Below are 55,483 nucleotides of genomic sequence, written 5' to 3' on the forward strand. Positions count from 1 at the left end.
TCTTTTATCTTTGCGCTCCCTTAATCGAAGGGACGGCTATGCAGATTAAAGATTTACAGTTTAAGCAGTTTATCAATAAATCAAAAATCCAGGAAAAGGTCAGAGCCCTGGCCGAGCAGATCAATACAGACTATAAAGATAAGCAACCGGTATTTTTACCCGTGTTAAATGGTTCGTTCGTTTTTGCAGCAGATTTGATCAAGCATGTAGAAGTACCGTGCAAAGTATCGTTCGTAAAAGTATCTTCTTATGCCGGGGCAGTGAGCTCATCCGGGCAACTCAAAACACTCATCGGCCTGGAGGCAAGCTTATTCAACCAGGATGTAATACTGGTGGAAGACATAGTAGACACCGGGCTCACACTTCAAAAAATTATTGAAGAGCTGAAAGGCCTCGGCACAAAATCGGTCGAAGTAGTCGCGCTGCTGCGCAAGCAACCAGCACGCGATAAAATGATCAATGTTAAATATGTAGGATTTGAGATCGACCACGAATTTGTAGTCGGCTACGGATTGGATTATGATGGCCTGGGCCGCAATCTGAAAGAAATTTATAAGGCTCAGCCGGCCGAGACCAAAACTCCGGTACCTGAAACGACACAAAAAAACGACAGTACCGGATCGTAAATCGATTTCTGATTCCTTATCTTCGTCAGCTTAAACAAACCCAAAGAACCCATCTCAGTCACCAAAACCGTAAAGTAGAAATGATCAACATTATTCTCTTTGGCCCTCCGGGCGCAGGCAAAGGTACCCAGAGCACCAAGATCATTGAGAAGTATTCGCTCACACACATTTCAACCGGAGATCTTTTCAGAAAGCATTTGAAAGAAGGAACTCCGCTTGGTCAACTGGCCAAAGGCTACATGGATAAAGGTAATCTTGTTCCCGACCAGGTGGTTATTGACATGGTGGATGACAAGATCAAAAGCAGCGGCAACATTTCAGGAATAATCTTCGATGGTTTTCCGCGCACCATTCCTCAGGCCGAAGCACTGGATAAATTGCTCGACTCGAAGAAAGCTCCTATAAAGATTCTGATTGAGCTGGTAGTGCCGGAAGCAGAATTAAAAACACGTTTGGCAGATCGCGCAGCAAAAGAAAATCGCCCTGACGATGCCAAACCTGAAGTGATCGAAAACCGCATTGCTGTATACAAAGCAGAAACTGTAGCGGTAGCAAAATATTACAAAGAACATAACAAGTATGCTTCTGTTATTGGTGTAGGAAACATTGAAGACATCTTCAAGAACATCTGCACTGAGATCGACAAGAGCTTATTAGTATAAATCCCTTTTCGCGCGTGTCGTCTCCCAACTTTATTGATTACGTTAAGTTTTGTTCCCGCTCCGGCCACGGTGGTGCAGGATGCCTGCATTTTCACCGCGAAAAATTTATTCAGAAAGGCGGGCCGGATGGAGGTAATGGAGGACGCGGAGGGCACGTGATTCTGCGAGGCGACTCACAACACTGGACGCTGCTTCACCTGAAATACCGCAAGCACGTTATTGCCAGCAATGGTAATCCCGGAGAAGAGCAAGACCGAACCGGTGCAGATGGTAAAGACGAAATTATACCCGTGCCCCTCGGAACCGTGGCACGCGATGCCGAGACGGGGGAGATCCGTTGTGAAATAACCGAAAATGGTCAGGAATTTATTTTAACACCCGGTGGTCGCGGAGGAAAAGGCAATGCCTTCTTTGCAACCTCTACGCACCAGGCTCCCCAATATGCGCAACCTGGTGAGCGCGGTGTTGAGGAATGGATTGTTCTTGAATTAAAATTACTCGCCGATGTCGGGCTTGTAGGTTTCCCCAATGCCGGAAAATCCACATTGCTTTCCGTAGTCTCTGCAGCGAAGCCTAAGATTGCCGATTATCCTTTCACTACGTTGACGCCTAACCTGGGCGTTGTGGCCTATCGCGATGAGAAATCTTTTGTGATGGCCGATATTCCGGGAATTATTGAAGGTGCTGCTGAAGGACGCGGCCTAGGCATTCGTTTTTTGCGGCACATTGAACGTAACTCGTTACTGCTGTTTTTAATCCCTGCCGATTCGCGCGATATCAAAGCCGAGTACGACATTCTACTGAACGAGTTGAATCAGTACAATCCCGAATTGCTCGATAAAAAAAGATTACTTGCAATCTCAAAATCCGATATGCTGGATGATGAATTGAAAACAGAGATGAAACGCGAATTGCCTACCGATCTGCCAACCATCTTCATCTCTTCCATCACCAACCAGGGCATTGTAGAGCTAAAAGATCTGATCTGGAGGCACCTGCACTGATAACAATAAGAACCACGCATCGGCATTTCCCAAAATGTCAGTTTGGCATTAAAATGTCTTTGGCAAAATTGTTGACCTTTGCGCCCTGACCTAACCAGTTTTAAAAATTTCAGAACCAAAAGGTAAAGAATGGCTATGAATCAAAACGAAGAGATACTTTCAGAAAACAACGAAGCGGTGACTGACAATGTGCCTGCCAATGAAGCTGCAGAGGTGAAGCCTGACGCAAAAGAAGGCGACAACCAGGCAGAACTGGCGAAGGTTCAGAGTGAGTTGGCCGAACAAAAAGATAAATACCTGCGGTTGTATTCCGAGTTTGAAAATTTCAGACGCAGAACATCCAAGGAAAAACTGGAACTGATACAATCGGCCAATGAACAGCTTATCAAAGCACTGCTCCCGGTAGCTGATGATTTTGAAAGAGCAGAAAAGTCTTTCAAAGGAACAGAATCAAAAGATATGGAAGGATTCTTTTTGATCTATACCAAGTTTAAAAAGACACTTGACCAATATGGTGTAAAAGTAATGGAAGCAGGAGCCGGCAGCGAATTTAACCCCGACTTGCACGAGGCCATTACTCAAATTCCGGCACCGGAAGAAAAGCTGAAAGGCAAGATCGTAGATGTAGTCGAAAAAGGATATTTACTGAACGATAAAGTGATCCGTTTTGCCAAAGTAGTAGTAGGAAGCTAAACCTATTGATACGGCTTCGGCACGTTACACTTTCAACAATACTAACACAATGTCTACCAAAAGAGATTTTTACGAAATACTAGGCGTAAGCAAGGGAGCAACACAAGAGGAGATCAAGAAAGCTTACCGTAAAGTTGCTATCCAATTCCACCCTGATAAAAACCCGGGCAACAAGGAGGCGGAAGAAAAATTTAAGGAAGCTGCAGAAGCCTACGAAGTATTGAGTGATGCCGACAAACGAGCGAAGTACGATCGTTACGGACATTCCATGCCGGGCAACGGTGGTTTTGGCGGACACAATATGAATATGGAAGATATCTTCAGTCAGTTTGGAGATATTTTTGGAGGCGGAAGTCCGTTTGACAGTTTCTTTGGTGGCGGAGGTAGTTCCGGAGGAAGGCGCCAACGTAAAGGCACGAACCTTCGCATCAAACTGAAGCTTTCGCTTGATGAGATTGCCAACGGTGTTGAGAAGAAAATAAAAGTAAACCGTTTGGTACGGGCAGAAGGCGTAACCTTCAAAACGTGTCCTACCTGCCACGGCACAGGCCAGTTAAAAAAGGTAGTAAACACCATGCTGGGCCAAATGGTATCGGCAACTACCTGTTCAAACTGCGATGGCTCCGGTCAGATTATTGACAAGCGGCCGGCTGGTGTAGACAGCTCGGGCCTGGTGTCCAAAGAAGAAATATTGAGCGTAAAAATTCCTGCCGGCGTTGGCGAAGGCATGCAACTAGCCATGTCGGGCAAGGGTAATGAAGCTCCGGGCGGTGTTGCGGGTGATCTGCTCATTCTGATTGAAGAGCAGGAAGACAAGCAGCTTAAGCGCGATGGCAACAACCTGATTTTCGAGTTATATATAAGTGTGATTGATGCCGCTTTGGGTACTTCCGTAGAAGTTCCATCGGTAAACGGCAAGGTCAAGATCAAGATCGACCCGGGCACACAGAGTGGAAAAATCCTCCGCCTGCGCGGAAAAGGCTTAAAAGACGTAAATGGCTATGAAACAGGCGATCAACTGATCTACGTAAACGTCTGGACACCTAAAAAACTGACATCAGAAGAAAGAGCTAAGCTGGAGAGCCTGCGCGAATCTCCTAATTTCCAACCACATCCGGAAGCCGGCGAAAAAGGCTTTTTTGAGCGCATGAAGGAATATTTTAATTAAAAAAGTAATCCATTTCTTCCTAATCCCCGTTTTAGATATTACGCTAAAGCGGGGATTTTTTGTTTAAAATAGAGTTTAACCTTACACCATGTAACCTACGGATCATGAGGCCGTAATTATTCAGCATGCATAAGAAGATATGGTTAACATGTTGCGGAATTGCCCTGGCAGGGATCGTGTGCGGACAGATCAAGAAGCAATTCACCGTGGAAGATACCCAGTCGTGCGAAAATATCAGGCTTAGTCTCAAAGCCAATAGTGGCAATTGCTATATAAAACCGAGTCAGAATCCTGAGATTCTAAACGTTTTCAGTAATCAGACAGAAACTTCATACGCCCATAATTTCCGTAAAGAAGTAAAAGGTAAAACCTGCGAAGTACTTCTTAACCTCGAAGAAAATCAATCGGAAACCTTAGGTCAGTCTATTTCAGCCAACTTTTTTGGTTCTGCCGAAAAGACGTCAGACGACAAACTCTGGAAGATGTACCTCACCGACATGAAACCGTATTTCCTGGAGTTGAACTATGGTGTGGGAAACGCCAATGTAGATCTTTCCGGTCTTGCTATTAAAAAGCTAAAAATTAATTCCGGCAGTGCCAATGTAAACGTTGGCTATACATCCTCGCTCGAAAACCAGATCGATATGGATACCTTCTCCGTGAAGGTTGACCTGGGCTCTGTAAATGTCAGGAACCTGAATTTATCGCGCACCCGCTTCGTATTAGCCGATGTAGGCTTCGGTAATATGACGTTGGATTTCAGCAATAAACCACTTGTAAGAAACCGTATCAAGGGTAGTGTAGGTGCAGGCAATCTCGTAATCATTCTTCCACAGAAAGAAACTCCTGTACTGGTAAAAATTCACGATTCCTGGTTGTGCAGTGTAAAAGTACCTTCCAGCCTTACCAAGATCAGTGATGGCACCTTTGCCAATGCGGCCTATAACAAAGATCCGAAAGGCACTACGTTATTAACCTTCGATCTGGATGTATCGATGGGCAACATCATTTTTAAAGAGGGCAACCAGCCATAATAGCACCCGGTACTTAGCGGTGCGCCATCAAAGATTTTCAAAGATTTCGTTCGCTTCCAGTAATTCTTTTACGAGTATTGATACTAACTCGTGGTATCAAACTAACCTCTATTCGTGGAAGCATTAATCGCCAACAATGTGACCAAGCGTTATACCAACCATGTAGCGCTTGATCAGGTGAGCATCACCATTCCGCAGCAAACTATATTTGGATTGCTCGGACCCAACGGAGCAGGTAAAACAACCCTCATCCGCATCATCAACCAAATCATTACTGCCGACAGTGGAGACATTACGCTGTTTGGAGAAAAGCTTCAGACCCGGCACGTGGGCACAATCGGGTATTTACCCGAAGAGCGGGGCCTCTATAAAAAACTGAAAGTAGGTGAGCAGCTTACATACTTCGCACAACTAAAAGGCCTTAGCCGTAAAGATGCCGTAGCAAAAAGTAAAGAGTGGATCAAGAAGTTTGATATCATGGACTGGTGGAACAAGAAAGTAGAAGATCTGAGCAAAGGCATGGCGCAGAAGATTCAGTTCATCAGCACGGTGATGCATGAACCACGCCTCATCATTCTGGACGAACCCTTCTCTGGTTTCGATCCGGTAAATGCTCAACTCATCACCAACGAAATTCACGAGCTAAAGCAAAAAGGCTGTACTATTATTTTCTCAACGCACCGCATGGAAACGGTAGAAGATCTCTGCGATCATATAGCGTTGATCAATAACTCAAAAAAGATTCTGGAAGGCTCCAAGAAACAAGTGAAAGAAGCGTATCGCAGCAACACATACGTGGTGGAGCACAAAGGTATATTTACATTATCCGGACCATACGAATTACTGGAACAGAAAAATCTGGAAGACACATACTTTAAATCACTGATTAAAGTAAATCCGGCAACAAGCCCGAATAAATTGATCCGCGATCTTACCGACATTACCGAAGTACACAGCTTCTCCGAAAAAGTACCCACCATGAGTGAGATATTTATCACGTTAGTAAAAGGAGGTTCCGATGAATAAGATATGGCTTATTGTTCAACGCGAGTTTCTGAACCGCGTGCAGAAGAAATCGTTCCTGATTGCCACCATTCTTATTCCGCTCATCTTCCCGGCCATCATTGCCTTACTTGTATATATAGCCAAGGAGCAGGAAAAGAACAGGCAGAAAGAAGTTATACACTACATCGATGAATCAAAGCTCTTCAAGCCAGACTCATCAAAGTATATATTTAAAGAATTTCACGGAACGCTCACAGAAGGCAAAACAGCGTATAAAGCCACTGATGATTTTGGCTTTTTATATATACCGGCAATAACACCCGAGAAGCCACAAGGCATCACGCTATACACTAAAATATCGCCAAGTATAGATGATATTTCCAGCATTGAGCGCATGTTTGAAACGCAACTGCGGGATTTAAAAATGCAAGCATTAAAGATAGACCAGAAGTTGCTGGATGACCTCAAAACAGAAGTAACGATCAATACCGTAAGCGGTACGGAAGAAAAGTCGAGCGACTCTTTTATTCTTGCCGGTATAGGCATGGCCGCAGGTATCCTCATGTATATGTTTATCTTCATTTACGGTGCCCAGATCATGCAGGGTATCATTGAAGAGAAAACCAGCAAGGTAGTAGAGGTTATCGTATCGTCTGTTAAACCTTTTCAATTGATGATGGGCAAGATTATTGGTCTGGCATCGGTAGGATTATTGCAGTTTCTCATCTGGATCGTATTGATGACTACGTTAACCTTCGGTGTTTTAGGTGCACTAGGTGTCGATCCTCCACAACAACAGGCCATGCAGCAGATATCTGCAGAAGTGGCCGCACAACAGGCGGCAGCCACCTCGAAGCTTTCGCAGAACCTGGAGCAATTCATGTCTTTACCGTGGATGTATATCGGTTCCTGCTTTATCTTCTACTTCCTGGGGGGCTACCTGTTATACGGTGCGCTGTTTGCTGCCGTTGGCTCTGCAGTGGATAGTCCGGCAGAAGCACAACAGTTCATGTTCCCCATCACCATTCCAATGTTGATTTCGTACATGAGCTTGTTCATGTTCATACTAAAAGATCCGCAGGGACCTATCAGTGTGTGGCTTTCCATTATTCCATTTACCTCTCCTATTGCCATGATGGGGCGTATCGGTTTTGGTGTACCTCCATGGCAACTTATCCTTTCGCAATTACTTTTGATTGGTGGTTTTATTTTCACCACCTGGATCGCAGGCCGCATTTACCGCGTAGGCATCCTGATGCACGGCACCAAAGTGAATTACAAAGTATTGGCAAAGTGGTTTATGATGAAGAACTAGCATTCAGACTTTCGTAGTATTATAAACCAGGTGTAGGCATACATCTGGTTTTTTATTTACTTTTCACGACACGAATGAGCAAGAAGACTTCCATACCAGGTCTCGGTTTTTATCAAAGCAACACCGCTGTAAAATGGGTTGTACTAATCGTATCGATATTAATCAGCACAGGATCTATCTACTATACCAAAATACTGGTAGACCAGCTGAAAGGCCGCGAGCGGCAACAGGTTCAGCTCTACGCAAAAGCCATTGAATATACCGCCAACGAAGAAGACACCTATGGCGATGTAAATTTTATAGCGCAGGAAATCCTGTTTCAAAATAATTCCATTCCCATCATTCAGGCCGATGCCCACGGCAAAGTATTGTCGTATCGAAATCTGGATATACTCGAATCGTGGCCGCAAAAAAGAAAGGAAGAGTTTCTACGGAGCGAAATGACGGTGATGAAAGAGACATACGAACCCATCACCGTTACCTTGCGCGACCCGCAGACAGGTGAGGTATTCGGCACGCAGTTTATCTACTATAAAAATTCATTTCTCCTCAAGCAGCTCATTGCTTATCCGTATATACAGCTTTCCGTTATTGCGCTGTTTGGTTTCATATCCTTCCTGGCATTCAATTATTCGAAGATGGCCGAGCAGAACCGCGTATGGGTAGGGCTTGCCAAAGAAACCGCCCATCAGCTTGGCACGCCTATATCATCGCTTATGGCGTGGATGGAGGTGATCCGCGAAGATTCCGACATGCAGGAGAAAGGTGTTGTGGAAGAACTTGAAAAAGATATTCAAAAGCTTCGCATTGTTACCGAGCGTTTCTCGAGCATTGGGTCGACACCAACGCTCAAGAAAGAGAACGTAGTAACCCTTATCCACAACGTTGTGAATTATCTGCGGCCGCGGGTTTCGTCCAAAATCCGTATGGAAGTATTCACCTTGTCGGATAACATTTACGCCAACGTGCATGCTCCGCTTTTTGAGTGGGTGATCGAGAATCTCAGCAAAAATTCGGTAGACGCTATGGGCAGCACCGGCACCATTGCCATAAAGATTCTGCGCGGCAACGAAGGAAAAGTTTTCATCGATGTTTCGGATACCGGCAAAGGCATTCCGCGCTCCAAGATCGATTCGGTTTTCCGGGCAGGTTTTACTACGAAGAAACGAGGCTGGGGCTTGGGACTCACGCTGGCCAAACGAATTATCGAAACATACCACAACGGCAAAATTTTCGTAAAATCTTCTGAAGAGAATCAGGGCACTACTTTCCGCATTGTGCTCAATGCTGCCTGATGGCTTACAAACGCGGTTTTTTCCTGCTGAATTGAGTTGTGCCAAGGCACGCTGAAGAACCTTATAATTAGCTTAAGAATTAGTTCCGGGGCCTTTGTTCTTCATCTGTTACTGCCTACTTTTGCGGTCGATTTCAGAACCCTGATTTATAAAACAACAGACAATGGCAAATATTGGAAAGATCACCCAGGTAATTGGCCCTGTAGTAGACGTAGCCTTTGATGGCGAAGGTGCTAAGTTACCCAACATCCTAGATTCACTCGAAGTAACAAAAGCAGATGGCACCAAAGTAATTCTGGAATGCCAGCAGCACCTTGGCGAAGACCGTGTTCGTACCATCTCGATGGAAGGTACTGAAGGCCTGGTACGGGGTATGAAGGTTACAGACACCGGATCGCCTATCAAAATGCCGATCGGTGAGGATATCAAAGGACGTCTTTTCAACGTAGTGGGTGAAGCCATTGACGGTATTAAACAACCTAAAGGCGACCAGGCACTTCCTATTCACCGCCCGGCTCCTCTTTTTGAAGATCTTTCAACTTCCACAGAAGTTCTTTTTACCGGTATTAAAGTAATTGACCTGATCGAACCGTATGCAAAAGGTGGTAAGATCGGATTGTTCGGTGGTGCCGGTGTGGGTAAAACCGTATTGATCCAGGAACTGATCAATAACATCGCGAAAGCATATTCTGGTCTTTCTGTGTTTGCGGGTGTGGGTGAAAGAACACGTGAAGGAAATGACCTGTTGCGCGAGATGATCGAAGCAGGTATCGTAAATTACGGTGAAGAGTTCCTGAAATCACTTCACGCTGGCGGATGGGATCTTTCTAAAGTAGACGACCAAAAACTGGCTGACTCAAAAGCAACCTTCGTGTTCGGACAGATGAACGAACCTCCCGGAGCACGTGCCCGTGTGGCGTTGTCTGGTCTTACCGTTGCAGAATACTTCCGCGATGGTGATGGCAAAGGAAAAGGCCGCGACATTCTCTTCTTCGTAGATAATATCTTCCGCTTTACACAAGCAGGTTCTGAAGTATCGGCTCTCTTGGGTCGTATGCCTTCTGCCGTGGGCTATCAGCCTACGCTGGCAACTGAAATGGGTGCCATGCAAGAGCGCATTACTTCTACTAAAAACGGTTCTATCACATCGGTGCAGGCGGTATACGTTCCTGCCGATGACTTGACTGACCCTGCTCCTGCTACAACATTCGCCCACTTGGATGCAACAACCGTATTGAGCCGTAAAATATCTGAGCTCGGTATCTATCCTGCTGTGGATCCTTTGGATTCTACATCCCGCATCCTCCGTCCGGAGATTGTAGGTGAAGAGCACTATAACTGCGCACAGCGTGTAAAGAACATTCTGCAGCGTTACAAAGAATTGCAAGACATCATCGCGATCCTCGGTATGGACGAATTGTCTGACGAAGACAAGCAGGTAGTACACCGTGCAAGACGTGTGCAGCGCTTCCTGTCGCAACCATTCCACGTAGCAGAAGCTTTCACTGGTTTGAAAGGTGTGCTGGTAGATATCAAAGACACCATCAAAGGCTTTAACGCGATCATGGATGGTCAATACGATCACCTCCCCGAAATGGCGTTCAACCTTGTTGGTAGCATCGAACAAGCCGTTGAAAAAGGCGAGAAGATGTTAGCTGAAGCAAAAGGCTAGGACTTATTGAAAGATTGGAAGATTAGAAGATTACAATATTTGTCGGTCTTTTTAATCTTTCAATTTTCTAATCTTACAATCTTACAATCAAAGATTATGCATCTCGAAATATTAACACCGGAGAAAAAAGTATTTGAAGGCGATGTAACGATAGCCACCTTTCCCGGTGCTGACGGTTCCTTCCAGGTAATGGATCATCATGCTCCCCTTATCAGTTTGTTGAAAGAAGGAATTGTTGAATATAAGGGTAAAGATGGCGCCCGCCAGATTACGGTTACCGGAGGCGTGGTAGAAGTACTCAAGAACAAGGTTATCCTGCTGGCCGATGGTATAGCAGCATAAACGATAAACAACTTAAACATGATAAACCCCAGGCATAAAACCCGGGGTTTATTTATATATATAGTTTAGTGGTGTGTTCTGTATTATTGCCTCACGAGCCATTTTACGAGGAATACCACGCCAACTACTATGGCGATAACGCCTAATATCCAGAAGGCTTCGTTAATTCCTCCAAACAACGACAGCGTCAATCCCACCGCTCCAAAAATAATGGCCATCTTCAGATCGTAGTCCAGGCCGCCCGTTGCGTTGGCAGCCGCCACATGATCGCGGTTTCGTTTGGCCACCAGGTATTGTTTAATCTGCTTTTTGAACTCCTGACGAAATTCTTTACGCTGTGATCTAGAGAGCTCCCTGTATTTTTTTGCCAGCAATGCAGCGTGTTCTTTCTCAGCCGCAGTTATCTTCTTTTCTGCCAAAGCGGCCTCGGCTGTTTTTACTTTTACTGTTTTCGTTTTTTCTGTTTTCGTGGCTTTGGCAGCATGCGTGTTCTTTGTTTCCTCGGCAGGTAAATCTTCTTTGGTTAATATTACCGGAGAAGCACTTGCCACGAGCATCCGCTCTTCCAGTATAAAAGGGTTAGCATCATCTGTAAACTTTGTCTTCTGCGCTTTGCTATGATTGCGACCGCTGTTATAATCGTAATAATCAAAATTATAGGTATACCTGGGAGAAGAGCATGCCGACATCACCAGGACTGCTCCTGTCAGCAATAGAATATTTCTCATAAACCACTATTTTTTTGTCCTTCGAAAAGCAGAAATAATCCTGCCAACGGAGCGCTTTTCGAATTCCCAAAAAAATGTGAACTGCCCTAGAAGAAAACCATACGCCAACAGAATGATGTTATATAGCGGAAGAATAAATATATAGTATAGTACAGATGCAAACGTTGTGTTGCCGTTTTCTCCGGCAAGGAAACCCAAAATTGGTTTTTTTATAAACAATACCGTGAATCCGGTGCAGGCAAATACTACAAGTACAACGAATACCTGGCTAATACTGCCCAGCTTCCATCGCTGCTTGAGTCGCTCCATCCAAGAAGTATTCGCCATAACTATATATTGGTTTCAGGGAAATATTTCCACAACCCCATATCGGGAACGGGAGCTTCAAACATCACCATTTCTTTTTTTACCGGGTGAATAAATGAAAGCCTCCGGGCATGAAGATAAATACTTCCGTTATCCGTTGGTTGATCGTCACCATATTTTATGTCACCACAAATCACGCAACCAATACTTGCGAGCTGCACCCGTATCTGGTGCGGCCTGCCTGTTACGGGATTAACCTGTAACAAATAACATCCGGGTGCAGATGCAAGCACTTTGTAACGAAGCTCCGACCGAAGCGCTCCCATCGTTTCTTTTTTGAAGGCTGTTGTTTTATTCTTCTTTTCGTCCTTCAGCAACCAATGCACCAGTGTGTCTTCAGTCTTTGGCGGCTTTGCCGATACAATAGCATAGTATGTTTTCGTTGTTTCTTTCTCCCGGAACAACGCATTCATGCGCTCCAGCGATTTGGATGTACGGGCCAGCACCACCACACCACTTACAGGCCGATCCAGACGATGCACCACACCTAAAAAGACGGCTCCGGGCTTATTATATTTTTGTTTGATGTACTCTTTGCAAAGCTCTACCAACGGTATATCTCCGGTAACATCGCCCTGCACCAATACACCGCTTGATTTATTGACAACCAGCAGGTGATTATCTTCAAAGATTACGCTAAAAGGTTCTGTTTTGGCCATGGCAATGAATCAGGTCAAACTTCTGAAAAGTTGGTATATTTATAAAAGATTTTTTCCGATGGATGTAAAAACATTAACGATCGATCGAAGCCGCGAATGGACGGTTGACGACTTTCTGCAGTTGGAAGAATCTAATACCCCTTGTGAGCTAATCAAAGGAGAACTCGTTATATCGCCATCACCATCGCCGCATCATCAGGATGTGGCCAGTAATCTTAATGATTTTTTGAAAGCTGAAGTAAAGAAAACAGGCGGAAAGGCATTCTTCTCTCCCATTGACTTATATATCGATCGCAAAAACGTATTTCAACCAGGCCTGGTATATATCTCTGCCGAGAAGAAAAGCATCATTACCAAAAGAGGTATAGAAGGCGTGCCCGACCTGATCGTTGAGATCATCTCTCCCACCAACATTTTTACCGATCGAAATCGGAAGAAGAAAGTATACCAGCAAATTGGCGTTCGCGAGTACTGGATCGTTGACCCGGCCAATCACACACTTGAAATATACAAGCACGATCAGGCCGATCCGGACACTCCCCATGTATACCTTGTGAAGGAAGGAGAAGTCTCTTCTTCCGTGCTTCCCGATCTGAAATTTGATCTCAAAGAGATTTTCACTTTCTGATTAAAACTCAGAAGTAAAATGAAACTCTATATCCGGGAAATTGTCCTGCACCATTTTTAACCATGCACGCGACTCTGCCATAAATACCAGCTTGTCGTCTTTATCGCGGGCGATGTGGCGCTGCTTCGAATCAATAAATTCCGCCAGCTTCTGCGGATCCTTGCTGCTGATCCAGCACGCTTTAAATATATTCTGCGGCACAAACTGACACGATGCGCCATACTCGTTTTTCAAACGAAACTGAATTACTTCGAACTGAAGCGCGCCTACAACACCCACGGCTTTCTTTTTACCCAGCTCGTATGTGAACAACTGCGCTACGCCCTCTTCCATCAACTGCAGCAGGCCTTTTTCAAGTTGTTTAGTCTTCATGGCATCCATGTTTACCACCTCCTTGAATATCTCGGGCGAGAAGCTTGGTATACCGGTATACATCAGCTTCTCTCCGGTTGTGAGTGTATCTCCAATCTTGAGGTTTCCGGTGTCGTACAAACCAACGATATCGCCAGGCCAGGCCTCATCTACCGTTTCACGATCTTGTGCCATAAAGGCTGTTGCATTCGAGAAGCGTATACCTTTATCCTGACGTACATGAAGGTAATTGCTGCCGCGCTCAAATTTACCCGAGCAGATCCGCAGAAACGCAATCCGGTTACGGTGCTTGGGGTCCATGTTGGCGTGTATCTTGAAAATGAATCCCGTGAATTTATTTTCTTCAGGTTTCACCAGGCGTACCGTTGTTTCGCGCGGCACAGGAGGCGGTGCTATACGAATAAATGTATCGAGCAATTCCTGCACACCAAAGTTATTCACAGCACTGCCGAAGAATACGGGCGCTACTTTTCCTGCCAGGTAATCTTCAACATTAAAATCAGGGTATACACCTTCAATCAATTCTACATCGGCACGCAGTTGCTTGGCGTTTGTCTCCCCTACATAGTCATCAACAACATTGCTGTTGATGTCTGTTATTTCAATTCCTTCTTCAACCGTTATTTTACTGGGTGTAAAGAGATGAAGGCTCTTTTCGTATAAGCTATATACTCCCTTGAATGTTTTTCCCATGCTAATGGGCCAGCTCAATGGACGTACTTTTATATTAAGCTTTTCTTCGATCTCATCCAGCAACTCAAAAGGATCGCGCCCTTCGCGGTCGAGCTTGTTGATGAAGCAGATCACAGGCGTGTTGCGCATGCGGCAAACTTCCATCAGTTTTTCAGTTTGTATCTCAACGCCTTTCACACAATCGATCACCATGATTACACTATCTACGGCCGTAAGTGTGCGATAAGTATCTTCAGCAAAATCCTGGTGACCGGGAGTATCCAGCAGGTTGATCTTTACATCCTTATAGTTAAAGCCCATTACCGATGTAGCCACCGATATACCTCTTTGTTTCTCGATCTCCATCCAATCGGAGCGGGCATGGTCTTTAATTTTACTTGACTTTACAGCACCGGCTTTCTGAATAGCACCACCAAAGAGCAGCAGCTTTTCGGTAAGCGTGGTTTTACCAGCATCCGGGTGACTTATAATTCCGAAGGTTCTTCGTTTGGATATCTCTTGTTCGAGGTTCATAGCTGTGAAGGCGTTATCCGTTATTCGTTACAGATTAATCATTACCAATGTATCGGATAATCGAATTGCGGTCGCAAAAGTAAGAAAATAGGCTTTTCCTTATCAAAGGGATTTTGCTTTGTAAAGAAAATCAAGAAATCTTTACATAGTTGGCTACATTTGATAAGCTTTTTAACATTTCTTTACAAATGACCTGGGAACCAAGGCCCTTACCTCCTCCCTTCGATATCGAAAGCAAGGCTGTACTGAAAAAGCTTGCAGACGCTCATCGTGCGCTCGCTGAGTTCAAAGGCATTGCTTCCACCATTCCGAATGAAAATATCCTGATCAGTACACTGGCACTACAGGAAGCCAAAGACAGCTCGGCCGTTGAGAATATCATCACTACCGATGACGAACTGTTCAAATCAGAGCTGAACTTTGAGGGACTTCAAACCATCGCGGCAAAGGAAGTGCAGAATTATGCGGCAGCGCTTAAGAAGGGTTATGCTCTGGTAAACCAATATGGATTGCTAACCAACAACCACATTCTGGAGATTCAAAAAACAATGGAATTGAATGAGGCTGGTTATCGCAAAGTGCCTGGCACCAATCTCAAAAATGCCAGAACCGGAGAAGTGGTCTACACACCGCCACACCATTACGATACCATTGTAGAGCTGATGGCCAACCTGGAGCAATACATCAATAACGATACGCTCAGCACAGAAGACCCGCTCGTGAAGATGGCCGTGATGCATTTTCAGTTTGAAAGCATTCACCCTTTCTATGATGGCAACGGTAGGACTGGCAGGATTCTGAATATATTATACCTGGTACAAAAAAAACTGCTTCAGTTTCCGATCTTATACCTAAGTCGGCATATTAACCGAAACAAGGCAGAATATTATAACTATCTGCAAGGCATACGCGATAAAAATGATTGGGAGAGCTGGGTACTCTTCATGCTGGACGCAGTAGAAAAAACTTCTTTGGAGAGCATCCGGCTGATTCAAAATATAAAGGAGCTGATGATGCAGTATAAACAGCGCATCCGCAACAACTACAAGTTCTACAGTCAGGATCTTCTGAATAATCTTTTTAAACATCCTTATACAAAAATTGAATTTCTTCAGGACGATCTGAATGTGAGTCGAATCACAGCTGCCAACTATCTCAATCAGCTTGCGGATGATAAATTACTGGTAAAGAAGAAACTCGGAACAGCGAACTACTATATCAACGAGCCGCTCTATCAACTTTTTGTGAACGCACAATAACATAACTGGATATGCAATACAGGCGATTTGGAAGAACAAACTGGAATGTAAGCGAAATTGGCTACGGCATGTGGGGGCTGGCCGGATGGACAGGCTCTGATAAGCAAGAAGTAGATCAGTCGCTGGCACGCTCGATTGAACTGGGCTGTACTTTCTTCGATACAGCATGGGGCTATGGCGCTGGCAAGAGCGAACAGATTCTGGGCGATGTGATAAAGCAACACCCCGGCAAAAGATTATATGCCGCTACCAAAATTCCACCTAAAAATTTCAAATGGCCGTCAAAGCCTGAGTATACGTTGGAAGAATGTTTCCCGGCTTCGCACATCATTGAGTATACTGAAAAGAGTTTAAAGAATTTGAACGTTGACAGCATCGACCTGCAGCAGTTTCATGTGTGGGAAGATGGCTGGGCCAATCATGATGAATGGAAAAATGCCATCGAGAAATTGAAGCGCGAAGGCAAAGTGAAATATTTCGGCATAAGCGTTAATCGCTGGGAACCCGACAATGTATTGAATACGCTTCAAACCGGATTGATCGATGCCGTGCAAGTGATCTACAATATTTTCGACCAGGCTCCTGAAGACAACCTTTTCCCATTGTGTCGCAAGCTTGATATTGGTGTAATCGCCCGCGTGCCGTTTGATGAAGGAACGCTTACCGGCATGCTTACCAAAGACACTGTTTTTCCGAAAGATGACTGGCGTTCTACTTACTTCGTTCCTGAAAACCTCCATGCCAGTGTCGATCATGCCGATGCGTTAAAGCCGTTGATTCCTGCAGGCATGACGATGGCCGAGATGGCACTTCGATTTATACTTTGCAATGACGATGTGCACACCATCATCCCCGGCATGCGTAAAGTGCGAAATGTAGAAGCCAACATTGGCACCAGCGATGGTAAGCGCCTGGAAGAATCGCTTCGGCTGAAACTCAAGAATCACCGGTGGGACAGAACGCCAACGGAGTGGTCGCAATAACCAGATACACCTTTATAAAATCTGACTCGGGCTGTCAATCTGTCATCAAAACGTTATTAAAATTCTATTGGCATAACCCTTGAAGATAGGGCCTTGTACATAAAGTTGTAACTGAACTAAACACCACAAATAGTATGGGAAAAATTATAGGAATAGACTTAGGAACCACCAACTCGTGCGTTGCCGTAATGGAAGGTAACGAGCCGGTGGTGATTGCTAATAGCGAAGGTCGCAGAACCACACCTTCCATTGTTGGCTTTCTCGACAACGGAAAGGGTGAGCGCAAAGTAGGTGATCCTGCCAAGCGTCAGGCTATTACCAATCCGAAGAATACGGTACAATCAATCAAGCGCTTCATGGGTAAGAAGTTTGATGATGTAGCCGATGAAAAGAAAATGGTATCTTATCAGGTTGAAGCCGGCAATAACAACACTGTGCGTGTTCGCATTGGCGACCGCCTGTATACTCCTCAGGAAATCTCTGCCATGATTCTTCAGAAAATGAAGAGCACTGCTGAAGATTATCTGGGCACAACTGTATCAGAAGCTGTTATTACAGTTCCTGCTTACTTCAATGATGCTGAGCGTCAAGCAACAAAAGAAGCCGGACAGATTGCAGGTCTTGATGTGAAGCGTATTATTAACGAGCCTACCGCTGCTGCACTGGCATACGGTCTTGACAAAAAGCATCAGGACATGAAAATCGCAGTGTACGACCTCGGTGGCGGTACATTCGATATATCGATTCTGGAATTAGGTGATGGTGTATTCGAAGTAAAATCCACCAACGGTGATGTGCACCTGGGTGGTGATGATTTCGATTTGCGCGTGATGAACTGGCTGGCTGAAGAATTTCAGAAAGAAGAAGGTCAGGATCTGCGTAAAGATCCAATGGCTTTGCAACGTCTGAAAGAAGCTGCGGAAAAAGCGAAGATCGAATTATCAAGCTCATCTGAAACAGAAGTAAACCTGCCTTATATCACTTCCGTAGATGGCGTTCCTAAACACCTGGTAAAGAAATTAACACGCTCCAAGTTCGAGCAACTGGTAGATGACCTGGTGCGCAGAACATTAGAGCCTTGCCGCAAGGCTGTAGAAGATGCCGGTGTTAACGTATCACAGATTGATGAAGTAATTCTGGTAGGTGGTTCTACACGTATACCTCGCATTGTTGAAGAAGTTGAAAAATTCTTCGGCAAGAAACCATCGAAGGGTGTGAACCCGGATGAAGTGGTTGCAGTTGGTGCAGCAATTCAGGGTGGTGTGTTGACTGGTGAAGTGAAAGACGTATTGCTGTTGGATGTCACTCCGCTGTCACTTGGTATTGAAACCTTGGGTGGTGTAATGACCAAGCTGATCGAAGCTAACACAACCATTCCTTCGAAGAAATCAGAAGTGTTCTCAACAGCTGCCGATAATCAGCCTTCTGTAGAGATACATGTACTGCAAGGTGAACGCCCGATGGCAAAAGACAACCGCACAATCGGACGCTTCCACCTGTCAGATATACCACCGGCACCACGTGGTATACCGCAGATTGAAGTTACATTCGATATAGATGCCAACGGTATACTGCACGTATCTGCTAAAGATAAAGGTACTGGCAAAGAACAAAGAATCCGTATTGAAGCTTCTTCTGGATTAACAGATGCCGAGATCCAGAAAATGAAACAGGAAGCACAAGCGAATGCTGACGCTGATAAGAAAGTAAAAGAGCGCGCTGAAAAGATCAACCAGGCAGACTCGCTGATCTTCCAGACTGAAAAGCAACTGAAAGAATACGGCGATAAACTTTCTGACAGCAACAAGAGCGCTATAAACAGTGCCCTTGAAAATCTGAAGCAGGCACATCAGGCACAAGACCTGGCAGGTATAGAAACTGCTATGAATACATTGAACGCTGCATGGCAGGCCGCTGCATCTGAAATGTATCAGTCAACCGGCGGTGCAGGTCCACAAGGTGGTCCTGGTGCGGGAGCCGGTGCTTCCAGCGATGGCAATGCATCCAACAACGTATCAGACGTTGAGTACGAAGAAGTGAACGACAAGAAGTAATTCTTGTTGAGATTATAGTAACTGGTTTAGAGCCCTCTGGTTTCCGGAGGGCTTTTCTTTTTCATTGCCTGTATAACCATTAAAATATATAGTGTTTCTACTAACATTAGTTTGCAATGCATTGAAAAAGAAGCAATTGTTTGCAAAAGGTTGAGTTGTAATCGTTCATTATTTTTAATCGCTTTTTATATTTGCCCGCTTTATAAAAATGCATCGCTTATGCTAATCATGAAATTCGGAGGCACCTCGGTGGGGAAGCCTGAACGTATGAAGAAAATTGCCGACCTCGTAACGAGTACGCCCGGCAAGAAAATCGTAGTACTATCAGCATTATCCGGTACAACCAATGCGTTGGTTTCTATTGGAGATCATTTACTGGCCGGACAAAAAGCGAAAGCAGAAGAAGTTATTTCAGACCTGGAAAAACATTACCTGGCATTTATAAAAGAGCTCTACGGCAGTGAAGCATTCCTCGCCATCGGCCAGGAAATTGTCAGCCGCTTTTTCATTCTCATTCGCCTGCTCGCAGCAGGACAGTTCGATAACAAGAGTTATCGCGAACTGCTGGCACAAGGCGAACTGCTCTCTACAGAGTTATTCTATCAGCATTTACAGGAGCGTAAGATCAGTGCACGGTTACTGCCTGCGCTATATTTCATGTCCATCGATGAAAATGAAGAGCCTGAGCTCGAAAAAATTTCTGAACGTCTCAAGCCGCTGCTGAGCTCTCTCAACAACATCGACATCATTATTACACAAGGATATATATGCCGCAACCACCGCAATGAGATTGACAACCTCAAGCGTGGCGGAAGCGACTATACAGCATCTCTTATCGGTTCGGCTATACGGGCTGAAGAGATCCAGATATGGACAGACATAGACGGCATGCACAATAACGATCCGCGTATTGTAAAGAAAACCGTTCCTATATCTGAGCTTACCTTCGATGAAGCTTCCGAGCTGGCCTATTTTGGCGCAAAGATCCTCCACCCTTCTACTATTGTTCCGGCGCAGAAGTACAATGTACCGGTACGTCTGAAAAACACGATGGACGAAAAAGCTTTCGGAACCATCATTACCGACAAAGGAACCGAAGGTTCGTTCAAGGCGATTGCTGCGAAAGATGGCATCACCGCCATCAACATCAAATCGTCACGTATGCTGATGGCCTATGGGTTCCTCCGCAGAGTATTTGAAGTGTTCGAGAACTATAAAACTTCGATCGATATGGTAACTACCTCAGAAGTTGCCGTATCGCTTACTATTGACAACAACACGCATCTTTCTGCCATCGAAAACGAATTGAGAAAATTCGGAACGATTGAAGTGGACAAAGATCAAACCATCATCTGTATTGTTGGTAACAAAATCACCGAACAGAAAGGTGTTCAGAATAAAGTCTTCAATGCCCTTTCGGAGATACCGTTGCGGATGATCTGCAGCGGAGGAAGTCCGAATAACGTTACTGTATTGGTTGACAAGCAATACAAGGAGAAGGCTTTGAATCTTTTGAACGAAGGCCTTTTCGGCTTGAAATAAAATTCCGTCACCGCTCTTTGGCTTGCTGCGAAGAGCGGTGATTTTTACTTCAAGTATTAGCCAAGCCCCTCAATTCCGACAAAAAAGCCGCTTTAACGCCCCAATTTCTCATTTTTTAAAATAGTTCTGAGAGGAATAAGGCAATACGTTAACTTTGAGTTTTTAGCAGCACTGCGGTAAATGGTTTTCGACATTTTTCTAACTCTGTTTTTAGTATTTCTGAATGGCTTTTTTGTAGCAGCAGAATTCGCCATTGTAAAAGTCCGGTCATCTCAAATTGCCCTGCAGGCTGGCAACGCCCGCAAGAAGGCAGCACAAACCATTATCGACAATCTGGATGGCTTTCTGGCCGCAACTCAGCTTGGTATAACCCTGGCCAGCCTCGGTTTGGGATGGGTAGGCGAGGATGTCGTTTCCAAGATCATACTCAATACCATCAGTGGCCTGGGCTTTACCATTACCGAGGCATTGGCGCATCGCATTGCAATACCGATAGCGTTTGCCACGCTTACCATATTGCATATTGTTTTTGGCGAACTCGCCCCTAAATCACTGGCCATACGCTACCCTACTTCTACAACGCTCGCGGTATCTGTTCCGCTTCGCATTTTTCATATCGTATTCAAGCCTTTCATTGCATTACTTAATGGCTTCGCCAACATAATCCTGAAACTATTGGGTATTAAACCTGTAGCCGAGCACGAAGAGATACACTCTGAAGAAGAACTGAAACTTATCATCGCCGAAAGCGAAGAAGGTGGCGCTATTGAGAGCAATGAGCGTGAGCTGATTCAAAATGTATTTGATTTTGACGACCGCATTGTGAAACAGGTAATGGTGCCACGCATCAAAATATCAGCGATCAATGCAAGTGCCAACCTCGACAGTGCCATACAAACTGTATTGAAAGAAGGATACTCGCGCTACCCGGTATTCGAAAATAACCTCGATGAAATAAAAGGTGTTGTTCACTCGAAAGATATAGTACATCACTACATCAACAAGACCAACAAGTCGTTGGTGGAGATTGTACACCAGCCCTATTTTGTAACGGAGAATAAGCCGATCGATCATCTGCTGCGCGACTTTCAAAAGAAGAAAGTACAGATGGCTATTGTGATCAGCGAATATGGCGGCACCATTGGTATTGTTACACTCGAAGATATACTCGAAGAGCTTGTAGGGGAGATACAAGATGAGCACGACCACGAAGCACAGATTGTAACGCTCACGGATAACACTTATCACGTTATTGCTACATCTTCCATTCACGATATCAATAAAGTACTGGAAGTTCCTTTCCCTGATTCTGAAGAATACGATACCCTTGCGGGATTGCTGCTGCTGCACAAACCCCAGGAGATGCGCGAAGGCGCTACTTTCGAATTAGAGTCTTATAAAGTACGCATCATAAAAATGAATCGCACGCTGCCGGAGCTTGTGGACCTCGAACTTTTGAATCCGGACCACAATACTCCGCTTGACTAAATTAGCTGCGAGCTGCTAGCCATAAGTTGCTAGAGGTTGTTGGGTAAGTTCGTTAGCGAACCAATTCCTGTAAAGCTGTTTCGAAGGATGCCTGTGCTATACCGGTTTTCTGGTTGTGCACGCTGTGCGTTCGGGTCAGGGCGCGTTTTATAGTCAGCGATATATCTTCAAAAATGGAAGCATCATCCATCTTTACTTCACTCTCCATAAAGTAAGCAAACACACGTGCCATACCGCAGTTGGCAATGAAGTCAGGGATTACCGAAAATTTTTGATCGGCATAGAGACCTGTGGGACCAAAAAAGATTTCCGGGTCAGCAAAGGGTACGTTTGCGCCACAGGAAATTACCTCCAATGACGATGACATTCTATCGACTTGTTCTTTGGTAATCAGTCGCGAAGCGGCTGCCGGTATAAATATCTCAAAATCGAGATCCCATATTTTTTGCTGCACAATATCAAACGGAAGTATATCCGGTGAAACGAGTTTATTTCCTTGTCGATTTATAACTAACTGTGTGATCTCTTCAAGTGAGAAACCTGCCTGGTTAATCACGCCTCCTTCATGACTGATGATGCCTACAATCTTTACACCCAGTTGTGCCAGGTAAAATCCTGCGGCAGCGCCTACGTTGCCCCAACCTTGCACAACCGCACGCTTGCCGGTAATGGTACCACCCCACAAAGTATAGTAATGTTTTACTGCCTGTGCCACACCGTACCCGGTACACATGTCTGCAACAGTATATTTCTTTTTTAATGATGGTGAGAACTGTTCATCTTCAATCACTTTTACCACGCCTTGTCGTAACTGGCCGATGCGGTTTACTTTCTGTGCTTCGGTTGGCTTATAGTGGCCGGTAAATACACCTTCCTGCGGGTGCCATATACCTACATCTTCGGTAATGGGTATAACTTCATGTATCTCATCTACATTCAGATCGCCGCCGGTGCCGTAGTAATATTTCAGCAAGGGCATCACGGCCGCGTACCATCGTTGCAGCACGCCGGCTTTACGAGGATCCGCCGGATCGAAATTTATACCTGACTTCGCACCTCCTATAGGCGGACCTGAAACTGTAAATTTCACTTCCATCGTTTTGGCCAGCGATTCTACTTCACGTTTATCCAACCCTTTGCGCATGCGTGTTCCTCCACCGGCAGCGCCTCCCCGCAACGAGTTGATCACCACCCAGCCTTCTGCTTCGGTCTCACTGTCTTTCCACTCAAATACAACTTCGGGGCGCTTATTCTCAAATTTGTGAAGCAGTTCTTTCATACGATAACTAAAAGATCGGAAAATTATAAAATTAGAAGATTGGAAAATTTCAGAAGATAAAATATATACTTAAAAACCTATGGTTATGCCCGATGAGCTGTTGCGGGTGGCGTGGGTAACGCTTTGCAGGCAATTTACTTCGTTGCGTACGCGCAGTACTCCGAGAAATGCAAAGACCATAGCTTCTTTAAACTTTACGATCTCTTCTTCGGGAATGATGAGCGTTGCATGATCGCCACATAGCTCCAGCAATCGCAAAATGAAAAATGAATTCAAAGCACCTCCGCCGGTGCACAACACTTTCGCTTTTTCTTTTGAGGATAGAATAACACTCGCTATTTCTGCCGCTGATGATTCTGTGAACGTACGCAGTCTGTCATTCAGCGATATCGACTCGTCATCGAGCAGAGATTTTATCTGCTTTTCAAATAGCTCACGTCCTAATGACGGGCGTTTTTTACGGAGGCCACTATATATTTTTGCCAGCGCTTTCCATAGTGCGTTATTCACTTCTCCGTCTTGTGCCATTGTTCCGTTCACATCAAACTCCTTTCCTGCCTTTGCAGCCAGGTAATTCAAGCCCATATTCATGAAGCACACATCGTAGGCGATTCTTTTTCCTTTAGCATCCATCGAAAGATTTGCTATGCCTCCCAGGTTGAGGCACACATCATATTCACTGAAAAGAAATTTATCGCCAGCCGGCACCAGCGGAGCACCTTCTCCACCCAGCAACACATCAAGGCTTCTGAAGTCGTACACAACGGGCAGGCCACTGGCCACATGCAACGCCTGGCCACTGCCCAACTGATACGTAAAGCTGCGCTGCGGCTGATGAAAGATGGTATGACCGTGCGATGCAATAAAGTCTGCTTTCAAAGAATGCCTGCGTATAAAATCTGCACAAGCCTTGCCCAGAAATTTACCATAGGCAACATCCAACGCAATCAATTCTTCACCGCTTAGATTTTGTGCTGATGATAATTTGTTGATCCACGCTACCGGATATTTTAATGTTGTTGCCTTATTGATCGAGTAACTCCAGCCTTTATCTTTTCTGTTGAACTGACAATAAGCGATATCTAATCCATCGAGTGAAGTACCCGACATTAATCCGATAACTTTATAGTTGTTCTTTGAATCCATATTTTTGAGCATCGTATACGTTATCTGTTCACGTGACTTTTGTGAGTGACCTTAACCGATAGCGTAACGATTAACTATTAACGTAATGCGTTTCATGAATATAGTTGTCGATTACGGAAACTCGTCTGCCAAGGTAGGTATTTTTGATCACCTGTTGCTGAAGGAAAAAATTGTCTTCCGAAAAGAAGATGAATTGAAAAGCTTTCTCCAAAACTTTCAGGCCGATCACTTCATCATAAGTTCAGTAAACACTGAAGCACGCACGGTGGCGGAGTGGACTACAGCGAAGAAAAAATTTATTCTTCACCACACGTTACCACTGCCTGTTCAGAATTTATATGCCACTCCACAAACATTGGGTGTTGACAGAATTGCAGGAATCTGTGGAGCACAGCAGCTGTACCCGGCAACCAACTGCCTGGTGATTGATGCAGGCACGTGTATAACTTATGATTTCCTGGACAGTGAAGGGCGCTACCTCGGTGGCAGCATTTCTCCCGGACTGAAGATGCGCTTTGAGGCGATGCATACTTTTACAGCACGACTGCCTTTGGTGCATGCAACGGAGAATCCTCCACTCACCGGCAACAGCACAGAGACGTGCATGCAGAGTGGTGCTATACATGGTTTGACAGAAGAAATTGATGGGATTATTCGCAGATATTCAGAGAATTTCTGCGGTTTGAAGGTGATTTTGTGTGGGGGCGATACCGCATTTTTTGAAAACAGGCTGAAAGCGGCCATATTTGCGGTCCCTGAACTGGTACTCAGCGGGTTAAACAGCATTTTATTATATAATGTCAGTCGTTAAAAAGATTTTTTTACTATGTCTCGTTGTCATAGCAACAAAAGAAGTTCAGGGTCAGGCCGCGCGATCTCCGTTCACTACTTTCGGTATTGGTGATCCGTATGGAAATGCCCTGATCCATAACCAGGGTATGGGAGGCACCGGTGTAGCACAACCACAGTACTGGTACCTCAACAATCAGAACCCGGCCTTGCTGGTGTTCAATAGCCTCACCGTATTTGAAGCTGGCCTGGTAGGTGAGCGAAGAACACTTCGCAGCAAGGAAGGAAAGGACAAAAACACAGGCGGCAACATGAGCTACCTGGTAACGGCTTTTCCCATAAAAGTAAATAAGTGGACTACTTCCATAGGGTTGATGCCCTATACGAATGTTGATTATGAATACATTAACCCGAAGACTATACCACTTCCGAATGGTGAATCGATGACAGCCGAATTTCGTGAATACGGATCGGGCGGGTTAACGCAACTATACTGGTCTAACGGTGTGCGCATCAACAAAGAGATGAGCGTAGGTCTTAAAGCAACTTATTTATTTGGCCCGATTGAGAATGTATACTCCAATCAATTGAATCAAACCGATCAGATTCCGTATGTAATTGCTATTTCAGAAAAATCATCCATCCACGATTTCAATTTTGGTGTAGGCTACTCTTTCAGTCGCGATTCGCTCTGGGGAAAAAATTATCGCTTTAGCATCGGTGCAGTATATGATCTCAAAACCAATTTGAATGCAAAGCGCACAGATAAATTTTATCGCACCACCGTTGCAGGCGATACCATCGAATCAACAGAGCTGAACAATGTTCACGGGCAGATTACGGTACCCGGATCACTCACGCTTGGGTTTGCCCTGAGCCGTGGCTTGAAGTGGTCGGTATCAACCGAATTTGCTTATCAGAACTGGTCTAATTTCTCCAGTATAAATAATGATGATAATGGATTGCAGAAATCATGGCGTGCAGCGCTGGGAGGCGAAATTACTCCCGATCCGTTAGCCCTGGGCAGCTACCTGAAACGACTTACCTATCGCATCGGGGCAAGTGTGGAACAATATCCTTTTCTGGCCAATGGCAACAGCGTGAAGGACTATGGCATTAATTTTGGACTTTCATTACCGGCCGGTCGTTCCAACCTGAATCTCGCCTGTAAAGTAGGGAAGCGCGGAAACAAGGAGCAGAATATCCTTGAGGAGAATTACCTGAAGATATACTTTGGAATAACCTTTAACGATCAGTGGTTTATTAAGCGCAAGTTTGACTGACGCCCGATCGATGATCATAGAATGAACAAAGGCCATAGTTGATCCTGTGGCCTTTTCAATTTTGTTTATGAAACGATATTTACTATTCGCAATTCCTCTCATTGCCTTTGCCTGCGGAAAACAGGAAATAAAAGAACCCGTGGAATATAAAGGTCCACTGCGCGAAGTGGAAAAAATGGAAATGTTCTATACAGAGAATGATCGCGTAAAAGTAAAGATGCTGGCTGACCTGGTATATGAATTTCAAAATGGCGACCGTGAATTTCCGAAAGGTATATACCTGGAGTTCTACGATATATTCGGCAAGCTGGAATCTACCTTAAAAGCGAATCATGCGTATTACTTTAAAGAGCAGGATCAGTGGCGCGGGCGTGGCAAAGTGGAAGTAAAAAATGTAGCCAAGAACGAGCAGCTTAACACAGAAGAACTTTTCTGGAAGCCAGCCGATCAAAAAATATTTACCGAACAATTTGTTACCATCCGCCAGCAAGGCGATGTGATCTACGGCCAGGGATTAACCGCGAAACAGGATCTTTCTGATTATGTAATCACACATCCGGAAGGAGAGTTGGAAGTACACGAATAAATAGCTGTGAGTTGCGAGCTTCCAGCTGCGAGGTGTGGTGTGTGAAGGGTGTGTTGGTTCCCACAGAACTCACAGAAAAGCACAGAAGACTCGCTCCGTCCCCAGTAACCAGATGCCTGCAGCCAGCAGCTTTTTTTCTCACAGCTCGTAGCTCAAAGCTCGCAGCTATTTCCTACAGTACGTTATTCAGTTGCTCTTTGATCTTCTCCAGTTCTTCTTTCATAACCACCACGTGTTTCTGAATGTCGGCATCATTTGCTTTGGAGCCGATGGTGTTTATTTCGCGGCCAATCTCCTGTGAAATGAATCCTAACTTTTTACCATTCGATTGTTGCTCGGCTAATATCTGCATGAAGTAGTTGAGGTGCGAACGAAGCCTCACCTTCTCTTCGTTGATATCAAGTTTTTCGATATAGAAGATAATCTCCTGCTCCAGACGATTGGTATCATACCCTTCTTCTCCGAAAAATGATACTATATTTCCTTTCAATCTTTCACGAATGCGTTGAACACGCTTGGGATCGAGGTCCTCTATTTTCTTCAGTTGTTCGCCAATCACACCACAGCATTCCTTCAACATCTTTTCCAATACACTTCCTTCGGCTTTGCGGAACTGATCGCATTTCTGAATAGCATCTACCACCGCTTTTTTAATCTGCTCCCATTCCTCTTCGTTGCTGTCTTCCCGGAGGTTGCTTTGAATAACATCCGGAGAAGTCAGTGCCAGTTGAAAGAGCTGATCATGTGGAGCTACCACTCTGTCGGCAAGCTTCTTCAACTGCTGGTAGTACGACACGAACAGGGCTTCGTTGTAAATCTGCTTCATCGACTCATCACCATAGCGTTGGTATTCGATCGCGATCTGTACTTTACCACGCTCGAGCTTTTCGCTGATGAGGTTTCGTACTTCTATTTCGCGTTCTGAAAACAGCTTGGGCAACCGGAGGTTCAGGTCGAGGAATTTGGAATTCAGACTTTTTATTTCAACGCTGATCTGCAGCCGGCCATCATCGTAAGCGGACTGGCCGAAGCCTGTCATGGATTTTATCATAGGGTGAATTTATAAAACAAAGGAACGGAAATAAATCCGTTCCTTTGTGCGGCCTGCAAGATAGCAGACGCAAATCAATATCTGTAGTGTATATCAGAAATCGTATCCCAGTGTTATGTGCAGTTTGGGGTTGCCCACATCATAGTTCTCTACCGGCCATGCCAGGTCGAACTTCACATAGTAGCCGAGCATCATGGTGCGCATACCCACACCGTAGCTATACAACCACGGGTTCAGGTAATTTTTGATCTCTGCCTGAAACGGTCCCTGTTGGATTACATTATAGCTCACGCTGTTATTGGAAGAGAACGGAGGTTTACCTGACCAGCTTGTGCCTATATCATAAAATGCAGTGAATTGCATATTGCGGAAGAAGTTGGAAGAGATCGGCCCGTTCGCCAGCGCGCGGATCAACGGCACGCGAAGCTCTGCATTAAACAACATTACGCTGTTGCCAAACAGTGTACCATAATCAAACCCGCGCAGGGCTGTGGCATATTCCATAAACAATATATCCTGGTTGGCCGTAGCGACACCGAGCGGATTCGGCTGGCCTTTGCTGGTAGTGCCGGTATAGTGTGTTTTGTTAAATAACCAGTTATCCATACCGCCCAGCATATATACTTTGGGAGAATTGCCGAAGAAGGTTCCTGCATAACCACGCACCGCCAACACAATCTCTTTATAGATCTGCTGATAGTGACGAATGTCTGCCGTAACCTGTGTAAAGCTCAGGTCTTTGTTGTTCAATCCCTGATGATGCTGAAAGCTTATTTTACCACGCGTTCCTTCTATCAGGTTCAGGCCGGTAGATACAGAGTTATCATACACCAATTCAGAACGTATACCTGCATAATAGTTAGTAACAGGAACCGCCGTTGGCGGATTGGACGGGAAATCAGAAACACCGAGATCGATAGAGCGGGCTGAAGCTCCGAATGGTTTCAGGGTAAAACGAATGCGATCGGAGATCGGCAGGGAAGCACTCACTTCGAAGCGGTTCAACGTATATTTATACTCTTCGCTTACCAGGTTATCAGCAGTTTCAATAGTATTCCAGCGGATGGCTTTACGATCGAAGCGAACGCTGAAGTCAATGAGTGATGGCAAATACTGGAACTCGGCATATACATCGCCACCTTGCAGATTTATGGGCACCATCAATCCTCCTATAAACCGGTAATTCTCCAGCATATCATTCATCTGTGTTTCGAGCAACAAACCGACACCCCGAAGCTGATCTACCACCAGTGAAGTAACCAGGTTATCAGCACTGAACTTCGATTCGTATGGGAACGGGCCGGTAATGCGACTCTTATCACGCGCTTTAATATAGCGGGTAAGGAACGACTCCGAAGGTTGTGCCTGCTTTACAGCTTCATCTTCAAAAGTATAATTATCGGTATTCACCACATCCGGTTTCTTTTCTTGCGGCTTCGGAATAGAATCCGCTTTTACCTTTACTGTATCATGATGCACGGTGGCTGAGTCTGGATGCGTTACGGTTGTGGTGTCTTTATCTTTCTGCGATTCTTTGAGGCGGGCATTGAGCAGATCTTTAATGCTCATGTTCTTGTTATTGTCTTCCTGCTTGCGCTTCTCGCGGATAACACGTGCCTGCTGCAATTCTTTTCTTCGCGTAGCTGGCGTAAATACCTGTCGCCCGACATTAAAACTGCGATCGAGGTATATATGCTGTTTCTGATTTTCTGTCACCACCATGGCGAGCGTTCCGGTGGAAACATTGAGATCATAATGCTGAATGCTTGACGAAAAATTTGTTACCTGTGTATAGATGCCTGTTGAGCGATTGTATTTGAACAGGTTGGTGATACCTCGCTGATCGCTCAGGTAATAAAAATTATTCTCATCGCTGGCAATCGGTCCTATATCTTTACTCAACGTGTTGGTAACGCGTTTCACTACAAGGTTAGAGCTGTCGAGATCAAACACAAAAAGATTATAGTTACTGCTTAGTTTGCCGAACTCTGGTTTCAGATTGGCGCGCAGTGTATCGTTCGTGCGATTGGAGCTGAACACAATGCGGTTGCTATTTGGAATAAAGGTAGGATCAAGATCATCAAACAAGTCGTTGGTCAATCTTTTCACGCGATCTCTGCGGGCGCTCAACAGAAACAGATCGCTCTTGCCTTCGAAGTCGGCACTGAGTATCACCAGGCGGCCATTGCCGGAAAAGCTGAAGCTGCGCACATTGCTGAACTTTTCCAGCGCACGCGGCTGTTTACTATTGGTGCTCAGATCGTAGAGCCAGAATACATATTCACCGTGTTTCACACCAATCACACCCAGCGTGTTGGCATCAGACCATGCGATGAGCGGTTGCCGGTAGTCTACCCGTTGATTGATTACTTTGCTGCCACCGGAAATAATCGTTTTGGTTTTGCCACTTTCCAGTGAACGAATGCGAATAATATACCTGCCGCGGTCGTTCTCTGCATACGCAATGTGCCGCCCGTCAGGACTGACTTTTACGGTTGTATATTCTGTTGTTCTGTTGTTGGGCGATTCAAAAATAGTAGAGTCAGAAGGACTCACATACGATTTACTTACCACGGCTTCCATTTCGGAATAGTATCGCTGCCACTCCGTAAGCATTTGCCGGAAGTTGATGCCGAGTGTGATCAATATGCTCTTCTCTTCGTTTCGCGTTACCCGTGTGTAGTTGAGAATATTGGCCATACTGCTCTTGCCATATTTCTCGGTAATAAAATTCCAGATTGACTGCCCGACCAGTGCGGCTTCCTTGCCTGTAAGTTTGGTAGCGCGCTTCGCTTTGCGTGTGCGCATGAGCTGGCGGATATAGTCATCCATTTCAGAAGTCCATCCTTTGGCAACATACTGCGATGCTCCCAATACAAACCACTCGGGCAAGCTCATGAGAATGGAGCTTTGAAATATATCTTTCAGGTTTCCTCCGAACATCATTTCATTTACCATGAGTTCGGATATTTTGAAAAGCAATTCTTCTTTAAACTCTTGCGCAGTACCCATGTGCGCTACTTCAATGTACGGTTTTACAAACTCGGTCTCGCCTCCGATCTTGTTCGTATTCCGGTTCAGCCCCATGTTGCTCTGGCGCAGATCAGACAATGAGTTGTATACAAAAACTTTTGTTTTGAAGTAAGGCGGATAGTCTATCATGTCGGTGATGCGATCGAACTCCGCTTCCAGAAATTCCAGTGCTTCCTGTGCTACACCTTTGCGCGCATCATAATAGTACACATCGAAATTTTCTCCGCTCAGGTATACCCAGTCAAACTGTCGGTATTGTATCCGGTTCTTCCCAAACACTTCACGTGCCTGCTGGGCCTGCGCCCCGGTTATCATTACTAATAATACTACTAGCGCAAGTAATCCTCTTCGCAACATCATATTTATTTAGGGGAAGTCCAATATACTGATTTATAACGATCAATATCCACCAGTTTGTTTAAGGAGATACCATTTTCCATCCAGCGGACTAAAACCTCCGAAAAATACGGTGTCAGGCTTACTCCTTTAGTACCCAGTCCGTTAAAAATTATTACAGAAGGATGCTCCGGATGTGCTCCCAGGATAGGCCGGCGGTCGGGCGTTGTAGGACGCGTTCCCCATTCCTGACTTTTCCATTCATACGGAAGGTCCATCAGCTCGGTCAGTTTTTCCTCCAGTTCAACTTTTGCTCCTGCAGTAATACCCGGATCGTGATCGTGAAAATTATACGTGGCCCCTACCCGCCACTCGCCCGGATTCAAACCCGGAACGAAATAAACGCCACGATTAACAATAATATTTTCCCGGAAGGGCGCCTTTACAAGAATTGTTTCTCCTTTTAGCGGGCGTATGGGCAACCAGTTAAACCACCGGCTGGCATCAACACCGCTGCAGTAAATAATCTTCTTTGCCTGTACATTTTTATAGGTTACAGCATCGTCTTCTACCTGCAGAGATTGTTCATCGAGGTGCTCGTTCCAGATCATGCCTCCGTCTTCAATGCGTTTTTTTATCGCATTAACATAGCGCGTGGTGCTCAGGTAGCCGCACTGTTTTAGTAATAGTCCTCCGAACGGATCGCGCACCTGCGCAAAGGCGGGCGCTGAAAATATAGTCTCGATATAGCCGGCATACGCAGGCTCTGCGCTTCGTGCCATCCACTCGTTCTGTTCTTCGATGGAAAGGAACGGACGGTACAAAGGCATGGGAAAGAAAAATTTTTCCTCTGCCCGAGTTTCTTCCTGTTTGTAAAAATCGTGGAGATAGGGGAACAGCATATCCGCCATCCAGGTCTTTACCATTTTTTTGCCCGTAACAGGATTGAACAATCCGGCGGCTACCCGCGAAGAGGAATTGTGTATGGCATCATCAATCACCAGGATCTTGCGTCCGCGATTCAGCAATTGCACTGCCACCGCAGAACCTGCCAGTCCCTGACCGACAATTATATAATCGACTGTGTGCACTTCTGTTTTTACAAAGGGCTAAAATTGAAAATAAAATAATTGGCCTGCTGAAAAATTCCCGGTTATTTTTGGCGCATGCTTCAGCTACAGAGTTTTGTTTTTAATCCTTTGCAGGAGAATACCTATGTGTTGTTCGATGAGACGAAGGAATGCGTGGTGATTGACCCGGGATGTTATGATATCGATGAACAACACGATCTTGTTGATTTCATTGACACAAATGGTCTGAAAGTAGTAAAGCTGCTCAACACCCATTGCCATGTAGACCACGTGCTGGGCAATGCATTTGTAAAGGAGCGATATAAAACCAGGCTTTACATTCATCCGCTGGAAGAGCCGGTGTTAAAAGCTGTGAAAGTGTATGCTCCACACTATGGCATTTTTAATTATCACGAAGCAGACCCCGATGCATTTTTAAAAGAAGGTGAACCCGTCACATTCGGCAATCAATCGCTCAATGTATTGTTTGTCCCCGGGCATGCTCCCGGCCATGTTGCGTTCTATCATACAGCTCAGAAAATTGTGATCGGTGGCGATGTACTTTTCTACAACAGCATCGGGCGCACCGACTTGCCGGGTGGCGATTTTGATACGCTGATCAGCAGCATTCACCAAAAATTGTTTACGCTACCGGATGATGTAACGGTATATCCCGGCCACGGCCCCGAAACTACCATTGGGTATGAAAAAAAGACCAACCCGTTTTGTGCGCTTTAACGATGTAATCATCGCGTAACAATTACCCAATAACAATTCGCTACATTTGGAGTTATCGTTCCCCCCGATTTGTATATTTTGGAACTTGTGATTTGAACTTATGATTCGTCATCTCCCTAACTTTCTTACGTGTTGCAACCTGATCTGCGGATGTCTGGGTATTGTATTTTTACTGGAGAACCGCGGAGTGCCTGCAGCTTATTTTGTGTGGGCTGCGGGGATATTCGATTATTTTGATGGCTTCGTAGCACGTCTGTTGAAAGTATCCTCGCCCATTGGCAAAGAGCTCGATTCGCTGGCCGATGTTGTGAGCTTCGGTGTGTTGCCGGCACTGGTTATGTATAAACTGATTGGCGAACACACTACGAGCGAAGCATTGCCCTATATCGCATTTTCCATTGCTGCATTTTCTGCGTTGCGTCTTGCTATTTTCAATATTGATGAAACCCAAACTGACTCTTTCAAAGGACTGAATACACCAGCTAATACGCTTTTCATAACATCGCTGCCCTTGCTGCCGGCATCCTTCGGATGGCTGTATCAGCCGTGGCTGCTCGTAACCATTACGCTGGTATTTTCATTGCTGCTGGTATCGCGCATAGAAATATTCGCGCTCAAGTTCAAGAACTTTACCTGGGCCGATAACAAGCTGCGGTTTACATTTCTGTTACTGGCCGTAGTATTACTGGCCTTGTTTCAGATAACGGCTATACCCTTCATTATACTTTTATACATAGGCCTGTCGTTAGGGGCTAAGGCATTTTCAAAGTAAACCCTTTGCGCTACGCATTTACCATCCGGAACCTCCTGTTCGTTTTTCTCTTTCTGTTAACAAAGGAAAGCAGAAGTCAATCGTCTGTACTTGGCTCGGGGCAATGGTATAAAGTAGCCATCGGCAAGAACGGTGTATACAGAATTTCATTTGATGATTTCAAAAAGATGGGTTTCGATGCATCGTCTATCGACCCGCGCAAAATAAAAATATACGGTAATAAAGGCGGTATGCTTCCTCAAGCCAACAGTGTTACGCGGCCCGCTGATCTTACGGAGAATGCTATTTTCGTGCAGGGTGAAAGCGATGGCGTTTTTAATTCAGGCGACTATATTCTCTGGTATGCCGAAGGCGCAGACCACGTGCAGTACGATGTTCAGCGTGGTATATTTCAATATGAACACAATCTTTACAGCGACAAGAATTATTACTTCGTTACAGTAGGTACCGATAATGGCAAACGCGTAGCAAACATCCCGTCTCAGGGCGGTTCTTTCCCGGTAATTGAAACTTTTCAGGATTACTTCTTTCACGAAGTAGATAGTTATAACGAACTGGAATCAGGTCGCGAATGGTTCGAACGGCTGAGCCTCGATCAGCAAACGTACTCAACCGATATAGCGGGTATTGTAGAAAATTCGCCGATCAAACTGGTATCGGACGTTATGGGCCAATCCACTAAAGCATCTACATTCCAGGTATATATAAACAATGTATTGATTGCCGAACAGGCGGTGGCTTACATCACCGATTCGCAATACAGCATCAAAGGTTTTCATAAACGCGACACTATTATCAGCAATGCTGCCACTACCGGGGCCGCTGCCACCACCAAACAGGAGATCAAGTATATATATACCAAAACCACCAGTGGCATGGGCTACCTGGATTTCTTTTTATTGAATGTTCAGCGCAGGCTGTCGCTTTACGGCGACCAGACTATATTTCGTTCAGGCGAAAGCGTAAACAACAGAACTTCTACGTTCCAGGTATCGAATGTAACCGACAATAGCACAATTTGGGATGTCACCGATCCCTATACACCGGGCATACAGCAATATAACTTACAAAACGGCATGGCTATATTTTCAACGGGCACTTCATCTCTGAGAGAGTTTGTCGTTTTCAACAGCAATGTTCCTTCGCCTGAGTTGGTTGGTGCTGTTGCCAATCAAAATCTGCACGGGCTATCAACACCGAACCTGATCATTGTAGCGCACCCTGATTTTAAACAAGAGGCAGCCCGGCTGGCAGCACATCGCGCTGATCACAGCGGCTGGTCGTGCACGGTAGTGACACCGCAGGAAATATATAACGAGTTTTCATCCGGTCGCCAGGATGTATCGGCTATTCGCGATTTTGTAAAACACCTGTACGATAAAAGTTCTTCTACATTAAAAGCTTTATTGCTGGTGGGTAAATCTTCTTATGACTATAAAGACCGGGTAACACACAACACCAACTTCGTAGCCACCTACGAATCACGCAACTCCCTCACACCACTGGAGACATATTCTTCAGATGATTACTTCGGATTTCTGGAAAACAGCGAAGGCAACTGGGGCGAATCTCCGGTAGAAAGTAATAGTCTTGAAATAGGTGTAGGCCGGCTACCTGTAAAAACTGCGGAAGAAGCCACGCATGTGGTTGATAAAATTATTGCATACGATACTCACAAAGATCTGTTCGGTGCATGGCGCGAAAACATTGTGTTTGTTGCAGATGATGGCAGTAATTCTGACTCCTATACCAGTGCGCACCAATCGCAGGCCAATACACTTGCCAATGATATAGAAGCAACGCAATCAGGATTCAACACCCGAAAATATTTCCTGGGCACTTATACTAAAACAGTAAGGCCGAGTGGTGAATCTATACCCGAAGCCACAGCCGATATACTCTCTAATTTTAATCGTGGTGCGCTCATCATGAACTATACCGGCCACGGCAATGAACAAGTATGGGCCGATGAGCAGGTATTTACCAACCTCAATATTGAAGCGCTTGAAAATGTACGCTATCCTTTTCTGGTAACGGCTACCTGTGAGTTTGGCCGCCAGGACAATCCGGGACAAATTTCCAGTGCAGAGCTTAGTGTATTGCAACCTCATGGTGGTGCTATAGGCCTGGTAACAACTGCGCGCCCGGTATATTCCTTTACCAATTTTGAATTGAACCAGGCATTTTACAATGCACTGTTCACGAAAGAATCCAATCACTATATTTCTATAGGAGAAGTTTTTCGAAAAACAAAAAACAACAGCAACAGCGGTGTTGGCAACCGTAATTTTTCATTGATTGGTGATCCATCCCTCACATTGGCACTGCCATCACTGGAAGTGAACATCACTAGCATACAAACCGCATCCGGCTCCGATACCCTGAAAGCATTGTCCAGGGCAATCATCAAAGGTGAAGTAGTCGATGGAAGTGGCACGCGCCTCGAAAACTTCAACGGCACGTTGAGTTCTACTTTATTTGACAAGCAGACTGACTTTATTACCATTGGCAAGAACAATCCCGCGTTCTCTTTCAAGCAGTGGTATAACATTTTATTCCGTGGCAAGGCATCGGTTAACAACGGCGCCTTCGAATTTCAATTCATTGTTCCTAAGAATATGGCTTACGAAATTGGTGCAGGTAAAATAAGTGTATATGCTTCCGACTCCACACAGGCGTTGGATGCAGCCGGAACAACCTCCTCATTTAAGATTGGCGGCAGCGAAAAAAATCCTGCAATGGATACCACCCCTCCCACCATAGCGCTGTATATGGGTGACACAACATTCATTAATGGAGGCATTGTAAGCCCGAACACAACGTTGGTGGCCAGGTTGTGGGATGCCAGCGGCATCAACGTATCGGGGTATGGTATCGGAAACACATTAACTGCCGTGCTCGATAACGACAATGAGGTATATATATTGAGTGACTATTACGAAGCCGATGTAGATGACTATACCAAAGGGTGGGTAAATTTCCCGATAAGCGGTCTAACCCCCGGCAAGCATACACTTACAGTAAAAGCATGGGATACCTATAACAATCCTGCGCAGGCACAAATCGATTTTGTCGTAACGAACGGTGACGCGCTGGTGATTGAAACGTTTGCTAACTACCCCAATCCGTTCCTGGGAGAAACTACTTTATATTTTACGCACAATCGGGCGGGAGATAACCTCGAAGCAGAACTATTTATATATTCAACCACTGGACAGCAGTTAAAAAATTATACATTTAGCATAGCTGAAAGCCCTTACCGTGTTGATTTGCTTACATTTGATGGCACGACTGACGCAGGTAAAAAACTTATGCCTGGTTTATACTTGGCACGTGTGGCTGTTCGTTCCTTAACCAACGGCTCCAAAAATGAGCGGCTTACAAAGCTTATTGTTGTTAATTAAATTATATTTACAACGCTTGAAAAATACGTTAATGAACCTTAGAGTATTACTCGTCACTACTTTGGTGGCCGCTTCATTCCAATTCGGTTTCTCACAAGTTTCTACCCCTGGCAATTTGATAGGACAGGACAACGCTATAACAACGGCTGTTCCTTTCCTGGCGATTACACCGGATGCCCGCCATGCTGGCCTTGGTGATGCAGGTGTTGCAACATCGCCAGATGCAAACGCTGCTTACTGGAATGCTGGTAAACTGGCTTTCATCGACAAAAAATATGGAGGAACGCTTTCCTATACTCCCTGGCTTGGCAAGATCGTTAACGACATGTGGGTAGGCTATCTCTCAGGCTTTTACAAGATCAACCGCGAGCAGGCTGTTGCCGCTTCACTTAAATATTTCGACCTCGGCAGTATTACTTTCAATACAGGTCCTGACCCAAGTCAGATCATAGGAGAATTCAATCCACGCGAGTATGCGGCTGATATTACCTATTCACGCCTGCTTTCCGAAAACTTCAGTATTGGCGGAACCATCCGCTATATACACTCTAATCTTACCGGTGCATTTACACAAACTGATGCAAAAGCAGCCAGTGGTGCAGCGGTTGATTTAGGCGTTTACTATACCAAGCCGCTACAGGGAACCAGAAACTCTACGCTTTCCATCGGTGCCAATATCTCTAATATCGGAACGAAGATCTCTTATACCGATGCCCAGAACAAAGATTTTATTCCAACCAACCTGCGGCTGGGAACTGCCTATACTACTGAGCTCGATCCATTCAACAAAATTACCTTCATGGTAGATTTCAATAAGCTCCTGGTGCCTACACCCGATCCTAACAATCCCGGAGCTTCGCGTTCTAAATCCATCCTCAGCGGTATGTTCGGTTCATTCTCCGATGCACCCGGTGGCTTCAGCGAAGAGATCAAAGAGATTATGACTTCGGTAGGTGCAGAATACTGGTATAATAATCTTTTTGCCGCGCGCCTCGGTTATTTTAACGAAGCCAAGACAAAAGGAAATCGTAAGTATATGACCATCGGTTTAGGTTTCCGCAAAGACCGCTTCGGTTTCGATGTAGCTTACCTGGTGCCTACCAACAAGCGTGAACACCCGCTGGCGGAAACCATTCGCTTTACGTTGCTGTTCCACATTGCCGAGACACAACAAGAAAAAGACGAATCTGTTACTGATTAATTTCTGATGCTGAACCGTACTACGGCTCCTGCTTTTACCAGGACCACTGATTTTGAATTAATACTTCCCGAAGAACTGGTGCTGCAAAATGGCGCCAGAATTTTTTTTATTTCAGGCGGAACGCAATCCGTTATCCGCGTTGAAGTGCTTATAAAAGCCGGCCGTTGGCTGGAGCGTGTCTGGGGGGCTTCTTATTTCTCCGCGCAGCTTCTTTCAAAAGGAACATCTTCAAAGAAAAGCTTTGCTATAGCGCAGTTGTTCGATCAATACGGTGCGCACCTCGAAATAAGTCCGGGGCTTGACGTAGTTTCTGTATCCCTCTATACGCTCACAAAAAATCTGCAACCAACACTGGCCATGTTCCGCGAGTTGTTGCAGGATTCCGCATTTCCTGAAAAAGAACTTTCGCAGCTCAAGAGTATATATCTCCAGAATCTGCGGGTGAACCAGGAGAAAACAAGTTTTCAGGCTTCAAAGCTCTTTAGAAAAAAACTATTCGGAGAAAATCATCCCTACGGTAAAGAGCTGGAGGCTGAAGAAGTGCAGACTCTCACACGCGAGCAGCTTATAGATCACTATACATCTTTCGGAAAAGATTTTATTGTGATTGTATCCGGGAAAATTGATAGCGCCAGCCGCCAGAATATTATCGATGAATTCTCATCACTTTCGTTTATAGCAAGTCCGGAAAAGAATATAACAGCCCCCAATGTCAATGCATTGCATGAGCGGGTGAGTAAAGAAGGAAGCGTTCAGTCGTCTATACGCATGGGCAAAAAAGCTATTGCGCGCTCACATCCTGACTACGCGGCTGTACTTTTTCTGAATCACATTTTCGGAGGATATTTTGGCTCACGCCTGATGAAAAACATCCGCGAAGAAAAAGGCCTTTCCTATGGTATATATTCTTCCATCCACACGCTGCAGCACGATAGCTATGTGGTGATAGGCGCAGATGTGAATAACGAAAATCTTGATATTGCTTTCGAAGAGATTCGCAAAGAGCTGAAGCGTTTACGCACCGAACCGGTGGATGCCGAAGAACTTGAAATTGCACGCAATCATTTTATAGGCAGCCTGCAGGCAGAGATTACCACGCCATTTGCCCATGCCGATAAAATCAAGAACATGCACATGTTCCGGCTTCCCAAAAATTACTATCAGAATCTGATTCATAACATCGATAGCGTACAAGCTGATCAGTTATTGGATATAGCTTCGCGCTATTTTCAGGAAGGTGATTTTATAGAGGTATCGGTTGGGTAACGATCTCCGGTATCTCAAGCTGCACCGTTGTTCCCTTCCCTACTTCCGATTCGATATTGATGTTGCCGTTAAGTTTATCGATGGCTTCTTTTACAATATATAGTCCAAGACCGGAACCTGCTCCATCGTCAGTAGCGCGATAGAACATTTTATAGACATTCGGCAGGTGTTCTTTTTCAATGCCTTTGCCATTGTCTTCAATGGCCAGCTTGGCAAGGTGTTTACTGATGCTCACGTTTACTTTTATCACCGGGTCTTTGCCATTGCGATACCGTATAGCATTAGAGATAATGTTATTCAGAATTACTTTCAATCGCCAGCGATCGGAGAAGAACGGCTCATCCTGTTCTATATTAATGATGCGCTCTACGGATTTACCCGTGCTGGTAGCAAACTTGAGCTGATTGAATGTTTCCTCAATCAGCGGTTCAAATAAAATCTCTTCGCGCTTTACTTCGAGTCGTGAGTTACGAGACTGATCCAGTATCTCCTTGATGAAATGATCTTGCTGCAATGCACTCTTGTTGATCATATCAAGATACATATCTTTCATTACTGCATCTTTATCCATGCGGGCCAGGTTGATCAACCCTAAAACCGAAGCAATGGGAGCGCGCAGATCGTGCGATACACTGTATACAAAGTTATCAAGCTCTGTATTGCGCTTGCTGAGTTCCTGGTTGGTGCGCTGTAATTTTTCCTCCGCAGTTTTCCGGGTGCCAATCTCATCGTTCAAAGCCCGTGTACGATCCTGCACCATCACTTCCAGGTTCTCATTAAACTGCCGAAGCTGATGCTGCACATCCAGGCGTTCTTTTACGGTAGCAGAAAGTATAATGGTAGATATACTGATCACACCTATAAAAATCTGGAGCAGCAACATAGAGTTTGCCTCGCCTGCCAGCACAAACGGCCCGATGTTATTTACCGTAAAGTATATCGAGATGAGTGAAACGATCAATACACCGGCAATGGCCACAATAAGTTCAAACCGGAACGCCAGCCACAATAAAAAAGGAAGCGCCAGCAACGGCAGGGCACGTTGCATGGTCAGTGTGAGGTAATCTACCTGCAGCAGCAGATATATACCAAGTATACTTATGAAATAAATACTTACTTCAATAATCCGCGAAGGTGATAATGTTATTTTGATTTTACGGGCAACAGAGAGTATAAAAGGCGTAAACAACAATATACCCACCACGTTGCCGATCCACCACGAAATGAGTGTTTCATAGATATGCTCGCTGGATATAACAGCGTTGAGGTATAAACTTGCTGTACCTATACCGGCACCCGCCAGGCACATAAACAACGCCGTGAACAAAAATCGAAATGCATTCTTGGCATGCCGGAAAGGATATACATCGCGAATCCAGACTTTTACCAGATAATTACCGGCTACAGCTTCGAGTGTATTTCCCACAGCAATTACACTGCTTATGGTAATAATTGTCTGTGGACCGAGAGCCGGATTATTCCAATACGCCATAATGTTTGCCACCAGTGATCCGATGGTGATGCCTGGCCACACTGAGCGTCCGAGTAGAATAACCAGGGCAAAGGCTATACCCGAAGGTGGCCATGCGGGCAACGCGGTAGTATTTTCAAATGCAAGGAAATATCCGAGACGGGCAAAGAGATAATATAGCAGTGCCACCCCTATAATTTTGAGGTCGAGACTATATTTAAGCGGGAGTTTAAGAGTAGGCATTAATTATCTCACAATCAAACAAATATATACTATTAAAAAGCATTTCGAACAATATTGACAGAAAGAACCAACGTTCAGAAAGACAGACGGTCGGTTTTCGGGGTTAAACGACAGAGGGAGTATACACAGGCCCTGACAAACCGGTAAAACAACTCATTATGATCTTCTGTAGGATTCAGTAGACTCTATTGTCTGAATTTTTATCTTCACGAAGTTTTTTCAGACTGCCCATGGATCTTACCATTTTCTTTTCTCCGGTAGACGAGTCGTTGTATGGCAACATCAGCTCTTCGTCCAGTGTTTTCAAGAATATCAATGTATTCGGCGATAAAATGCCCGACTATAAAGGTGCACACATTGCCTTGTTTGGTGTGAGTGAAGAACGTGGATCGATTCGCAATGCCGGCACAGCCTCAGCCCCGGATGAGATCCGTAAGAAACTATATAACCTCAGGAAAGGAACAGGAGCGTATCGAATTGTTGACCTCGGCAATCTTAAACCGGGACACGATCTGGAAGAGACGTATGTGCGCATCAGTGAAGTATGCCGCATGCTGTTGGAGAGCAATGTGCTGCCCATCATTCTCGGTGGTTCGCACGACCTCGACTATGGACAATACTATGCCTATGAAACGCTTGAGAAACTGGTAAGCTTCCTTAACGTAGATGCCTTCCTTGACCTGGAAGACAAAGAGCAAGGTGCCAGCAACCAACATATACACCGCGTGTTGCTGCATGAGCCAAACTATCTTTTCAGCTATACACACCTCGCGTATCAAAGCTACCTGATCGACCCAACGTCGGTATCTATACTTGAGAAATTATACTTCGAAGCATTTCGCATCGGGCAGATGCGCACCAATATGCAGGAGATGGAACCGACCATTCGCAATGCCGATCTGCTCTCGTTCGATATCACGGCGATCCGCTCAGCCGATGCACCGGGCAATGCCAACGCACAACCTTTCGGACTTACCGGCGAAGAGGCTTGCCAGATATGCTGGTATGCCGGGCTCAACGAGAAACTGAGCTCACTCGGCTTCTATGAGTATAATCCTTTGTTTGATGACGTGCACCGGAAAACAGCATCGGTCATTGCTACGATGATCTGGTATTTTATTGAAGGATACTATCACCGGAAAAATGAACAGAACTTCCGGAGCAACGATTTCCTCAAATATTCAGTATCCATGCCGGTAGAGCCTGAGATCATCACTTTCTACAAAAGCAAGCTCAGCGAGAAGTGGTGGATGGAAGTGCCCTACCCCAATGGCCGGGAGCGCTACTCGCGCAATAGCATTGTGCCCTGCAGCTATAACGACTACCAGGCTGCCATACGAGGCGATGTGCCGGAGCGCTATATCAGCACGCTGGCGAAACTGATCTGAATATTTTTCTTTCTTTTGCCACTACGTTCAGGGCAAACCCTGAATGCATTTTACAAATGAAACTTCCTGATATACTTCTGCTTTCCCTGGCGGTGGCTTTCCTCATCATTGGTATCCATCAATTTATGGTACTGGGATTTGGCCAGGCTTACTGGGCTTTTATGCTCACATTATTGCTGTTCTTCATTCTGAACCTGCGGAAGAAAAAAGGCAAATAGGCCGGCAAACAGCACCTCACAACGAACGATTGCATCGCAGAGCCCGGATGTAAAGTGATTCAAACCGAAAGGCGCGATAAAATTCTGTTTTTCAGGGTTCTTGATCCGTTTTTTCTTTTTTAAGAAGATGTTTTTCTAATACACAGAACGGGTTAAATTTGCGGCTCTTTAAAAATTACTTATGGCATTTATTGGAACTTTGCGCAGCAAGATGGGCACCTGGGTGGTGATCTTCGTATTTGTTGCGATCACTGCATTCATTCTGGGTGATATCTTTAGCGGAAAATCAAACATCTTAAACTGGGGCCGCAATTCAGTAGGTGAAATCGGAGGAAAAGAAGTTTCCTACGAAGAATACCAGGCTGTTATTCGCGAGCGTGAAGCCAACTGGTACCTGAATACAGGTCGCGAACCCGGCGAGCGCGATATGCCTTCTATCCGCCAGCAGGCCTGGGATTTATTGATTGCCCGTCATGCTATTCAGCCACAGATCAACGATGCCGGAGTAGAAGTTACAGAAGATGAAGTTTGGGATATGATCCAGGGTAAAAATGTGGATCAGGGTGTAAAAAGCGCCTTCACCAACCAACAGACCGGAAAGTTTGAGGCCGATAAAGTAGTAGCCTACCTGAACCAGCTCAAGAGCATGCCTGAAACATCAGAACCACGCATACGCTGGGAATTGTTTCAGCGCGATCTGAAGCCAGGCCGCGAGCGCATCAAGTATGAGAACCTGCTCATTAAATCTTCTTATGTAACCAAGGCTGAAGCAGAGCGTGAATACCACCTCGCTACCGATGTTGCAGAAGTAAAATACCTCTACGTTCCATATTATGCCATCAGCGATTCAGCTGCAAAAGTTACCGATGCTGATTATGAAGCATTCTACAACAAGAACAAAGAGAAATATAAAACAGAAGCTACCCGCGATATTCGCTATGTAAGCATACCGGTAGTTCCTTCTGCTGACGACTCTGCTGCTGTAAATGAAGATCTTGCAAAAGTTGTTAACGAGTTCAAAACTTCAAACGAAGATTCAGTAACGGCTTCAGCCAACACCGAAGGTCAGAATCCTTATGCCAAATATTCAATCGGTTCACTGCCTGCTTTCCTTACAGAGGGAGCGCTTACCGAAGGAAATGTAATCGGCCCTGTATTGGATGGCGATACGTATAAAGTGGTAAAAGTTTCCAAAATCGCCACCGATACGGTTTACAGCGCCCGCGCCAAGCACATCCTGATCAAATGGACTGATACAAGCGAGGCTGCCAAGAAAGAAGCAAAAGAGAAGGCAAATAACATTCTGAAAGATATCAAAGGCGGAGCTTCATTCGAAGCGAAAGCACGTGAGTTCGGGCAAGATGGTACTGCATCACGCGGTGGCGACCTGGGCTGGTTCAGCGCTGGCCAGATGGTGAAGCCGTTCCAGGAAGCAGTATTTAGTGCCACCAAGACTGGCGTATTGAACAATGTTGTAGAAACTGAATTTGGCTATCACCTCATTGATGTTACCAATACAAAAACCAACAAAGCTTACTACCTCGCTATTGTAGAGCGCCAGATATTACCAAGCGATGCTACTACCAACGAAGCATTCCGCAAAGCCGAAACTTTTGCCGCTAACATTTCCAGCGTAAAAGAGTTTGAAGAAAAAGCAAAACAATCGGGTCTTACCGTACTGGAAGCTAAAAATGTAAACGCTGGCGACAGACGCATCGGTACGTTGGGTGAAGCCCGCCAGATCGTAATGTGGTTGTTCCGCGATGCATCTGTGGGCAAAGTATCACAGGTATATGACCTGCAAGATCAAAACGTAGTAGCCATTATGACGAAAGAAGTGAAGAAAGGCTACCGTCCGCTCGAAGATGTGAAAGATGAAATTACCGTAGCAGTACGCAACGAAGTAAAAAGCAAGATCATCACAGAGAAACTCAATGGTCTGAAAGGAACGTTGGAAGAAATAGCCGCCGGCTTTGGCAATGATGCCAATGTATATACCAGCAGCGACTTGAGGCTGAACAGCAACGCACTCCCTACCGTAGGTTTCGAACCACAGGCAGTAGGTGCAGCGTTCGCGTTGGAGAATGGCAAGCGTTCCAAGCCGGTAACGGGTGAGAACGGCGTAGTGATCATCGAAACGATCAACAAAACTATTGCTCCCGCACTGAACGATTACAACGTATACAAAACACAACTGGAACAAAATAACCAGAACAGAAGCGGCTATAGCATTGCCGAAGCGATCAAAGAAAAATCTGACATCGTAGACAAGCGCTATAAATTTTTCTAAGTTTTTTAAATCTTAACAGCACGCCTTGACCACCCGGGTCAGGGCGTTGCTTTTTGCGAATGGATCAACAGTGGCTCGATAATTTCAGAAATAAGCTTGACCAACACTATACCTGGCCATCGCTCTATATTTTTAAGTTTATAGTACCTTCGGGCAAAGAACCTGAAGTAAAAGAATTATTCCCGCTGCACACCGTTACCGAAAAACTATCCAGTCACGGGAAATATACCAGCATCACGGTGCAAATGATGATGCCCTCCAGCGAGGCCGTTATTGAAGTCTATGTGAAGGCTTCACACATCGAAGGCATTGTAGCGCTGTAGCCGTTACAGGTTAATTGTTATCCGTTACAAGTCCTGCATTTTCTTTGTGAACCTTTGAGCCTTCTTTGCGCTCCTTTGTGTAACTGGATTTTATTCCCCACACATCCCGATAGCAATTGATAGCCGGAGATGCAACCCGCACTCCCAGTAGCCTGAAGCCAGAAGCCTGCCGCCATTCCTACAATATCACATTTGCTTTCCGATAAAATTTTGTAAACTGGGAGTATAAATCAGCGCTATATACCATAGCTGTCGCTAAAAAATCATTACCCATGAAACGAACCCTCCTCCTTCTGCTTGTTTGCCTGTCATGTGCAGCGGTTGCACAGCGCCCCCTTCGTCCTTCTGATGTTTATAAACTAAAGTCGGTTTCCGATCCTCAGCTGTCACCGGATGGTAACTGGATCGCGTATGTTATTTCTACGCCTGACTCCGCGAAAGATAAATATGACAGTGATATCTGGATGACCAATTGGGAAGGAACGGAATCGCTGCGGCTTACAACCAGTGCGGAAGGTGAAAACAGACCGCGATGGTCGCCCGATGGCAAATATCTTACTTTTCTCTCATCGCGTTACGAGACTAAATCATCACAGCTATGGAAGCTCGATCGCAGAGGCGGTGAAGCTGTAAAACTCACCGAATTAAAATACGGCATCAGCGACTATATATGGAGCCCGGATGCAAAAAAGATAGCGCTCATCATTAAAGATCAGGAATCAGTTGACGATAAGGATAAAAAGAAAACAGCGCCTCCTATTGTGATGGATCGCTATCATTTCAAAGCTGATGGTGACGGATACCTCGAACGCAAGCGCGAGCATCTATACCTCTTTGATGTAGCCACGAAGAAACTCGACACGTTAACAAGAGGCGACTTTGATGTAGATAACGTGGTGTGGTCGCCCGACAGCAAGCAACTGGCATTCGTGAGCAACCGCACACCGGATGCAGACCGCAATGCCAACACCGATATATGGATTATGGATGCCGTAAAGGGTGCCACACTTCGCCAGCTTACCACATGGAAAGGCGCTGACACAAGCCCGGCCTGGAGCCCGGATGGTAAATATATAGCCTACCTGCAATCGCGCTTTGATGATTTTAATATTTATGATCAACCCTATCTGGCTTTGATATCCGTAACCGGAGGAACACCCTCCTTACTATCGCAAAAAGTTGATCGCGATGTAGCATCACCACACTGGTCAGGTGACAGTCAATCTATATATGTTGCTGTTGAAGACGATCGTACCAGCCACATTCACTCCTTCGACCTTGCCGGCAATCGCAAAGCCATTACCACTGGCGAGCAGGTATACTATACTCCGCAAGGCGGCATGAACAATCGTTGGGTGCTGATCTCCAGCGATCCGCATACACCCAACGAAGTATATGCCCTCGACAGCGGAAAGCCCAGAAGAGTCACCCATATACATGACGATTTTCTCAAACAGCTTAACCTGGCCGCTGTAAAAGGATTTAACTCAGTGAGCAAAGATGGAACGGTGGTAGGCGGTTTGCTCTACTGGCCTGCTGGTAAACCTGCATCCGAAAAATTACCACTCATTTTATGGGTACATGGCGGGCCTACTTCACAGGATGACTACTCATTCGATCTCACATCACAAATGTTTGCTGCCAAAGGCTATGCTGTTGCCAATGTAAATTATCGCGGCAGCAATGGTAAAGGTCTTGCCTTTAGCAAGGCAATTTTTGCAGACTGGGGGAATAAAGAGGTAATGGATTTACTCGGCGCTGTAGATCACCTGGTAAAGATTGGTGCCGCCGATCCCAACCGTCTTGGTATTGGCGGATGGAGCTACGGCGGTATATTAACCGACTACACTACGGCTAGCGATACACGTTTTAAAGCGGCAGCCAGCGGAGCCGGTAGCGCACTGCAACTCTCGATGTATGGCTCTGATCAGTATACGCTTCAATATGAAAAAGAGCTGGGCGTACCCTGGAAGAACCTTGACAAGTGGATGAAGGTATCGTATCCATTCTTCAAAGCCGACAAGATCAAAACACCTACCCTATATATGGTGGGCGAAAAAGATTTCAACGTGCCGGCTGCCGGTAGTGAACAGATGTATCAGGCATTGAAAACACTGGGCGTGCCAACGCAATTTGTGGTGTATCCGGGACAGTTTCACGGCATTGCCGTGCCAAGTTATCAGATCGATCGTCTTAACCGCTGGACAGCCTGGTACGATCAATATTTAGGCAATGGATTGAATCAGACCTTGCCGCCCAAAAAATAATGCTTACCTTTTTATACAACTAAAAGGATGTGTTATGGAATGGAAAAGCGAAAACAATAAACTGAAAAAGACATTCACGTTTAAAGATTTTACAGAAGCATTCGGGTTCATGACGAAAGTAGCGATCGTGGCGGAGAAGATGAATCATCATCCTACCTGGACCAACACGTGGAATACTGTTTCTTTCGAACTCTCCACACATGATGCCGGCAATATTGTTACCGATCGCGACCGTAAACTCGCGGACGCAATCGATAAGCTGGTCTAAGAGTTTATTCATTTTCTTTTGCTTAAACTATGCATTACCCATAGCATGGGTATATATTGCGTGCTATGTCTTTGCCATCGCTTTACATTGTGCCCACACCCATCGGCAACCTGGCCGATATAACACTTCGTGCATTGGAAGTACTCAAGTCAGTAGATGTAATTCTGGCGGAAGATACGCGCACCTCCGGCTTTCTGTTGAAGCATTATGCTATAGTAAAACCCCTGCAGAGTTTCCATAATTTCAACGAACACAAGATCCTTTCGAGCCTTATTGAACGCATGGAGAAGGGCGAGACCATGGCACTTGTATCGGATGCCGGTACACCTGGTATTTCAGATCCCGGCTTCCTGATTATCCGCGCAGCGTTGCAGGCAAATCTTAAGGTAGAATGTTTACCCGGACCAACGGCATTTGTTCCTGCGCTTGTAAAGTCCGGATTGCCATCCGATCGTTTTGTTTTTGAAGGTTTTCTTCCCCATAAAAAAGGACGACAAACATTATTGAAGCAACTTGCCGAAGAAGAGCGCACAATGATCTTCTACGAATCGCCCTATAGACTTGTAAAGACATTGGAGCAATTCAAAGAATATTTTGGTGCAGCGCGCAAGGCTTCCGTATCGCGGGAGTTAACGAAGATGTTTGAAGAAACCGTGAACGGATCGATCGAAGAAATTCTGAAACATTTTCAGGCGAAAGAAGTAAAGGGCGAGATCGTTGTCGTTGTACAAGGTAAGGGGAACTGATCCCCCAATGTGTGTATAACAATTCTGCGTAGCACGCTATACTTATCCGTTTGCAGAAAAATAATAAGCCATCGGGAAATTAATATCCTGAGCAGAAAGCATGTTTCGGGAAGCATCCTTATATTCACCATCTTAAAGTGAACACAAACCATGGCAGCGATAGACCTTAAAAATATTCAGCGCAATGTTAACGCTATCTGTGAAGAAGTAGGTGAGTTTATCCGTATAGAAGGCGCAAGCTTTGACCTCACACGCATTGAACAAAAAAACAGTTTCAATAATCTTGTATCGTATGTTGATAAAGAAGCCGAGCGAAAGCTCGTTGCTGCTCTTCACAAGATACTGCCCGAAGCCGGATTTATAACAGAAGAAGGAACCGTAGAACAATCAAAACAGAAAGAGTATAACTGGATCATCGATCCCCTCGATGGCACCACTAACTTCCTGCATGGCTTGCCCATCTTTGCCATCAGTATAGGACTAACCCGCGGCGATCAAACTATATTAGGTGATGTATACCACATCATTCGCAAGGAATGCTTCCACGCTATTGAAGGTGGCCAGGCCTATTGCAACGACCAGGTAATTCGTGTATCGCCTGTTAAAACACTGGGCGAAAGTTTGCTGGCCACCGGCTTCCCATATTATCACTCTGCTAAAAAAGATGTATACCTCGATATCATAAAAGAATTTCTGGAGAAGTCGCACGGCATTCGCAGGCTGGGTAGCGCAGCAATCGACCTGGCCTATGTTGCCTGCGGTCGCCTGGAAGGATTCTTTGAATATAATCTCAACCCGTGGGATGTAGCGGCCGGTACATTTATAGTACAACAAGCCGGGGGTACTGTAACCGATTTCCGTGGTGGTAATAACTTCATTTTCGGAGGCGAGCTTTGTGCCGGCAACAGTCATGTGCATCCTGAAATGCTGCAGCTCATACAACACAAATGGCACAATCATCAGTAGAGATATAGTCTTCACTATATCTCCATGGCATACACTATTGTACCGCATCATCGTTCCGAATCCAATATACTTTAAATATTTTGTTGCATGGCGCATCCCAAAACATCTCCATTAAGATTTATCCTATTTGCAGCTCTCCTGTTTCTTTACTGCGGTTCGCTGCAGGCACAGGGCAAGCTAAGTCAAAAATTACCAGTCGATCCCAATGTCAAGATTGGCAAACTTGCTAACGGACTCACATACTATATACGGAAGAACCAACGTCCTGAAAAGAAAGTAGAGCTTCGCCTTGTAGTCAATGCCGGTTCCATTCTCGAAGATGATGATCAGCAAGGCCTCGCACACTTCACAGAGCACATGGCCTTTAACGGCTCCAGGAATTTCAAGAAAAATGATCTGGTATCTTTCCTGCAAACGATCGGTGTAGAATTTGGTGCCGACCTCAACGCATATACAAGCTTTGATGAAACCGTTTATATTCTTCCAATCCCTACGGAGAAAAAAGAAAATGTAGAGAAGGGATTCCAGATACTGGAAGACTGGGCAAGCACCGTTGCTTTTGAGGGTAGCGAGATTGACAAAGAACGTGGCGTTGTATTAGAAGAGTCGCGCCTGGGAAAAGGAGCACAGGAGCGCATGCAGAAAGTATATCTCCCCAAATTACTCGAAGGATCGAAGTATGCAAATCGATTACCCATCGGTAAAGATGATATACTAAAAACGTTCAAATCTGATGCTATCAAGCGTTTCTATAAAGACTGGTATCGCCCCGACCTGATGGCCGTTGTTGTGGTGGGCGACTTGGACGTAACAGAAGCTGAGAACTATATTAAAGCCCACTTCACAAAACTTAAGAACCCAACCAAACAACGCCCGCGCACAGATATACCGGTACCAGGCCGCAAACAGTCAGAAGCGGTTGTTGTTACGGATAAAGAAGCTACCAACCATTTAATACAGATATATTATTCCACACAAAAGGCTCCGGTAGAAACAACAGTAAACGACTATCGTACATCGATGGTGCGCAGTCTATTCACCCGTATGCTTAGCCAGCGTTTGCAAGAGCTTACGCAAACTGCCAATCCTCCGTTTATTTTCGGTGGCAGCAGCCAGGGAGGATTTGTGCGTGGATATGAAGCCTATACTTCGTATGCTGTGTTAGGCAAAGGTGGTGTAGAACCAGCCATTGCCGCTGTAGCGCAAGAGAATGAACGCGCCCGCAAATTTGGCTTTACTCCAGCCGAACTTGACCGCACCAAGAAGACCATGATGAAAACCATGGAGCGCGCCTATAACGAGCGTGACAAGACTGAATCTGAAACGCTCACCCAAGAGTATATCGATAACTTCCTGGAGAAAGAACCGATACCAGGTATAGAAACTGAGTATACCTATTATCAGGAATACCTGAACGGCATATCGTTGGATGAAGTAAATCAATATGCAGCGAAAACAATTCCTCCTGCGGGGGCGAGTAAACTTGTTGTATTAACAGGCCCCGAGAAAGCAGATTTCAAACTTCCTTCCAGCGATGAACTGCTGGCGTTAACCGAAAATGCATCCAAAGCAGAAGTAAAACCATACGAAGAAAAAGCCATTGCCTCTTCACTGATGGAGAAAACACCAACGCCTGGCACCATCATCAGTGAAAAAGAAAATAAAGAGCTCGGCTTGACAGAGCTTTCATTAAGCAATCATGTAAAAGTGATTCTCAAACCAACTGATTTCAAGAACGACCAGGTGATCTTTGCCGGCACGCGTTTCGGAGGGCAATATCTTTACCCCGCAGAAGACCGCGACAATGCCGAGTTTGCTTCAACTGTTGTTACGCAGATGGGTGTAGATCAATTCTCACCGATAGACCTGCGCAAAGTATTGGCTGGTAAAAATGCAAGTGTAGCACCACGTATAGGTACTATATCTGAAAGTATAAGCGGGCAGTCCAGCGCTACCGATGTGGAGACATTACTTCAGCTTACCAATCTATACTTCACCAAGCCACGCAAAGACGATGAATTGTTTCAGTCGTTCGTTGCCAAACAGCAAGCTATGTACCAGAACATGGCGGCCGATCCGCAGTTTACATTCCAGGATTCTGTGTTCCATATACTCTACAGAAACCACGCGTGGTCGCCACGGGTGCCCAAAGTAGAAACCTTTAGCAGGATCAATGAACAACGTGCGTTGGAAATCTATAAGGAACGTTTCGGTGATGCTACAGGCTTCACGTTTGTATTGGTGGGTGCATTTGATATCGCCAAGATCAAACCGCTGATCGCTACGTATCTAGGCAGTTTACCGGCTACAGGAAAGACCTATACTTTTAAAGACGTTGGACTTCGCCCTGTAAAAGGACCGATGACAAAAGAAGTGAAGAAAGGCACTGAACAGAAAAGTCTTATTCGCCTGTTCTGGAATGGAGAAGCCCCTTACTCGGATAGCGAGCAACTAAAGCTTCAGGCATTGATCGAAGTATTGAATATAAAACTCATCGAATCGCTGCGCGAAGAACTGAGCGGAGTATATGGCGGTGGCATGTTCGGCAACCTCAACAAGTTTCCGTATAACAATTACTCAATCGGAGCAAGCTTCCCCTGTGGCCCTGAAAATGTTGACAAGCTGGTAAAAGCAGCGTGGGCCGAGATTGACAAGATAAAAGCCAATGGCCCTACCGAAGCCGACCTCAACAAAGTAAAAGAAACCTGGAAGCAACAATACGAGGTAAACATCAAAGACAACAACTTCTGGGCCCGCCAGATCATTCAAAGTATAGAATACGGCAGCGATGCCACCAACGTATTGAGCTATGAAAAGCGCATAAGCGCCCTTACAGTAAAAGACATTAAAGATACCGCCAACAAATACCTGGATGCAAAAAATTATGTACAGGTGGTGTTGAATCCGGAGAAGTAAATTTTAGATACTCTCAATTCTAATTAAAAAGCCAGTGGAACCTCCACTGGCTTTTGTTTTATGTTGCGAAGCGAGATTGTACCCTGAGGGTATATTTTAAAGCTTTGGTGAACCTGGGCCTGTTGCTTTCGTTAGTATTGAATACTTATTTGTGCAGATGCACTTTGCTTACAAAACAACCAACAAGATTAGCTCTATTGAGAGAATTTAATATGATTTACCGTAAAGAGATACTATTTCTTTTCAAAACCAATGTCAGTAGGAATATAATCCCAGATAACAATCAATGGTGGTAAAAGGAAGCAAAGCCCGGTATCTTCATTTCCAGATTCACTAATAAGTGCTTTGCTAAAATCACTTTTAATGGCTTTCAATATCATTTCACGGCTACTACTGCAACCTTCGCCTAAATGAAGTGACATCAATAAGACAATGGGATAACTATCTATTTTTCTTCCTTCGATTTCCATGGGGGTCCATAATTTTCTGGAAGAGTACGCGATTTCCTTTAGTGTCTGGCGAAGTGTATCTGTCATTTCTCCTGTAACAGAGATAGATCTAACATTACCATCCTTGTCGAGCATAATTTGAATAGAGCCAGTGACCCGTTCACATCGAGTTGTTAGCAAAGCCTTATGCTTAACCAACTCTCTATAGAGGTAATCCCTGAATGACAGGTTTTCCTTATCTTTAAACTGAGGTTTTAAAATGGTCTGAGCCACTCCTTGAAATATTTGGCAAGAAAGGAGGGTTATAAAAAAAAATCTTCTCATAAAGTACATTTTGTTCCAGCCGAGCTATCATAGTATTTATTAGTGATTGATATGAGTGAGGCCAAATCAAGGCCATATCTCGATATCAATTCATTAAAATAAGCAGGATCATATTCCATGATACTGCCGAATCCAGCTATATTTTACCTGATGGATTCAATTTTTCCCAGGGCTTAAATCTTGAAAGCCAGCCGGCACTACGTAGGTAAATGGATCTAATAGGAGACAGTTAACAAGTTCTTTCTCCTTTGGGTTCGACAGCATTTCTCTAAAATCTTTTTCTAATCCATAAACACGGTTCATATAACCGTCTTCATTGCACCCAAGCTCAATAGAAACATAGATAGGAAGTATGATAGGTAAACTATCAATTGCTTTGTTATTGATTTTCATAATGCTCCATTTAGAAGCTAAAATTATCTCATGCAATTTATCTCGAATCTCTTGCGGTATATTTGATGATACTTCTATTGCCTTGATATCACCATTCTTACTAATGTAAAATTGAACAAGCCCGAGGCTGGTATCGCAGGTTTTCGCAAACGATGAATCCGCTTTTAATAGTTCCGATAAAACATAGTTTTGAAATGAATTTTGAGTGCCTTTGTACTTTGGATATTCAATCTTTTGGCTGAATGAATATGAATAGGCAACTAAGAATATGGAGATCGCGATATATAGTTTCATATTTCTCTAAAATGTGATTTAATTACATGTAGATCCTTTTATACCATTACGATAGCCCTCAATTATTGACGTTACCTCCTCAACATTAGCAAATCCGTAGGATTGAACAAGAGATTCGAAATAAGGAGGATTATTTCGCATTACATCTCCTAGCCCACTCAGTGCCAAAGCATTGGCCGATTTAGCCGAAAGCAATGGAAATACCTCGTTCAATGCACTACTTAACCATTCTATATACTCGTGAGCCATCATAACATGTTGGACAAGTTTATCTCGATCCTCCTTATTTGCATCTAAATATGCATGAATAGCTTCATGGTAGATAACAGCCGTCATGTACTCAGAAGATGAGTTTATAAAATTGGGGTTCAAATATATAGTAACATTAAACGGGTTCTTTTCATTGGTTACACGTGTTGTGCCAGGTTTTTTACCTAAACCAGCATCCTCTTCAAAGTACAGATTCATATTTGGATTGGTGCCAAAAATACTTAGTATACCTTTATTTATATCATTAGTCAAATCTTTATTTACCAGATTCTTAATAGCCGTCCTTAAACAAGGAGACTTTACGTTATCATAAATAATATCATCATCTGGTATCACGACCACCGGCTTCTTCGCAGGAGTTTTAGCTCCACCACTTGCTCCGCCACTGTGTGCCTCGCCTACATACGTGCCCTCAACAGTCGGAGACACATCGTGATTCATATCATCGCACCAGCCCATGTTGAATGATACTGTGCAGACTGTTCCTGTTTCTACTTTTTGATCGTATTGGCAATGACATGGATAGTCTGTTACGGTTTGTACCTCATAAGTAGTTACACAAGTTTGCGTAACGCTTCGCAGACATCGATCTATGATTTGCG

The 55,483-nt window shown here is 44.9% G+C and carries 47 protein-coding genes; 34 read left to right on the forward strand and 13 right to left on the reverse strand.

Annotated elements, in window-relative coordinates; all coding sequences use genetic code 11:
* Positions 1–38: 38 nt before the first annotated feature.
* From hpt to atpC, 11 genes are all read left to right on the forward strand, one after another.
* Entirely contained in the window at positions 39–626 is a 588-nt protein-coding gene (gene hpt / locus V7Q33_RS05055; protein ID WP_331974716.1) for a hypoxanthine phosphoribosyltransferase, read from the forward strand.
* An 80-nt stretch (positions 627–706) separates the two neighbouring features.
* Entirely contained in the window at positions 707–1,288 is a 582-nt protein-coding gene (locus V7Q33_RS05060; protein ID WP_331974714.1) for an adenylate kinase, read from the forward strand.
* A 14-nt stretch (positions 1,289–1,302) separates the two neighbouring features.
* A complete protein-coding gene (gene obgE / locus V7Q33_RS05065) occupies positions 1,303–2,292 on the forward strand; it encodes a GTPase ObgE (RefSeq protein ID WP_331974712.1) in 990 nt (329 codons plus the stop codon).
* A 135-nt stretch (positions 2,293–2,427) separates the two neighbouring features.
* Entirely contained in the window at positions 2,428–2,985 is a 558-nt protein-coding gene (locus V7Q33_RS05070) for a nucleotide exchange factor GrpE (protein ID WP_333819101.1), read from the forward strand.
* 49 nt (positions 2,986–3,034) lie between these two features.
* Positions 3,035–4,153: a molecular chaperone DnaJ gene (gene dnaJ, locus V7Q33_RS05075; RefSeq protein ID WP_331974708.1), complete on the forward strand. Its 1,119-nt coding sequence runs from the start codon at positions 3,035–3,037 to the stop codon at positions 4,151–4,153.
* Positions 4,154–4,278: 125 nt separating this feature from the next.
* A complete protein-coding gene (locus V7Q33_RS05080) occupies positions 4,279–5,187 on the forward strand; it encodes a hypothetical protein (RefSeq protein WP_331974706.1) in 909 nt (302 codons plus the stop codon).
* Positions 5,188–5,301: 114 nt separating this feature from the next.
* Positions 5,302–6,213: an ABC transporter ATP-binding protein gene (locus V7Q33_RS05085; RefSeq protein ID WP_333819103.1), complete on the forward strand. Its 912-nt coding sequence runs from the start codon at positions 5,302–5,304 to the stop codon at positions 6,211–6,213.
* Positions 6,206–7,507, forward strand: coding sequence for an ABC transporter permease (locus V7Q33_RS05090; protein ID WP_333819105.1), 1,302 nt, complete (start codon positions 6,206–6,208; stop codon positions 7,505–7,507). The genes V7Q33_RS05085 and V7Q33_RS05090 overlap by 8 nt, the downstream gene beginning before the upstream one ends.
* A gap of 74 nt (positions 7,508–7,581) precedes the next feature.
* Positions 7,582–8,802 carry a sensor histidine kinase gene (locus V7Q33_RS05095; RefSeq protein ID WP_333819107.1) on the forward strand — a complete coding sequence of 407 codons (1,221 nt, stop codon included), beginning with the start codon at positions 7,582–7,584 and terminating at the stop codon, positions 8,800–8,802.
* A gap of 163 nt (positions 8,803–8,965) precedes the next feature.
* Entirely contained in the window at positions 8,966–10,474 is a 1,509-nt protein-coding gene (gene atpD, locus V7Q33_RS05100) for a F0F1 ATP synthase subunit beta (protein ID WP_331974698.1), read from the forward strand.
* A 96-nt stretch (positions 10,475–10,570) separates the two neighbouring features.
* Positions 10,571–10,816 (forward strand): ATP synthase F1 subunit epsilon, encoded by a 246-nt coding sequence (atpC, locus tag V7Q33_RS05105; RefSeq protein ID WP_331974696.1) that lies wholly within the window; start codon positions 10,571–10,573, stop codon positions 10,814–10,816.
* A gap of 83 nt (positions 10,817–10,899) precedes the next feature.
* On the opposite strand, the gene V7Q33_RS05110 is transcribed toward atpC, so the two are convergent.
* The 3 genes from V7Q33_RS05110 to V7Q33_RS05120 are packed head-to-tail and all read right to left on the reverse strand — an operon-like array spanning position 10,900 to position 12,569.
* Positions 10,900–11,544 (reverse strand): hypothetical protein, encoded by a 645-nt coding sequence (locus V7Q33_RS05110; RefSeq protein WP_333819108.1) that lies wholly within the window; start codon positions 11,542–11,544, stop codon positions 10,900–10,902.
* A 6-nt stretch (positions 11,545–11,550) separates the two neighbouring features.
* A complete protein-coding gene (locus V7Q33_RS05115) occupies positions 11,551–11,871 on the reverse strand; it encodes a DUF6787 family protein (RefSeq protein ID WP_331974692.1) in 321 nt (106 codons plus the stop codon).
* Positions 11,872–11,873: 2 nt separating this feature from the next.
* On the reverse strand, positions 11,874–12,569 hold the full coding sequence (locus tag V7Q33_RS05120; RefSeq protein ID WP_333819110.1) for an RluA family pseudouridine synthase: 696 nt from the start codon (positions 12,567–12,569) through the stop codon (positions 11,874–11,876).
* 58 nt (positions 12,570–12,627) lie between these two features.
* On the opposite strand from V7Q33_RS05120, the gene V7Q33_RS05125 reads away from it, so the two are divergent.
* Complete coding sequence (locus V7Q33_RS05125) at positions 12,628–13,197, forward strand: Uma2 family endonuclease (protein ID WP_333819111.1); 570 nt, start codon at positions 12,628–12,630, stop codon at positions 13,195–13,197.
* Here V7Q33_RS05125 and V7Q33_RS05130 read toward each other — a convergent pair whose 3' ends face one another.
* Positions 13,198–14,775 (reverse strand): peptide chain release factor 3, encoded by a 1,578-nt coding sequence (locus tag V7Q33_RS05130; protein WP_331974686.1) that lies wholly within the window; start codon positions 14,773–14,775, stop codon positions 13,198–13,200.
* A 188-nt stretch (positions 14,776–14,963) separates the two neighbouring features.
* Here V7Q33_RS05130 and V7Q33_RS05135 point away from each other — a divergent pair, with 188 nt between their 5' ends.
* The 5 genes from V7Q33_RS05135 (at position 14,964) to V7Q33_RS05155 (ending at position 22,101) form a co-directional block, all read left to right on the forward strand.
* The gene (locus V7Q33_RS05135) at positions 14,964–16,034 is read left to right on the forward strand and encodes a Fic family protein (protein ID WP_333819113.1); all 1,071 of its coding nucleotides are present in this window, start codon (positions 14,964–14,966) and stop codon (positions 16,032–16,034) included.
* Between the two features lie 11 nt (positions 16,035–16,045).
* Positions 16,046–17,017: an aldo/keto reductase gene (locus tag V7Q33_RS05140; RefSeq protein ID WP_331974682.1), complete on the forward strand. Its 972-nt coding sequence runs from the start codon at positions 16,046–16,048 to the stop codon at positions 17,015–17,017.
* A 134-nt stretch (positions 17,018–17,151) separates the two neighbouring features.
* A complete protein-coding gene (gene dnaK, locus V7Q33_RS05145) occupies positions 17,152–19,071 on the forward strand; it encodes a molecular chaperone DnaK (RefSeq protein WP_331974680.1) in 1,920 nt (639 codons plus the stop codon).
* Positions 19,072–19,290: 219 nt separating this feature from the next.
* Positions 19,291–20,613, forward strand: a complete 1,323-nt coding sequence (locus V7Q33_RS05150; RefSeq protein WP_331974678.1) for an aspartate kinase — start codon at positions 19,291–19,293, stop codon at positions 20,611–20,613.
* A gap of 180 nt (positions 20,614–20,793) precedes the next feature.
* Positions 20,794–22,101 (forward strand): hemolysin family protein, encoded by a 1,308-nt coding sequence (locus V7Q33_RS05155; RefSeq protein WP_331974676.1) that lies wholly within the window; start codon positions 20,794–20,796, stop codon positions 22,099–22,101.
* Between the two features lie 52 nt (positions 22,102–22,153).
* On the opposite strand, the gene V7Q33_RS05160 is transcribed toward V7Q33_RS05155, so the two are convergent.
* Both V7Q33_RS05160 and V7Q33_RS05165 read right to left on the reverse strand, forming a co-directional pair.
* A complete protein-coding gene (locus V7Q33_RS05160) occupies positions 22,154–23,380 on the reverse strand; it encodes a Glu/Leu/Phe/Val dehydrogenase dimerization domain-containing protein (RefSeq protein WP_331974674.1) in 1,227 nt (408 codons plus the stop codon).
* 69 nt (positions 23,381–23,449) lie between these two features.
* Positions 23,450–24,526 carry an anhydro-N-acetylmuramic acid kinase gene (locus tag V7Q33_RS05165; protein WP_333819114.1) on the reverse strand — a complete coding sequence of 359 codons (1,077 nt, stop codon included), beginning with the start codon at positions 24,524–24,526 and terminating at the stop codon, positions 23,450–23,452.
* A 94-nt stretch (positions 24,527–24,620) separates the two neighbouring features.
* Between V7Q33_RS05165 and V7Q33_RS05170 the strand changes: the two genes are divergently transcribed.
* From V7Q33_RS05170 to lptC, 3 genes are all read left to right on the forward strand, one after another.
* Entirely contained in the window at positions 24,621–25,337 is a 717-nt protein-coding gene (locus V7Q33_RS05170) for a type III pantothenate kinase (protein ID WP_333819115.1), read from the forward strand.
* Positions 25,324–26,598 (forward strand): hypothetical protein, encoded by a 1,275-nt coding sequence (locus tag V7Q33_RS05175; protein ID WP_331974668.1) that lies wholly within the window; start codon positions 25,324–25,326, stop codon positions 26,596–26,598. Before V7Q33_RS05170 ends, V7Q33_RS05175 begins: the two co-directional genes overlap by 14 nt.
* A 67-nt stretch (positions 26,599–26,665) precedes the next feature.
* Positions 26,666–27,184: an LPS export ABC transporter periplasmic protein LptC gene (gene lptC, locus V7Q33_RS05180; RefSeq protein ID WP_331974666.1), complete on the forward strand. Its 519-nt coding sequence runs from the start codon at positions 26,666–26,668 to the stop codon at positions 27,182–27,184.
* Between the two features lie 172 nt (positions 27,185–27,356).
* Here lptC and V7Q33_RS05185 read toward each other — a convergent pair whose 3' ends face one another.
* From V7Q33_RS05185 to V7Q33_RS05195, 3 genes are all read right to left on the reverse strand, one after another.
* Positions 27,357–28,235 (reverse strand): YicC/YloC family endoribonuclease, encoded by an 879-nt coding sequence (locus tag V7Q33_RS05185; protein WP_333819116.1) that lies wholly within the window; start codon positions 28,233–28,235, stop codon positions 27,357–27,359.
* Between the two features lie 93 nt (positions 28,236–28,328).
* On the reverse strand, positions 28,329–31,628 hold the full coding sequence (locus V7Q33_RS05190; RefSeq protein WP_331974662.1) for a translocation protein TolB: 3,300 nt from the start codon (positions 31,626–31,628) through the stop codon (positions 28,329–28,331).
* Positions 31,629–31,630: 2 nt separating this feature from the next.
* Positions 31,631–32,695 carry an NAD(P)/FAD-dependent oxidoreductase gene (locus V7Q33_RS05195; protein ID WP_331974660.1) on the reverse strand — a complete coding sequence of 355 codons (1,065 nt, stop codon included), beginning with the start codon at positions 32,693–32,695 and terminating at the stop codon, positions 31,631–31,633.
* Positions 32,696–32,770: 75 nt separating this feature from the next.
* On the opposite strand from V7Q33_RS05195, the gene V7Q33_RS05200 reads away from it, so the two are divergent.
* The 5 genes from V7Q33_RS05200 to V7Q33_RS05220 all read left to right on the forward strand — a co-directional run bounded on the left by V7Q33_RS05200 (position 32,771) and on the right by V7Q33_RS05220 (position 40,055).
* Entirely contained in the window at positions 32,771–33,412 is a 642-nt protein-coding gene (locus V7Q33_RS05200; RefSeq protein WP_331974658.1) for an MBL fold metallo-hydrolase, read from the forward strand.
* Positions 33,413–33,512: 100 nt separating this feature from the next.
* Complete coding sequence (pssA, locus tag V7Q33_RS05205) at positions 33,513–34,184, forward strand: CDP-diacylglycerol--serine O-phosphatidyltransferase (RefSeq protein ID WP_331974656.1); 672 nt, start codon at positions 33,513–33,515, stop codon at positions 34,182–34,184.
* A 5-nt stretch (positions 34,185–34,189) separates the two neighbouring features.
* Positions 34,190–37,588, forward strand: coding sequence for a type IX secretion system sortase PorU (gene porU, locus V7Q33_RS05210; RefSeq protein ID WP_333819117.1), 3,399 nt, complete (start codon positions 34,190–34,192; stop codon positions 37,586–37,588).
* Between the two features lie 31 nt (positions 37,589–37,619).
* Complete coding sequence (gene porV / locus V7Q33_RS05215) at positions 37,620–38,789, forward strand: type IX secretion system outer membrane channel protein PorV (RefSeq protein ID WP_333819118.1); 1,170 nt, start codon at positions 37,620–37,622, stop codon at positions 38,787–38,789.
* A 6-nt stretch (positions 38,790–38,795) separates the two neighbouring features.
* Positions 38,796–40,055, forward strand: coding sequence for a M16 family metallopeptidase (locus V7Q33_RS05220; protein ID WP_333819119.1), 1,260 nt, complete (start codon positions 38,796–38,798; stop codon positions 40,053–40,055).
* Here the strand turns inward: V7Q33_RS05220 and V7Q33_RS05225 are convergent.
* A complete protein-coding gene (locus V7Q33_RS05225; protein WP_331974649.1) occupies positions 40,033–41,769 on the reverse strand; it encodes an MASE1 domain-containing protein in 1,737 nt (578 codons plus the stop codon). The two genes, V7Q33_RS05220 and V7Q33_RS05225, sit on opposite strands and share 23 nt — an antisense overlap.
* Positions 41,770–41,999: 230 nt before the next feature.
* Between V7Q33_RS05225 and V7Q33_RS05230 the strand changes: the two genes are divergently transcribed.
* The 9 genes from V7Q33_RS05230 (at position 42,000) to V7Q33_RS05270 (ending at position 53,151) form a co-directional block, all read left to right on the forward strand.
* Complete coding sequence (locus tag V7Q33_RS05230) at positions 42,000–43,157, forward strand: formimidoylglutamase (RefSeq protein ID WP_331974648.1); 1,158 nt, start codon at positions 42,000–42,002, stop codon at positions 43,155–43,157.
* Positions 43,158–43,213: 56 nt separating this feature from the next.
* Positions 43,214–43,375 carry a hypothetical protein gene (locus tag V7Q33_RS05235; protein WP_331974646.1) on the forward strand — a complete coding sequence of 54 codons (162 nt, stop codon included), beginning with the start codon at positions 43,214–43,216 and terminating at the stop codon, positions 43,373–43,375.
* A gap of 181 nt (positions 43,376–43,556) precedes the next feature.
* Positions 43,557–45,665, forward strand: coding sequence for a SurA N-terminal domain-containing protein (locus tag V7Q33_RS05240; RefSeq protein WP_333819120.1), 2,109 nt, complete (start codon positions 43,557–43,559; stop codon positions 45,663–45,665).
* Between the two features lie 59 nt (positions 45,666–45,724).
* The gene (locus V7Q33_RS05245; RefSeq protein WP_331974642.1) at positions 45,725–45,988 is read left to right on the forward strand and encodes a DUF493 family protein; all 264 of its coding nucleotides are present in this window, start codon (positions 45,725–45,727) and stop codon (positions 45,986–45,988) included.
* Positions 45,989–46,260: 272 nt separating this feature from the next.
* On the forward strand, positions 46,261–48,255 hold the full coding sequence (locus V7Q33_RS05250) for a S9 family peptidase (RefSeq protein WP_333819121.1): 1,995 nt from the start codon (positions 46,261–46,263) through the stop codon (positions 48,253–48,255).
* Positions 48,256–48,289: 34 nt separating this feature from the next.
* Positions 48,290–48,523, forward strand: a complete 234-nt coding sequence (locus V7Q33_RS05255) for a 4a-hydroxytetrahydrobiopterin dehydratase (RefSeq protein ID WP_333819123.1) — start codon at positions 48,290–48,292, stop codon at positions 48,521–48,523.
* A 65-nt stretch (positions 48,524–48,588) separates the two neighbouring features.
* The gene (gene rsmI / locus V7Q33_RS05260; protein ID WP_331974637.1) at positions 48,589–49,269 is read left to right on the forward strand and encodes a 16S rRNA (cytidine(1402)-2'-O)-methyltransferase; all 681 of its coding nucleotides are present in this window, start codon (positions 48,589–48,591) and stop codon (positions 49,267–49,269) included.
* Between the two features lie 150 nt (positions 49,270–49,419).
* On the forward strand, positions 49,420–50,235 hold the full coding sequence (locus V7Q33_RS05265) for an inositol monophosphatase family protein (RefSeq protein ID WP_331974636.1): 816 nt from the start codon (positions 49,420–49,422) through the stop codon (positions 50,233–50,235).
* Positions 50,236–50,322: 87 nt separating this feature from the next.
* A complete protein-coding gene (locus tag V7Q33_RS05270; RefSeq protein WP_333819125.1) occupies positions 50,323–53,151 on the forward strand; it encodes a M16 family metallopeptidase in 2,829 nt (942 codons plus the stop codon).
* A 233-nt stretch (positions 53,152–53,384) separates the two neighbouring features.
* Here the strand turns inward: V7Q33_RS05270 and V7Q33_RS05275 are convergent, their stop codons facing one another.
* The 3 genes from V7Q33_RS05275 to V7Q33_RS05285 form a co-directional block, all read right to left on the reverse strand.
* Positions 53,385–53,924 carry a hypothetical protein gene (locus V7Q33_RS05275; protein WP_333819126.1) on the reverse strand — a complete coding sequence of 180 codons (540 nt, stop codon included), beginning with the start codon at positions 53,922–53,924 and terminating at the stop codon, positions 53,385–53,387.
* A 156-nt stretch (positions 53,925–54,080) separates the two neighbouring features.
* Positions 54,081–54,611, reverse strand: coding sequence for a hypothetical protein (locus V7Q33_RS05280; protein ID WP_333819128.1), 531 nt, complete (start codon positions 54,609–54,611; stop codon positions 54,081–54,083).
* An 18-nt stretch (positions 54,612–54,629) separates the two neighbouring features.
* Positions 54,630–55,483, reverse strand: an 854-nt coding sequence (locus V7Q33_RS05285) for a hypothetical protein (RefSeq protein ID WP_333819129.1), incomplete at its 5' end; no start/stop codon positions are given.

The sequence above is a fragment of the Ohtaekwangia sp. genome, from assembly GCF_036786105.1.
Lineage (GTDB): Bacteria > Bacteroidota > Bacteroidia > Cytophagales > Cyclobacteriaceae > Ohtaekwangia.

Bases quoted from the DNA above. Each gene is read 5' to 3' on its own strand.
- V7Q33_RS05255 (WP_333819123.1), top strand. From the start codon at position 48,290: ATGGAATGGAAAAGCGAAAACAATAAACTGAAAAAGACATTCACGTTT.
- V7Q33_RS05155 (WP_331974676.1), top strand. From the start codon at position 20,794: ATGGTTTTCGACATTTTTCTAACTCTGTTTTTAGTATTTCTGAATGGC.
- V7Q33_RS05080 (WP_331974706.1), top strand. From the start codon at position 4,279: ATGCATAAGAAGATATGGTTAACATGTTGCGGAATTGCCCTGGCAGGG.
- lptC (WP_331974666.1), top strand. From the start codon at position 26,666: ATGAAACGATATTTACTATTCGCAATTCCTCTCATTGCCTTTGCCTGC.
- V7Q33_RS05280 (WP_333819128.1), bottom strand. From the start codon at position 54,611: ATGAAACTATATATCGCGATCTCCATATTCTTAGTTGCCTATTCATAT.
- V7Q33_RS05150 (WP_331974678.1), top strand. From the start codon at position 19,291: ATGCTAATCATGAAATTCGGAGGCACCTCGGTGGGGAAGCCTGAACGT.
- V7Q33_RS05200 (WP_331974658.1), top strand. From the start codon at position 32,771: ATGCTTCAGCTACAGAGTTTTGTTTTTAATCCTTTGCAGGAGAATACC.
- V7Q33_RS05245 (WP_331974642.1), top strand. From the start codon at position 45,725: ATGGATCAACAGTGGCTCGATAATTTCAGAAATAAGCTTGACCAACAC.
- V7Q33_RS05250 (WP_333819121.1), top strand. From the start codon at position 46,261: ATGAAACGAACCCTCCTCCTTCTGCTTGTTTGCCTGTCATGTGCAGCG.
- V7Q33_RS05110 (WP_333819108.1), bottom strand. From the start codon at position 11,544: ATGAGAAATATTCTATTGCTGACAGGAGCAGTCCTGGTGATGTCGGCA.
- V7Q33_RS05125 (WP_333819111.1), top strand. From the start codon at position 12,628: ATGGATGTAAAAACATTAACGATCGATCGAAGCCGCGAATGGACGGTT.
- V7Q33_RS05120 (WP_333819110.1), bottom strand. From the start codon at position 12,569: ATGGCCAAAACAGAACCTTTTAGCGTAATCTTTGAAGATAATCACCTG.
- V7Q33_RS05240 (WP_333819120.1), top strand. From the start codon at position 43,557: ATGGCATTTATTGGAACTTTGCGCAGCAAGATGGGCACCTGGGTGGTG.
- V7Q33_RS05220 (WP_333819119.1), top strand. From the start codon at position 38,796: ATGCTGAACCGTACTACGGCTCCTGCTTTTACCAGGACCACTGATTTT.
- rsmI (WP_331974637.1), top strand. From the start codon at position 48,589: ATGTCTTTGCCATCGCTTTACATTGTGCCCACACCCATCGGCAACCTG.
- V7Q33_RS05070 (WP_333819101.1), top strand. From the start codon at position 2,428: ATGAATCAAAACGAAGAGATACTTTCAGAAAACAACGAAGCGGTGACT.
- V7Q33_RS05165 (WP_333819114.1), bottom strand. From the start codon at position 24,526: ATGGATTCAAAGAACAACTATAAAGTTATCGGATTAATGTCGGGTACT.
- V7Q33_RS05115 (WP_331974692.1), bottom strand. From the start codon at position 11,871: ATGGCGAATACTTCTTGGATGGAGCGACTCAAGCAGCGATGGAAGCTG.
- pssA (WP_331974656.1), top strand. From the start codon at position 33,513: ATGATTCGTCATCTCCCTAACTTTCTTACGTGTTGCAACCTGATCTGC.
- hpt (WP_331974716.1), top strand. From the start codon at position 39: ATGCAGATTAAAGATTTACAGTTTAAGCAGTTTATCAATAAATCAAAA.
- V7Q33_RS05095 (WP_333819107.1), top strand. From the start codon at position 7,582: ATGAGCAAGAAGACTTCCATACCAGGTCTCGGTTTTTATCAAAGCAAC.
- V7Q33_RS05190 (WP_331974662.1), bottom strand. From the start codon at position 31,628: ATGATGTTGCGAAGAGGATTACTTGCGCTAGTAGTATTATTAGTAATG.
- dnaK (WP_331974680.1), top strand. From the start codon at position 17,152: ATGGGAAAAATTATAGGAATAGACTTAGGAACCACCAACTCGTGCGTT.
- atpC (WP_331974696.1), top strand. From the start codon at position 10,571: ATGCATCTCGAAATATTAACACCGGAGAAAAAAGTATTTGAAGGCGAT.
- porV (WP_333819118.1), top strand. From the start codon at position 37,620: ATGAACCTTAGAGTATTACTCGTCACTACTTTGGTGGCCGCTTCATTC.
- V7Q33_RS05090 (WP_333819105.1), top strand. From the start codon at position 6,206: ATGAATAAGATATGGCTTATTGTTCAACGCGAGTTTCTGAACCGCGTG.
- V7Q33_RS05060 (WP_331974714.1), top strand. From the start codon at position 707: ATGATCAACATTATTCTCTTTGGCCCTCCGGGCGCAGGCAAAGGTACC.
- V7Q33_RS05265 (WP_331974636.1), top strand. From the start codon at position 49,420: ATGGCAGCGATAGACCTTAAAAATATTCAGCGCAATGTTAACGCTATC.
- V7Q33_RS05130 (WP_331974686.1), bottom strand. From the start codon at position 14,775: ATGAACCTCGAACAAGAGATATCCAAACGAAGAACCTTCGGAATTATA.
- V7Q33_RS05135 (WP_333819113.1), top strand. From the start codon at position 14,964: ATGACCTGGGAACCAAGGCCCTTACCTCCTCCCTTCGATATCGAAAGC.
- V7Q33_RS05175 (WP_331974668.1), top strand. From the start codon at position 25,324: ATGTCAGTCGTTAAAAAGATTTTTTTACTATGTCTCGTTGTCATAGCA.
- V7Q33_RS05160 (WP_331974674.1), bottom strand. From the start codon at position 23,380: ATGAAAGAACTGCTTCACAAATTTGAGAATAAGCGCCCCGAAGTTGTA.
- V7Q33_RS05270 (WP_333819125.1), top strand. From the start codon at position 50,323: ATGGCGCATCCCAAAACATCTCCATTAAGATTTATCCTATTTGCAGCT.
- V7Q33_RS05225 (WP_331974649.1), bottom strand. From the start codon at position 41,769: ATGCCTACTCTTAAACTCCCGCTTAAATATAGTCTCGACCTCAAAATT.
- V7Q33_RS05235 (WP_331974646.1), top strand. From the start codon at position 43,214: ATGAAACTTCCTGATATACTTCTGCTTTCCCTGGCGGTGGCTTTCCTC.
- V7Q33_RS05140 (WP_331974682.1), top strand. From the start codon at position 16,046: ATGCAATACAGGCGATTTGGAAGAACAAACTGGAATGTAAGCGAAATT.
- dnaJ (WP_331974708.1), top strand. From the start codon at position 3,035: ATGTCTACCAAAAGAGATTTTTACGAAATACTAGGCGTAAGCAAGGGA.
- atpD (WP_331974698.1), top strand. From the start codon at position 8,966: ATGGCAAATATTGGAAAGATCACCCAGGTAATTGGCCCTGTAGTAGAC.
- V7Q33_RS05170 (WP_333819115.1), top strand. From the start codon at position 24,621: ATGAATATAGTTGTCGATTACGGAAACTCGTCTGCCAAGGTAGGTATT.
- V7Q33_RS05275 (WP_333819126.1), bottom strand. From the start codon at position 53,924: ATGAGAAGATTTTTTTTTATAACCCTCCTTTCTTGCCAAATATTTCAA.
- V7Q33_RS05230 (WP_331974648.1), top strand. From the start codon at position 42,000: ATGGATCTTACCATTTTCTTTTCTCCGGTAGACGAGTCGTTGTATGGC.
- V7Q33_RS05185 (WP_333819116.1), bottom strand. From the start codon at position 28,235: ATGATAAAATCCATGACAGGCTTCGGCCAGTCCGCTTACGATGATGGC.